This window comes from Cytobacillus sp. FSL K6-0129, from assembly GCF_038007625.1.
Lineage (GTDB): Bacteria > Bacillota > Bacilli > Bacillales > Cytobacillaceae > Cytobacillus > Cytobacillus kochii.
Genome location: NZ_JBBOXM010000001.1, coordinates 4,092,664 through 4,150,334 on the forward strand (window position 1 = coordinate 4,092,664; position 57,671 = coordinate 4,150,334).

Sequence of the window (57,671 nt, forward strand, 5' to 3'; positions counted from 1 at the left end):
CTTCGTTAGCTACTTCTGTTCTTTCCTCATCTAACTTCTCGCCTTCACCTTGGTCATAGGCTTTGTATATTCCAACTAAAGCTGAGTGACCACTGACTTTTACCGGAGAAGCGATATCAACTATGGCTTCTTCTATACCAGCTGTAAGTAAGGCATTGGCATACATTTCATCAGTTACTTCAGTAATGTTTTCAGGTGTCATTTGGTTGATGATTACACCCTTACCTGTATCTGTGCGCGTAATCTTCGCGGAGGAATACATATTAGAGCGGGGATCACCTTTAATATAATGAACAATATCATCAGCAGTAATAATAATTTCTTCTACTTTACTGTTTTCTTTTACACCTAATAGCTTTTTGGTTTCCTCTTTCTGGCTTGAACTTAAAGCCTCACCATAGGCAACAATTGGTAATCCATATTTCTCATTAATACTTTCCTCAGAATCGGCTGACCCTGTTGAAGCAAAAACAGTGGTTTGTAATGAGAATAATAGGGTAATAGTTGTTATAATAGATAAAACCCTCGATTTTTTCTTCATCGTATGACGCTCCTTTCACTAAGATTATAGACGTTTCAGGATAAAAAAGGTTTCATTTTAAAGAAATTGATGAGAGGTATGTATAGTATAAACTCGGCATACTCTAAAAAATATAATCCTATCAAAAACTAATTCCTATTCAACGTGCAAAAAAGGTAACAATGCAACGAATAATATAAATGTAAGTTAAAAATATTACATTCTTCAACATTTATGTATCAAAAATGATAGCTAAATGAAATTATTTGCAGTGATTATTTTGTTAGAATAACAGGATAGAAGCAGATAGGATAATGGTTCTATCCTAAATTGCAAAGAGAGGGAACAATCATGAGTATAGAAAATCAATTAATTAATAAACAATTCCATGACACATTTACAATTAATCATGAACATACACATCCCGTTGAAGTATTAGGGAATGCTTATATGCAAGAGAATTTAAAAGAATCGCCAGACCTGACAATGATTCGGTTTGCACAAGGTGAAGTATATTTTCATCATAAAGATTATGAAGCGGCCATCTTTAAATGGGAAAATATAGATAATGAGTTTCAACCATGGGCACGGAAAAATGTCGCAGATGCCTATTTTGAATTAGACCTCTTAGGTACTGCGGAGGAAATTTATTTATCAATTGATACAGATTCAGATGTATTGAAGATAGAAGTACTCCTCCAATTATTCTCTCTATACATACAACAGGGAAAATTAGAGAAGGCAGTAGATGCTATTAAAAAAGCAGTCTTCTTAAATCCGGATTATCCAGATGTAACAAGAATCGCACGCGTCTTTTTTGAAGACCATCAAGATTGGCAAAATGCAGTGGAATTAGCTGTAAATGAAGCCATGAGAACGCAAGAAATTAGCTGGTTCCACACATTAAAGGGATATGTTATAGAAGGGAAAACGAAAAAAACGGCTCCCAAGTATTTTATTGAGGCGTTAACGATTCTTTATCAAAATGATGTTCGCCAGTTCGAAGCTGTATCTGTCGCATTTTGGCAAAGCTATAAAGGGGAAGAATACTATTTTAATTGGTTAGATGAATTTAACCAACTTATGCAAAAGTTAGATACACAAAGCGGGTATCATTGGAACGAATTATCGGTTATTTATCATGATACTTATTTCGAATTAATAAATGGCGAAAAACAAATAAAAGAGATTTCTAAAATCGTTCCACCTCATTTGCAAAACTGGTTGAGAATCTCTTCAGATACTTACCGCCTTATTGCATCGGCTTCAGTTCTTGCATGGAGTGATCTATTTACTAAGAGTTTTGATGCTGAAGTGATGAATGATGCGGAAAGAATGATAGAAGAAGCAGCGCCAGTGGAGCATACGCTTGAAGAGAATTATCAATTATTCCAATCCATCATGGAGTGGGCAAGAAAACACGATGTATTAATGGGTGCAAGATTTGAATGGATGGTAAAAGAACTACTTGATTTAGAAACAAATCATGTCATCATTGCGGGGATGTCTGGGAGTGGAAAGACCGAGTTTGTCCAAGAATTACTTGGAGATCATGTGAAAGCAGAGAATACAACGGCAACTGTGATGTATAAGCATGCTGATTATAAAGAACTCACTTCCATTTCTGATACTGCTATTATCCCGCTTGACTCTATGGATGATTTAAGAACAGGAGAAAAACGATCGGACCAAGTATTGGTCGATTATAAACATTCTCTACCTTTCCTATCGCAACAAAGAATGGCGGTTATGGATACACCAGGCCTTTCTAGCAGTAACAAGTTTAGAAATGATGTATTTCAATATTTGCATTTTGCCGATAGCCTGTTATTTATCTTAAATGCAGAGTATCCGTTAACAGATAGAGAATTAGATGTTGCCGTAAAAATTAGAGAGCAATCACCTAGTCTACCGGTGCATTTTATTTTAAATCATATGGATGCAGCTAGTAGTGAGGAAGAAGCCATGCAGTGGATGGATGAAACTGCTGATAGAGTTTCTACCTATTTTCCAAGAGCAACAATCTTTGCTTACTCACCGCAATATGATCCAACAGAACAGTTGAAAGATTTTGCAGTATTTTTAGCTGGATTGAATGAAGGACGTCATTTAATGCAAGAGCGGACAGAGAAGATGCTGCATTATATTCAAAAATCGATTAAGTTTCTTCTTGATAAACGAATAGAAAAAGAAAATGCGCTAATTGATGATATGAACTGGCATGAAGAAATGTTAACAAAGTTGAATGGTGCTATTCATCAATTAGAAGATATGGAAGAAGAAAAAGTGAAAAATATCAGTCACTCTTATCGTGATATTAAAAAGACGATGGAAGATAAGCTAGCCGCAGCTATTCCAGATATTTTACGTGAGTGTAGCCAATTGATTCGAGAAGATAGTGACTTTAGTAAGCTTCATATCGAGTTGAATAATGAAATGAATGAACGAGTCCAACAGTATATATCCGAAAAGGTATTACCGGAATATAGGGAATCCATTCAAGCTTGGATTATGGAAAGTGAGCAAGAATTTTTGACAGGCCAGGCTTTCTTAGTAGAGATGGCGGATAGCTTCAATGAATTATACGGCTTTGAAAAATTACAATTAAACTGTGATTTCCGTATTCTCGAAGATTGGAAGCGCGATGCTGACCGCCTGACTCACGGTACTGTAAGGTTAGATAAAGCGAATATTATGCTACGTCATACACCAACGCAAATGCTATTGAAAAGCGCAGGGAAGATCTTTGGACTCATCCCACAAAATAAAACAATGCTTTACAATAAGTATAAACAATTTGTTGACAATGAGGACTATCGTGAGGTAGCAAGTCAAATTACAGACAACTTTATCCAGCAATTTGAACTTTTTGAGAAAGCGTTGGATCGTGATATTCAAATGTTTTTCCAATCACCATTTGCGGTATTAGAAGAAACAGTAAAAGAATCTCATATGACAATTGCAAATGATAACAAAGAACTAGAGATAATGAGAAGTAATCCAGAAGTCTACCATGATCCATTAAAATTATTTGAGTTAAAATGGAAGCAATATGAATGGATGACGGAGAAGTCTCAAACACCAAAGCAATATATTTAATCAATATAGCTGATAAAATACCCGTATGAATGAACTGAAGCACCGTAGACTATGTCTACGGTGTTTTTAGATAAGTTTCCTAAGGTCAGTAAAAGACAAAAGTGCTGAAGTAAGGAATGGAGTAATAGTTGCAATAGGAAAATATCGATTAAAGATTGTTTAGAAGTAGTGCTTAAATTATTTTCAACTAGCTGTTGTTAAGAAAAAGCATATCATTGGCATTTGAAGAAAAATGAGTGGTATTTTCACTGATTTTCTTTACAAAAACAAGAATTTTTCGCATTGGTATCTACTAACAAATTGTTCATTTCATCACATTTATGTCCTTTCTAAAAATACATTTGTTCTCACTGAGTAGAAAAAGTTCTTGATTATTTCTCATTCAGTAGTAGAATGAAGATATAAAATAGAGAATAAATTGGGAGATGTCTTGATGAAAGTTGTTAAATTTGGCGGTTCATCGCTTGCCGATGCTAAGCATATAAAGCGTGTGTTTGATATTGTGCATTCTGACAATGAAAGAAGAATAATTGTGGTGTCGGCTCCGGGTAAAAGACATGAGAATGATACAAAGGTGACTGATTTACTTATTTCATGTGGTTTGCATGCAATCAATAATGAAGATCCGAGTCCTTATATTGAGCAAGTGGTCGCTCGGTATAAAGAAATTGCTGACGACCTTATACTACCGCCAACCATCATTGAGACGATTCAAAATGATTTATTAGTGAGGCTGGCTGGAGATAAAAACAACCCTGAACAATACTTAGATTGTATAAAAGCAAGTGGAGAAGATAACCATGCTAAATTGGTTGCATGCTATTTCCAAGAACAAGGCGTGAAAGCTAAGTATATGAATCCTAGAGAAGCAGGGCTAATTGTTTCAAATGAGCATGGCAATGCGCAAGTGTTACCTAAATCTTATGAAAAGCTTAGACGTCTACGTGAGTCTTGTGAACTGATTATTTTTCCAGGATTTTTTGGTTATGGCCAAAACGGAGGGATATTTACTTTTTCTCGTAGTGGTTCTGATGTCACCGGGTCGATTTTAGCATATGCGGTAAAGGCAGATGTATATGAAAATTTCACCGATGTGGATGCAGTCTTTTCAGTAAATCCAACTTTCGTTGAACAGCCAAAAGAAATTAAAGAATTAACTTATCGAGAAATGCGCGAATTATCGTATGCAGGTTTTACTGTTTTACATGAAGAGGCGCTTATACCTGCCATTCAAGCAGGAATCCCTGTGCAAATCAAAAATACGAATAATCCAAGGGCAAGAGGCACGACGATTTTACGGACAAGAGAAAATCAAAATGGGCCAGTTGTCGGTATTGCGAGTGCTACTGGTTTTTGTAGTATTTATGTCAGTAAATATTTATTAAATCGTGAAATCGGATTTGGTCGAAAATTATATGCCATTTTAGAAGAGTTCGGGATTAGTTATGAACATACACCATCGGGTATAGACGATGTGACTGTGATTATTAAAGAGAATCAACTACAAGAAGATGAAGAAGAAGTTTTACTTAAACGTTTAGAAAGTGAATTAGTAGCCGATGAAGTACATATTCAACATAGTTTGGCGTTGATTATGGTTGTTGGCGAAGGTATGCGTCATAACATTGGCACGATGGCTCGGGCTGCGAATGCTTTAGCCAAAGCGGATGTTAATATTGAAATGATTAACCAAGGATCTTCAGAGGTAAGTATGATGTTTGCGGTTAAAGAAGTAGATGAGAAGAAAGCTGTTCAGGCATTGTATGAAGAATTTTTTGCAGAGGTCGCATTACCAATTGGATAAAGCTATGTTAGGGGTCTGTAGGGAAACCTGCATATACACTGGTAGAAAAGTGTATATGCAGGTTCTTTGTGTTATCTATACCTAAGTTACTGAATGTGAATGAATACTGTGAGTAGTTTCTGTTAAAGTTTTTAATTGTTTAACATATACCCCGTTTTCCAATTTTCTAAAAATATATTTACTTAGCTGGTACAAAGGACTAATATATTCTTTAAACAGTAGTAAAAAACACGCATCATTATACTAATTCATAAGCATATAGTATCTCAGGGCAACCACCTAGGTGATGAAAATAATAAGGGGGGCAAGTGATATGAGCACAGATATGTTTATTCAATCTAAAAGTCAAATGTTGGCCACTTTATTAGAGCTTGTGTCCATTGATAGTGTTAGCCTTTCACCAGGAGAGAAATACTTTCCTTTAAGAGTGGAACAAGTATTAAAATCTTTACCTTATTACCAAAAATATCCCGGGTATGTAGTGAATCATCCGACTTCAGATGGTCGTTCTATATTAACGGCTCTATATAAAAATAACTTAGCAGAAAAAACGGTAGTGATGATTAGTCATTTTGACGTAGTAGATATTGAAGACTATGGTGACCTGCAGCATCTCGCTTTTAATCCTGTTGAATTGACGAGAGAGCTGCATAATCGTCTTGATACCTTACCGGAAGATGCAAAAGAAGATTTAATTAGTGGAGATTGGTTGTTTGGTAGAGGTATGATGGATATGAAATGCGGATTAGTTCAACATATGTCTTTGTTAGAAAAAGCGGCGAATGAAGACTGGAACATCAATTTGTTATTAGTAGCTGTCCCAGACGAGGAAGTGAATTCAGTTGGTATGAGAGAAGTGATTCCAAGATTAGTTTCTCTTGGAGAAGAACATTGCCTCAATTATACATTATATTTAAATTCCGAGCCGATGTTTTCTCAAGTTCCCCAAGATAATAATCATTATTTTTATACAGGAACGATAGGCAAAATTATGCCGGGAGCATTGTGTTTTGGGAAAGAATCTCATGTCGGTGAGCCGTTTTCTGGGATGAATGCTTGTTGGATGTCATCTATTTTAACGAATGAAGTTGAGTGGAATGAAGAGCTTTCAGAACAGGTAAATGGTGTGATGTCTCCTCCACCGACATTGCTTTGGCAAAGAGATTTGAAAAAAGGCTATACGACACAAATTCCTCATCGTTCAGCAAGTCTTTATAATGTGTTATTAATGAAAAGAAATCCTGTTGATGTCATGCATGAAATGAAGAAAGTGGCTATAAAGGCCGCTGATAAAATGGAAGCATTTATAAGAGATAAATATCGATTAAATGGTTTGGATGAGTCACAGTTATCACATATTCACGTTTATTTGTATGAGGAAATCAGGGCTTACGCAGTCAAGAAAACAAGTGCAGAGTATATAGATATACTAGAGCAATCGATTGCCAAAGAGACCGAGGGCGATATTCGTGATCAAACGATACAAATTGTCGACCAATTGGCAATGCTGTGTCAAGAATTAGGTCCGATGATTATTTTATTTTATGCCCCACCGTATTATCCTGCTGTTAATTCTAGTGAGAATGAGTGTATTGCTGAATTATCTTCTTCTTTAATAGAGTTTGCTGACACAAAATATCAAGAGCGTATTCACCCAGTCAATTATTTCAATGGTATATCTGATTTGAGTTATGCGGGCCTACATGCTGATTTAAAGGATATGGATATTTATAACGATAATTTGCCAGGAGGAGAGAAATTGTATTCCATCCCATTTAAGGAAATGGCAAAGATAACTGCCCCTGTAATTAATGTTGGACCAATGGGAAGGGATGCACATCAAAAAACAGAGCGTCTGCAAATTCCTTTTGCTTTCGAAACTTTACCAAAACTATTAGCCCATTTAATAAAAATACATGAACAGCAAAAAAATGATTGACAGCTGAGGTATGATTGCATATGATAGAGGTATCAAATGAATAGCATCTCCAAAGGGGAGTAGCTTTTACAGCAAAGTCGTCAATTCGGAGTATCATGCTCTCGGCTTTGTTGGCAACAATTCTGATCGTTGTTAGCAAGACCTTTACCAAATTCGGTGAAGGTCTTTTATGTTTTAAACCTTTACCGAATATCGGTAAAGGTTTTTTGTTTTTAAGTGAAATAAACAGGGAATGTTAAGTAAATGCTAATACTGTTTTTCTTACTTGAAGATGATATTCGCAGGGGATGTTACATAAATGAAGGAGGAAATTCATTTGGAAGCAGCATTATTATTAGAGTATGGTTGGGTGCTTTTAGTTCTTATCGTATTAGAAGGATTATTAGCAGCGGATAACGCACTTGTTCTAGCCATTATGGTCAAACACTTACCTGAAAAGGAAAGAAAGAAAGCATTATTTTATGGTTTAGCTGGAGCGTTTGTATTTAGGTTTGCTTCATTATTCGCTATTTCATTTCTTGTTGATGTATGGCAAATTCAAGCATTAGGTGCAATTTATTTAATCTTTATCGCAGCGAATCATATATTCCGGAAGTTTCTGGTCAAAAAGCATGACGTGCCTGATCCTTCAGCCAAGCCGAAAAAGAAATCAGGTTTTTGGATGACGGTTCTTAAAGTTGAGTTAGCTGATATTGCCTTTGCAATAGACTCAATCTTGGCAGCAATTGCTTTAGCGATGGCATTACCACCAACTGGTATTGGTACAATTGGAAGTATGGATACAGGACAATTCCTCGTTGTATTTGCAGGTGGTATGATTGGGCTAATTATTATGAGGTTTGCAGCTAATATCTTTGTAGACTTACTTCATAAACGTCCTGGGTTAGAAATTACTGCCTTTTTGATCGTCGGTTGGGTAGGTGTAAAGTTAGCAGTTACGACTCTTGCACACCCTGCACTGGCTGTATTACCGGAGGGATTCTCTCATTCAACCGCTTGGAAAGCAACGTTCTACATCGTTCTTATTCTTATCGCAGTAGGCGGTTGGTTCTTATCTAAAGAAAAAATTGATGAAGATGGAGCTGGAGACGACGACCGTTTAGATCAGGCATTAAAGGAAGAAAAAGAACAATTGTAAAATTTTGATTGGAGTTATTAAAAAAGCGTTCACCTTGTTAATGTCCCCTTTAAGTAGACATTCAAAAAAACCTTCATGTTACCATGAAGGAAAGAATGCTACCTTGGAGGGGATTTTTCTATGGCAAAGAAAGGACAAACTTTTAATAGTTATTCGGAAGAGTTTAAACATAATGCCGTCATGAAATATGTGAATGGGTCTAAAAGTTATAAAGCATTGGCAGAGGAACTGGGAATCCGTCACTGCAGCCAGCTTAAAGTGTGGGTTAAGAAATGGAAAGAAGGAGCCCCGTTTGATGAGCGTAAAGGAGTTTCTAATCCTTTAAAAGGCAGGCCTAGGACTAAATTTAAGTCGGTTGAAGAGGAAAGGGATTATTTGAAAGCACAAGTTGAATTTCTAAAAAAGCAGTATCCAAATCTGGTAAAGGAGGAGAAAACCCCAGACGAATGAAATATGAATTGGTGGATGAGTTAAGGGTTACCTATCCGGTCTCCTGGCTGTTGGAGATTGCCTATATCAAACCGGCTAGCTACTACAAATGGAGAAAAAACAATCATAAACGCGAAGCAAAAGTTAGGGATGAACAAAAGATTCGAGAGCACATTTTGGGCATACATTTTATGCATCCCGAATATGGACGACCCCGTATTACAGACGAATTAAATGAAAACGGGTATTTAATTAATCACAAAAAGGTCTACCGATTGATGACGGCAATGAACATACAATCAGTCATCCGAAAAAAGAGAAAACGACATGGTCATAGTCCTTCTAACCTCTTTCCTAACCGTCTGAAAAGGAAGTTCAAGGCGGTAGGACCTAATCAAAAAATGGTAACGGATATCACATTTGTGTCTGTTGGCGAAGAATATTATTATTTATCGGTCATACAGGATCTCTTTAATAACGAAATAGTAAGTTGGGAGCTAGCCCAAAGAAATGATTTGGAACTTGTGTTAAAAACGGTAGAGAAATGGACAAAGAAAAAAGACGTGGCTGGAGCCGTTCTCCATTCGGATCAAGGCTTCCAGTACACGTCAAAAATATACGGCAACCGATTAAAGGATTATGGCATCAAAGGCAGCCACTCTCGCAAAGGAAACTGCCTGGACAATGCCTGTATAGAATCATTCTTTTCACACCTCAAAACCGAGAAGCTGTATATAAGTAAGTGTAAGGGAGAAGAAGAACTAGAGCAAGCTCTTGAGGATTACATTTACCATTACAATTACAAACGAAGACAAAAGAAACTAAAGAAACGCGCGCCGATTGAATATCGACACGCGCTCACTGCTTAGCTTTTTATGTTGTCTACTTGACAGGGGCAAGACCACCTCTTTAAAAGGTTGAACGCTTTTTCATATCATTAGATAAATCTAAATTACTTTTATACAACTGCTTATATAAAAAGTAAATAATAGGCATCCCGATAATTAAAACAGCAAATTCGCCAATGGCAGTTGTGAGCCATGTGAATAAGAATGGAAGACCAATAGCAATTTTTAATTGTAAGGCAATAATCCACATCATTACAGTAAAGACGATGGTGTTTACTAACATCCGTAACCAAATATTTTTAACAAATTTAAAAAGTACTAAGCTAATTAGTAAACAGATAATGGAATGGGCGACCCCAAATGTTAAATCAAATGGCTTCATTGGTGAAAATAATAGGTTCGTTAAGAAAACACCAAGGACAATGCCGTAAATAAATTTACGATTTAAAACAATGAGATGATTAAATATCTCAGCAAAACGAAACTGAATAGCTGAAAAAGCAATTGGCTGTAATACCATTGATATGGCAATATACATAGCAGCCAAAAGACCATTAGCTACAATCATTCTAATATTCATTTGATTACACTCCTAGTTTTTTATCGTGGGATGGTTTCGAACCACGTCAACAATAGGTTATAATATCAGGTTTTAGGAGTGTTTGTAAATGGTATTTTTTAAAAGAATTATAAAGCTGCTAGAACTTTCACTGTAAAATCCTCATCAACTTTTCTTAATTCCCTTATTAAACTGCGTGTATTGGTTGTATTTACATCAGCATGCCTTAGAGAGAAATACCTTTATAAAACAAAATACTTCCGTGTGTAGTCCGTGAATTGAGATTTCATCTATATCTTTACGTTTTTCAAGTGTTACTTCAAATAAGTTCTTTAAAAATATCCATAGTACGTTTATCCATCTTGAGTTTTTAGTCTAGTTGACTTCACTTCATCTTCTATCGGATACTTAACAACCAGCTTGGCTCTGTCATATTACTCTTTTAGTACTAAAATCTGAATGCGTTTTTCTGTATTGGATGCACTAACAAGAAGCGATGTCAACTTCAATTATGTTGATCAATATTTTAAGTATGAGTAATAACCTTATTAAAAGGATACTTTCTATACGTCAAGAACATACTATTGGTGTATAACTCCTTCCAAGTAGATCTCCTCTAAGTGGGAGGTTTACTTTTTTATAAATATTTTTCTTATAAAAGGGGAAAATATTTACGACTTAAGAGTCAATAATTTAAAAGGAGTTGAAAGTTATGGCAAAAAGGTTTTTATTCATTCTTTCAAGTATCTTATTGTCTTTCTCGTTAGCAGCATGTGGAGCGAATGATGATCAAGATCAGAATCCACCTCCAGAAACCAATAATGGTGTAGAAAATGATAATAATGGTGATGAGAACATACCTGGAGTAGATGAAGATGATACTATGTTTAAAGATGATGAAAAAGATAGTGATCCGGATCCAGAAGATGCGGTGGAAGACCCGGAAGATATGAATGATAATGATAATCGAGATGAATAAACCTAAAGCCCTTCTCAATCGAGATGGGCTCTTTAACTAAAGAAACTCTGGTTAGTAAAAGACCTTCTTTTACAATTTGGGTGTTTATTATCAATAATTGGTTATAACACCAGTCTTTTCTTATCCAATTAAAATGGATAAATCTACTTCTAGAACTAAAGTTGGATGTTCTTATGCAAGAAAATGATTCTTTCTATTTCTTCAAAACCATTTTTCTTATAAAATTCTTCGGCAGGTATACCTCTATCTGTGAGAAGTGTAATGTTACTTATATTACTGTTATGAAGCTCTTTTATTAAATGATTTAACAGCGCTTTTCCAATACCATTATTTTGACTTTGTGTTTTTACACACATTTCATTAATAAAAAACTCATCTCCGCTCCACCATACTCTTTTTACACCAAGAATAAAGCCGATAATTTCGTCGTTTTCTACTGCTAAAACGCCTAAAAATCCAGGTGTCTGATAAAAACTCAGTAAATATTTTTTAGCCTTTGTAAATGTCCATTCATCATTCCATGGCTCATCATTGAATACTTCAATAAATGTTTCCGAGCATTTAGTTAAATCATTCATTTCTAATAGTTTAAATTCCAAGGTAAATTCTCCTTATCGCTAAATGTATTATTAAACCAGCCAAACCGGTTATTTATGGATTATTCTACCACAGAAAATTTGCCTATTTGGCTTTCATGTTAATTTTCTATGTCTGGGACCTTAGCTAAAGAGGGGAGGTTACATCAATAAATAAGAAAATGTAATATAAAAGGGTATTTATGTCAATATGTTTTTGATATACCAGATATTTGATGGGTCTAAGAAAATTCTCCTATATGAATACAGCTCAATATTGTTTGAATATGTTATAAAACAGTATTTAATAAGGTTTGTTTAATTGTTAAAATTTTGTGAAGGTTTTATGACATAATTATATAAAGATAGCATTTTGGTTCAAAAGTCTTGACATTTCTTCTGTTTCATATTAATCTGAATTTAAAGAAAACTCAAAAGGATTTTGTATGGACAATTAATTTTGTCAGAAAATCTTACAAAACTGTTTTCTTCTAAAAAGATATGTACTTTATTTTCAGAAAATAAAGTCATTTAAATAAGGAGAGAAATATTTATGAGAAAGAAAAAGTTATCATACATCGAATTAGTTCGTCGTAATAAAGAAGAGTTATTAAAAAATCCAGATCAGCTTGAAGTCATCGAAAAACGTTTAGAAAAAAGGCATGAAAAAGCGAAATAAAGCTTTTATATAGAAGGGGACCAGGATAATTATTCTGGTCTTTTTACTTGTAGTGAATGGGCGACCTTGTTTTATTGTTTAATTTAATATCTAGTTCTATCTCAACAGTATGGCTGGATGGATTTTGCCCATTTTTTACTATACCACCAAAGCCCATTAAAAATATCTAGTGGTTTATGAGGCGAATCGCAATGACTTTAGAATAATAATTAGTTACCCTGCTAATGGTTGTTTCTAAAAACAAGGAATAGAAGTGATTAAAATAAAAGCCGCTCAAGTAAAGTGAGCGGCTAAATTAACGTATTTATTTATTTTTATAATAGTCGAAGAAAGCTTGAAAAATCTCTAATCCTTGGAAAAATAAAAGTGTAGTTGCAGTTATTGAAAACATACTAATCATAATCATACGAACAATCATTATCATATCCTCCTTAAATTTGTGTTATATTCTTACAAATTTAAGGAATAATTAGAGATAATTAGATTGGAAGAAAATCGGCTGCTTATGTCTACTGTTTTGCATAGAAACATAAGCGAGTTGGCAGATGCCAAGTAAGAGTAAGCTGATGAGTATCAGTGAAACATGCTCGAAAACAAGAGGATGTTTTTTGAGCTCATCTTTTAATGGAGAGGTATCACTTAAATGGGAGTCGTTAAAGACTGCATGCTGATGGTCTCCCCAAGTGCTCAAACTTGAATGATCGCTAGGATAGTGGACAACTAAAAATGCACAGAACATGATAAGTAATCCAAAAGAGTATATCTTTTTGCCAGTCATCCGTACCCCACCTTTCTTTCAAGTTACTATTCATTATACCCACTTTAGCTGATTTGTAAAATAAAAGATTAAGAGAAATCATCCATTTGATTCTTCCACTTTCAATATAATTTATTAATCAAATTCGAAAAGATGACTAAAAGTAAATAGTTAAACGTATCATTTTTTATTCTTATAATTGCTCTAAAAAACAAGTGGTATTTATAGTATAACCATCAACATCAACAAGGGATTTTACAGGATATAACGATGGGGAAAGTTTTTGACATTTCAAATAATAAGGAGTATAACTAGTTTTATATTTTTATAAAGAGGTGTCATAATGGAATGTTATCAAAAAAATATTAATGGTCGAAGTATACAAATAGCTGATTACCCAGGTGAGAAAGGGACGATAATTGCTGTCCATGGGTTAACGGGTAATTATATGCAAATGCACTATTATGCAGAAAGTTTAAAAGATTATCGTATTGTAAGTATTGATGTCAGAGGTAGAGGGCAAAGTGCGGATGCAGATGAGGATACGAGCATATGGAAGCATGCTTTAGATGTTGAAGCATTGATTAAAGAGTTAAATATTGATCAACCAATTTTGATGGGGTATAGTATGGGCGCTTTTATCTGTTCTATTGTGGCCAGTAGACTTCAATCTGAAGTTCGAGGATTAATCTTGCTAGATGGTGCAGCGACATGTACACCACATCAAAAGAAGATTGTTGAACCCTCTCTTGCCCGATTGAGCAAAGCGTATGAAAGTGAACAAGCATACTTAGATGAGATTAAACAAATTTATCAAAACTTAGGTGTGCCTTGGGATGAGCATATGCAAAACGTTGGCTTATATGAGATTCATCAAATCGGTCAAAAGTGGAGAAATCATGCAAGTGAAGGAAAGATTAAAACCGATTTTGACAGTTTCTATACATTTGATCCTAAAGAAATATTTAAAGAAGTGAATTGCCCAGTCTTTCTTGTTCATGCAGAGGGTGGAATTGGTGCAATGGACCCGTTATTTCATGCAGAAGATTATATTGATACAATGGTATATGCTAAGCAAATAGAGAAAATAACGACGCCATGCAATCACTATACATTAGTGTTTACTTCAAGACCAGAAATTTACAATAGCATAAAAGCTTTTTTAAGAAATATTGATGCGACTAGTTGAAATTTTTCAAAAGTGGTGTAAAATAAAAACAAACAGAATGAAAGCCTATTCATTAGCCGTTAGAAAACGAACTTTTTTAATTAAGCTATTGGACATACTGGCTACTTTAAACTCTTCAGACTCTTACCCTTTTTGTAGGCGTCTCGTTTAAAGTAGCCTTTTTGCGTATAAATAAACATTTATAAAAAGGTGGGATATTAATATGAGTAGTAAGGGATTGGACTATTTTAAAAAAGTATATGATCAAGTTCCTGGATGGGTACAACAGATGCATGATTATAGTCCAAACATGCTCGATCAGTATACAAGTCTCCGTGGGGACATTATGAAACCGGGGGCTTTGTCTGTAAAAGAAAAAGATATATTACTTGTCGGTATGAATGCGGCGAGATTATATGAAAGGAGTATGGTCTACCATACGAAGGGTGCTATAAATGGTGGAGCTTCGTTACCGGAATTAGCAGAATATTTATTAGTTAGTTATTTATATAATGGACAACAAGCTCTTCTAACTGGTTTAAAGTCCATGCAATATGCTTGTGAGTTAGTCGGTGACGAGACATTAGACCGAATAAATATAGATACTGTTGAAGAAATATTGTGTCAATATATACAAATGATCGGTAGTGAGAATGCTGCGTTTATTGAGAACGTGCTACAAACGAAAAAAGATGGAGGAGATATGGAAGAGGTCATTCTCCGAGATGGTCATGTTTCTCGTAAGAACAAGCTTTTATTAATGAGCGGTATTTATATTACTGTTCTCAATGGTAAGATAGCGGGAACGTGGATGGAAAAAGCGAGACGAAGTGGGGCAGAAGAGCCCGAGTTAGCTGAAACAGGTGCCATTTGTTTATTGACAGCCGGTATTCCAGCTTGGTTCGAAGCAAGCGACTCTTTAAGAATGGGGCATGAGCAATGAAAATTTTTTCTACGGCAAAAGAAGCAATTGAAAAATTGGAAAGCAATCAAACAATCATGGTTGGCGGCTTTGGCTTGATTGGTGCACCGCTGACATTAATTGATGAACTTACACAAAAAGACGTCTCAGGATTAACAATCATTTCTAACAATCTCGGTGAAAAGGGAAAAGGCTTAGGTATACTCGTTAATCAAAAGAAAGTAAAAAAAGGAATTGGCTCTTATTTCACGAGTAATCGAGATGTGGGAGATGCCTATCAAAGAGGTGAGTTAGAGCTAGAGCTTCTTCCACAAGGAACTTTGGCAGAATCGATTCGTGCAGGTGGTGCAGGTATTGGTGGCTATTACACGAAAACCGGTGTAGGCACTGAACTTTCCGTAGGAAAAGAAGAAAAAGAGATCAATGGTGTGAAATATATTTTTGAACCCGCATTAAAAGCAAATGTAGCATTAGTTCGTGCGTGGAAAGCTGATACATTAGGGAATCTTGTTTATTACAAAACAGCTAGAAACTTTAATCCGATGATGGCGACAGCTGCTGATTATGTGATTGCCGAAGTGGACGAAATTGTGCAACCTGGTGAACTATCTCCAGAAGAAATCATTACACCCCATCTATTTGTAAATGGGATCGTGAAAGCAACGAAGATTTTAACGAAAGATGGGGTGAAGAGTGTTGGATAAAAATGAAATGCAAAATTTAATTGCTAAACGTGCTGCTCAAGAACTAAAAAGTGGCTCAGTTGTCAATTTGGGGATTGGTATTCCGACTCTTGTTGCCAATCATATTGCAGATGGTGATATATTTTTCCATACAGAAAATGGCTTATTAGGGGTAACGGATGTTAACGAGGCTGATATTGATCCAAATATAGTGAATGCTGGTAAGTTACCTGTAGGTGAAGCAATTGGAGCTTCATATTTTAATAGTGCGGAGTCCTTTGCTATGATTCGAGGACAACATGTAGATGTGGCGATATTAGGTGTATTACAGGTAGATGCCAAAGGGTTAATTGCCAATTGGGCAGTTCCAGGAAAAAATATTATGGGTGTTGGGGGTGCAATGGATTTACTTACAGGGGCAAAGAAAATTATTGTGACCATGTCTCATACATCCAAAGATGGTACGAGCAAAATTTTAAAAGAATGTACTTATCCAATAACATCCACAAGAAGTGTCAATTTAATTATTACCGAGCTCGCTGTTTTTGAGGTGAGAAATGGAGAATTATACTGTATAGAAATAATGCCAAATAGCACTATTGAAGAAATAAGAGAAAAGACGGAAGCTCCTTTTAATGAAGATTGCCATAATAACGGGGGGCAAACGCGATGAAAGATGTAGTGATTGTAGAAGCGAAGAGGACAGCGATTGGGAAACTAGGTGGTAGTTTAGGTAATGAAACGGTCGATTTCTTAGCTAGCCATGTACTTAAAGGGTTAATGGAAAAGATGAAGGTACCTAAAAATGAAATCGATGAAATTATTATCGGACAAGCAAAACAAAGTGCAGATGCCTCTAATTTAGCCAGGCTAGCTACATTAAGAGCAGGTTTTCCTGAAAGTATACCAAGTTATACTTTACATCGCCAATGTGGCTCAGGAGTACAATCCGTTCACTCAGCTGCCCAACAAATCATGAGTGGATTCGCCGATGTTGTTATTGCAGGTGGAGCGGAATCTATGAGCACAGCACCATATTATATGCGGAATATTCGCTTCGGCCTTAAGTCAGGAAATGGGCTTTTACTTGATCCTAATACGGAAAGTCAGCCTGGTTCACAACCTGTGGAAGAATATGGGCAATTAACGATGGGGATGACCGCTGAAAACTTAGCAGAAAAGTATCGAATTTCAAGAATGGAACAAGATGAATTTGCGCTAAGAAGCCAAGAAAATGCAAGATCAGCTATTACTGCTGGCTTTTTTGAAAAGGAGATTCTTCCTTACACTGTGAATGAAAGAAAAAAATCGTCAACTTTTATGGTGGATGAGCACCCCCGTGTAACGACAATAGAAAAACTCTCACAGCTGAAGCCAGTATTCAAACAAGGAGGGACAGTCACTGCAGGTAATAGCAGTGGTAGAAATGACGGTGCAGCTGCATTACTCTTGATGTCAAGGGAGAAAGCAGATGAGTTCTCAATTCAACCGAAAGTGAAAATCATTGCTCAAGCAGCTGCTGGTGTTGACCCTAGATATATGGGGATAGGCCCTGTACCTGCCACACAAAAGGCGTTAAAACAAGTTCAATTAACAATAGAGGATATGGATATTATTGAGTTAAATGAAGCTTTTTCAGCTCAAGCTCTAGCTGTTATAAAAGAGCTTGGATTATCCATAGAAAAAGTAAACCTGAACGGAGGGGCCATTGCTATGGGGCATCCAATTGGAGCAACTGGATCAATTCTTTTAACAAAGGCTATCCATGAACTTGAAAGAACAGGAAAGAAATATGCTCTTGTTACACTTTGTATCGCCGGTGGACTCGGTATATCCACCATTATTGAAAATTTACAAATTTAACGAATGGACATCGATTGACGGTGTCCTTTTTATTTTGAAATAGTCATTTATACCTGAAAGATGAAACTTTTTTTCGCACAAACCGTATATATAGAAAGGTTCGTACCAAGAAAGTAACTTCATATTTTGAATTAATATAGGTCAGGACTTGCCTTTTGAAAAGTGAAACATTACCTCATTTGTTGTTTAAGGGTAAAGGAAATGCTGTTTTGAACATAGAATATAGTAAATAAGATCGATTTGTTAGAGGAGGGATAGGCAGAATGATTATTGGATTAGTATCAGTCATAATGATTTTTGGTATACCGATCGTTGCGATTATTACTAGTCATTTAAGTTCTCAAACCGAATTAAAGGCGAAAATAATTGAAGATCAAATAAAATTAGAAGAATTAAAACATCAAAATTATTTATTAGAAACGGATAAAATGAGAAGAGAATTAGAAGAACAGCTCAAACTCGATGATAAAAAGTTAGTATAAGTGAAAACAAAGAGCCGTTCATTAATCAATAAGCGGCTCTTTGTTTGTCATGATAGGATCATCCATTTTTTTTACCTCGAGATAATGTATTTGGTGACCATCAATTTCGGTTACAGTAAACAAGTATCCATCCAACTCTAATTGACTACCAAGTTTCGCATCAAAATTTAATGTGAGGAACCATCCTCCAATTGTATCGATCTCATCATCTGGCAAGTCAAGGTCTAACAAATGGTTAACATCTTCAATTAATACTTTAGAATCAAGAATATAATGGCCTTCCTTTATCTTACGAATTTCAGGAATTTCATCTTCGTCAAATTCATCACGAATTTCACCTACAATTTCTTCAACAATATCTTCAACGGTTACTAATCCAGACGTTCCACCATACTCATCCATTAAGATTGCGAGGTGTATACGATCTTTTTGCATTTTTATTAATAAGTCGTTAATTGGAATGGTTTCAATAACACGCAACACAGGATTAATGAAATCATGTATAGAAAGCTTCTTTGTTTGTTCAGGCTGAAGGTTTGCGGTAAGAAACTCTTTAACATTAACAAAACCGACAATATTATCTTTATTACCATCGACAACTGGATAACGAGTGTAACGTTCTTGTTTAATAATATTTCTAAGGTTTTCAAAGGAATCATCGATAGAAAAAGTAATAATTTCTGTTCGTGGTACCATGATTTCTTTCGCTACTCTTTCGTCGAATTCAAATATATTATTCATGTACTTTAATTCGTTTTTGTTGATTTCACCACTCTTATAACTTTCAGACATTAAAATTCGTAACTCTTCTTCCGAGTGTGCTGCTTCGCTCTCAGATGCAGGTTTGAAACCGAAAAGCGCTACAATTAGACGGGCTGATCCATTTAACACCCAAATAAAAGGATAGGTAATGCGATAAAACCAAATAATAGGTTTAGCAAAACCAAGGGTAATGGCTTCTGCCTTATGAATAGCGATCGTTTTTGGGGCCAATTCACCAAGGACCACATGTAAATAAGTCACAATCGCAAATGATACACCAAACGAAATCACATGTGTAAGAGAGGCATTAAGATTTAAATTATTAAATAATGGCTGTAATAACTTGAGTACTGTGGGTTCACCTAACCACCCCAATCCAAGTGCTGTTACAGTGATTCCAAGCTGACATGCGGATAGATATTCATCTAAATGGGTGACTACTTTTTTTGCTGAAACAGCTTTACTATTCCCTTCCGCTATCAATTGATCAATCTTAGACATTCGAACCTTAACTATTGCAAATTCCGTCGACACGAAAAAAGCAGTTAAAGCAATAAGTATAACAAGTAATATTAAATTTAACGTTACCGTCAAAATGTAATCGTCTTACTTTTGGTAAGACTTTCACCTCCTATTTTTTTGCTTCATGAATGTAAGTCTCAGGAAGTGACGAGAATTCATGTCTTACCATTACATTGTCCAACTTTCCTATAAGCAATGCCTTTTTTTGTTTATTTTAAGAGTAAAAGCAATGTTTGAATAAGGGACATACTTTCGGAAGAGACATTTTTCTTAATATACTCCTGACTTGTTACATCAGTCTTGTTTAAATGGGCAAGCACTTCTGAAACATCATCCTTTAACCCATTAATCTTAATTCTTAATTCACGTACATCAATTTCTTCTGCTTCGTGAACATCTTTTTCATCCAACTTTTTCTTAATATCCACTAATGACATACCCTCTGATTTCCATTTTTCAATTAAATGTAATCTTTCTATGGCTGATCCGTCATAATAGCGATAATTTGAAGGAGAACGTTCTGCTTCAAGTAACCCAAGGTTTGTATAATGGTCAATGGTTCTTTTAGTTAAATTTACTCTTTCTGCTAATTCACCGATTTTTAGTTTCTCGTTCCCAATATGATACCTCCAAACTATAACGTTATGGTTAAATTATACTCCTGTCCAGTTTAGTTGACAATAGTTTCGACTTACAAAATAAATCCACTCGTTTTTCAATTGACAGATGACACGTTGTCATTTAAAATTAAAATTAATTATGACACACTGTCATTTTCGGGAGGGGAAATATTGAATACGCCATTAAACCAAATCGTTAAGAAACTTCGTTTGCAAGGTATAAAGGTTTCTATATGTAAAAAGCCACAAGGTTTAAGGAATATGCACAACTGATTTTGGTAACATCGGCATGTATTTACCGGCAGTATTCCCATTAGGTGAGGGGAAACTATAGATAGGGGAAAACCCTATTTGTGATTAAATAAAATAGAAAGGATGGCATTCACATGAATATGAATCCTTTTACTGATATGCCTGTATTTGTTAAGAAAGAAATTGAATTATTAAATGAACGTTTAGCGCCAGCGATGAGAGTTGCTTCTCGATTTTCGTTATTTTCATTTCCGCTTGTTGTTTTCTCAATCATGAATATCATCATTGTTCTTTTCACCATGCCCATGGATGAAAACACTTGGATTACTTTGCTCATCTACTCCATTTTAGGTGCTGTAGGTATGGCTTTATCTAAGGAATCGAAAATCCGCAGAAAAGCAATTGAGAAAACAAGCGTTGATTATATGATCCAACGTATTAATGACAGCAAAATAGCAACTGAACAAATGAAAAAAAGATATATCATAATAATTAATGAGAAGCCTGTTATGGCGCTTGCACAATTCATGGAATTTCTGCGTGAAGAACAGCGCCGTTCCTCGTTTTAGATTGATTCCTTTAGGGAGGGGAGTATAATGCCAAAAATCACTTTTTATAATTTATCAATTGAAAAACGCGAAAAGCTTATCAATGCTGTAAAGCAAGAGTTTTCTCGTGTTCCACTATCGCAAGCATCCATTAGTAATATTGTAAAATCTGCCCGTATTCCAAGGGGGAGTTTTTATCAATATTTTGAAGATAAGGAAGATGCTTTTTTTTACTTGCTAGAAGAGAGAGTAAAAAGGAATCAAAGTGAAGTTTACTTTTTATTGAATAAGCACAATGGGGATATTTTTGAAATGATGATTGCTTTTTTCGAAAAGGTGATTACTGAACAAGATGAGAATCGGAACTTTCTCAAAAATTTATTTTTAAATATGACATATGAAGTGGAACATGAATTTGGTCGAAGTTTCAATGGATATGAAACGAATCAGCAGTTTATCCAATTCGAATCAAAGGTAAATAAAGAAATATTGCATATCTCAAATCAGGAAGAGTTTAAGTATTTAATGAAAATACTTACATCTGTTTTACTAAGGAGTATTATCGAAACATTTTCTAAGGATGAATCAAAGGAAGAAGCACTAAGAAATTTTAAGTTAGAAATCACTCTCTTAAAACGGGGACTTAAGAAATAATCATGAAATGAGAAGTAGTTGGAATGAAAAATTTATTCTTTCGTTTCAACTCTTTTTTTGCTGAATTGCTATTGAATGATCGCATCTATGTGATTTTTTCACAAAATTCCAAAAATATACATAGTGGTGCTATAATAAGAATAGCAATAGTCAATTTAGCCATTATTCCCCGTAGAAGGGGGGTGTTGCTTTGTCAGTTTTTGAGGCATTGGTGTTTGCTTGTACATTTACAAGTTTAATAATGGCTGTGCTACAATTCAAAAACGATGATAAAAAATAATCCACCTCATGTATAGGTGGATGGTGTCAATTGTTCATTGGCTAATGCTATTGCGAGATCGGACGGTGTTGCCGCACCACCGATCTTTTCTAATATATGCCTTTATCTAGTCCTATTATACAATAGAATGATTTTTTGGAACAAGCTTTGAGTAAAAACTTACGTTTGTTTATTTTATGAACAATACCATTCTTGCCTTTGCCTTTTTCTTAACCTCATTTCCTGTTACAATTATAGATAAAATACGTTTAAGGAAATTTCCTTCCTTTTAGTGGGTATTGAACATGAAAATTAGATTATTCTCAAGAAAAGATAGTACACAAATCCAATCTGTTGCTAGGGAGAGTTGGCGTTACGCATATGAAGGCTTAATTCCCGAGCGAACACAGGTTGATTTTTTATTATCTGTATATACTGAAGACGCTTTAATGAGAAGTTTATCTACTTCGGTTTTATTGGTTGCTGAAGAAGAAGGAGAAGTTATTGGTTTCGTTCATTTTTCATTAATAAATATTAAGAAAGAAATAGAATTAGGTGCTTTATATATATTGCCGAGTTTTCACCGCCGAGGTATTGGTACAGCCCTACTAAAAGCGATGTTTGAATATTTTTATGATGTCAATAAAATTACGGTTTCTGTTGTGATGCGAAATGATTCTGCTTTGGATTTTTATCATTCAAAAGGATTTAAACAAGTAGGAAAAATGAATGATTCCATTTTCGGATTTAGTATTCCAACCATTGTAATGGAATGGAGAAGTAACACAAGTCCAAATGTGTAGGGGGAAGTTATGTATACCGTATTCTCAACTTTTGATGTAAATGAAAGTAAAGCAGATGAAGTGATTGAAATATATAAGAATCGTTCACGTTTAGTCGATAAAGCAGATGGGTTCGTCGACTTTATGTTGCTTCAGAATGATAAACGTAAAGGAGAATTGACAGTACAATTAATTTTTGAAACAAAGGAAGATTATTTACGCTGGGTAAGAAGTAAAGATTTTCAACGAATTCATGATCTTGAAAAGAAATATCCAGATAAAGAATTAGCAGCAGTCATTCCAAAAGTGTCGCAATATAAGGTTGTGGTAAAGTGAGTAAATATGAAATAATCGCAGAAGAAGTAACAAAAAGGATATTTCGAGAAGACCCTACATTAATTGAACGATATGGTGAACGTGGGAGAAATCAAACATTTATTGATAATATGCATCACTTAGATTATTTAAAGACGGCAATGGAATTAAATACGTCAAAGATTTTCACTGACTATGCCCTTTGGTTAAGAGGTATCTTAATTAAATATGGTATGACGACGCAAACCTTGATTGATAATTTTCTTTTTTTAGAAGAGGAATTAGAGAAATGTACGGTGGTAGAAAGTGAAATTAGTTCTGCATATATTGGTTTGTTAGGAGAGGCTGTGTCTATTTTAAGAGATGTTCAAGGAGGCGAGGCACAGTGACGAGAGGAGAAGATCTAGCAGAAATCCTTTTATCTGGAGCTGTTGCTGATGCTTGGGAATATATTGAGCGATTCGATTATTTGACTAATGTAGAAATTTATCAAGATATTATTACACCAGCTATGGTTAATATTGGTCTTAAATGGGAAAATTTTGAGATAACAGTTGCAGATGAACATTTGGCATCTGGAGTTTGCGATTTCATTCTTTCAAGATTAGCTGCAAAGCACAAGTTTAAACCTGTTAAGGATGCACCGACCGCCATGTTTCTTTGTTTATCAGGAGAGCAGCATTATTTGGGATTAAAGATGGTAGCCAGTATATTTGCAGAGAATGGATGGAGAACCAAGTTTTTAGGAGCAAATTTACCTGTACAATATGCATTGCAGGCTGCGAAGGATTGGAAACCAGATGTAATTGGCTTATCAGTTTCGATTGCTACCCATTTACCGGCACTTACGGAATATATGGAAGCTTTTTCTTATTTACCAAAGAAACCTAGGATTTTATTAGGTGGAAGATTGACAAATTTATATGATTTAGCTTCTTTTACCGCTATTAAGCCGGAAATTATTTCAAACTTATATGCTGTAGATAAATGGATCACTGCTTTTAATACGGAGGGGAGGAAAAATGCGATTAATTGATCTACATTTGCCGATACCGTATATACTAGCTAATAAGAATGGTGAAATCATTAGCTATACATCTAAAGCGGATGAAGTCTTTGATTTATCAGAAGGTATGATTAAAAGTATAGTTGATGAAGGGAGTATCTCTAAGTTTGAAAGGGTAGCTGCCATACCAGAAAAGAGTATGAGATTTGAAGCTAATTTAAAAACAAGAAGTATACCGATAGCACTATTTGATATTCATATCAGTTGGGATTTTCAAGGTAATGCGTCCATGCAATTTTTATTCAAAGATGATGATAATGAACCATTAATGGAGAAATTACAGGCCCTACAAAACAGATTAGCAAAGACAGATTTTGAGCTTTATGAGCAGAAGGAAACATTAGAAAAAACATTGCAAAGGTTGGATGAATTATCAGGTCCTTTTATCTCTTTAACAAAAGAGATCTGTTATATTCCTTTGTTTGGCGATATGACGGGCGATAAATTTACAACGATTATGGAGCAAACGCTTGCCCGTCTGTCAGATCATGATTACAGGTGGATACTGATTGATTTAACAGCGGTTGCTAAAGTATATAAAGAGGGAACGAGCGGCTTAGAGCTTTTAATCAAGAGCATTCTTCTAATGACAGGAGGAGAAGTGAGACTCATTGGTATAAATCCGAGTCTAGCAAAAGCACTTCAGCCTTATCAATTAAGAAATGTTGTTCATACGGAACAATCGTTACAAAGTTTTCTTCAATCAGTGATAAATGATCATGCTATATGAACATTTATTAAACTGAGAGCCTACTTGGATAATGTATATGTTTGTACATGTGTTTATAGGTTGGCTTTGTTAAAAGAAAAAGGTTGTCGGATAACGATACGTTCCGAAAAAACTAAGTAAAGACATATGTAACAATGAAGATGATACCTTGTAACGGGAATGCGAATTTAAAAGGAAGAGAATATGAAGCTTTAGTTCGTTCATAAAAGCCTCCAAGTTACACAACCTAGCCCATAGGAACATAAGTTATACATGTTTCTATGGGCTAGGTTTGTGGCTGCCATACCTCTTATATTAAAATAATTTGAGTTGGCCAATTCTTTCTACTGCCTCAATTAATCGTTCTTCATCGACAAGTAATCCCACCCGAACATAACCTTCTCCAAAGGTCCCAAAGCCTTTTCCTGCGGCAACAGCTACATCAGCTTTTTCCAGTAAGTAGTCAGCAAATTCTTCACTATTGTATCCTTCAGGCACTGGCATCCAAGCAAAAAACGATCCTGAAGGAGACTTGCCGTGCCAGCCAACCTTTTCACAAGCGTTCATGAATGCATTTCTACGTCTCTCATATCGAGCAACAAGTTCGTCTACACTTGTTTGATCCCCATTTAATGCATCGGCTGCAGCTTTTTGAATCGCAGGGAATAAGCTTACATACATATGGTCTTGAAGAAGGTTGATGGCTTCAATGATTTGTTCATTTCCAACTGCAAATCCAATTCTCCACCCAGCCATATTATATGTTTTTGATAATGTATACATTTCAATACCAACGTCTTTCGCTCCGGCTGTGGCTAAGAAACTTTCAGGTTTCTTTCCATCAAAGCCGATAGCACCATAAGCAAAATCATGCAAGATGGTAATGTTGTTTTCCTTAGCAAAAGCAACAGTTTCTTCAAAAAATGTGGAATCAGCTGTCGCGCCTGTTGGATTATTAGGATAATTCAAAAATAGTAGGCGGGCATCCTTTTTTTGTTTTTCTGTAAATTGCGAGTAATCAGGTAGAAACTGATTTGCTTCTTTTAAAGGAAAGGTTTCGTATTTTACATTTGCCAAAACCGCACCAGATTCATAATCAGGGTAACCTGGATCTGGTAAGAGCATTAAATCTCCCTCATTGAGTAGGCATAATGGAATTTCTACTAAACCTGCTTTTGCGCCAAAAAGGATAGCTACTTCTTTTTCAGGCTCAATTTCTACCCCATATTCACGCGCATAAAAGGAAGCGGCGGCCTTCTTTAATTCATTAATTCCTCTAAAAGGAGAATATTTATGTGTCATTGGGTCTTCTGCAGCTTGCTGAAGTGATTGTACAATATGTGCAGGTGTTGGCTGGTCGGGATTGCCTTGTCCTAGGTTAATAACATCTCTGCCTTCAAGTTTTGCAGCAGCAACTTTTTGAACAAGGGAAGCAAAAAATTGTTGAGGTAATTGCTTCAAACGATGCGATAATTCCATTTTAATCCACCTTCATTCATTTAATCTATATACGAACGCATTTTATAACCAAAAAGACAAATTGTCCAGTTAATTTTATATAAAAGGAAATATTCGATTTCCTTTTTTGTTTTAAAAGAATAAAGGAAAGGTAGTTGGATCACTAAACCCATTTTCTTGGGAGATTGGATGTAGCATTATTTCGAACATTGACAAAAATAAAAGAGAGTAGTAATATCATATCATAAAAATTAAATGAAAAGCTTATCCAGAGAGACTGAGGGACTAGGCCCTATGACGTCCGGCAACCCCCAATATTGGGAAGGTGCCAATTCCTGCAGAATGATATCCATTCATTCTGAAAGATAAGGCGGAATAAAACCAATGCCTCTTTCAGATGATGAATAGTGGCTTTTTTTATTGGTTAAAATTCTGGTTACAGCTATGGGGAGGAAACATAATGAGAAAGTGGCTAATTGTTTTATTCATTGCAACTGTTTGTTTACTAACAGCATGTGGCGGAGGTTCAGACACGAGTGGAGAAAAGGTGGATGAAACGAAAGAACTAAAAATTGGTGCTACTGCCGGTCCTTATAGTGATATGTTGAAAAAAGCTATTGTACCTGGTCTAGAGGAAAAAGGATATAAAGTAACTGTCGTAGAGTTTAGCGATTATATCCAACCTAACAAAGCTTTAAATGAAGATGATATACAAGCTAACCTTTTCCAACATACAATTTACTTGGAGAATTTTGAGAAAGAAAATAACATGGACTTAGCACCATTAATTATTGTACCAACAGCCCCAATGGGGATTTACTCGAATGTGTTTAATTCAATTGATGAGATTAAAGACGGTGCAACCATTGCTATTCCAAATGACCCAACGAATGCAGCACGCGCTTTAAATACGTTAAATGACGAAGGTCTAATTACGATTGATGAAAACGCCGATCCACTAACAGTATCTGAAAAAGATGTGAAGGAGAATAAAAAGAATTTAGTTTTTCAACCGATTGAAGCAGGACAATTACCAAGATCTCTTGAGGGTGTGGATCTTGCTGCAGTTCCTGGTAACTTTGCGTTGGCAGCCGATATGGACTTATTAAGTGCATTAGCACTAGAAAATATGCTTGATGATTATCGCAACGTGGTTGCAGTTAAAGCAGACTTTGAAGATAAACAATATGCGAAAGACTTAAAAGAAGTGGTCGAGTCTGCAGAATTTGAAAAAATTATCGACGAAGAGTTTCAAGGATTTGGAAAGCCAGCGTGGATGAAATAACGAAGTAATAATAAGCAAGAAACCGGACAAAATTATATGGATTTGTCCGGTTTCTAATAATAGTTGTAGAATACTGTTAAACTTATCTGTGCATAATTTGTATTTTGGTCATTCCTGTACTTATGGATTGTCGAACAACTTTTTCATCCTGGTCATTGACGTTTTTCAACCATTTGTGAAATATTGGTTGTAAGCCGTAAAAGGAAGTGACTCTTCTATACATTTCATCTTTATTGAATTTTGTTTGATAAGATGCGAGAGCTTCTTTGGTGAATTGATCTCCGAAATCCCAATATAGCCCTGCAAAGTCAAACGCCGGGTCCCCTATTTGCGTATCTGTAAAGTCTATAATTCCTGATATTTCCTTTTTGCTTGGATGATAAAGGATATTGGCACTTGTTAGATCACCATGAATCACCACTTTTGCTTCTTTAAATTTTGACACCGCTAAAAACATTTTATCAATTTCTTCTTTTTCTGCGTCTTTTAAGAACGGAAATATTTTTTTAATCAGGGCTTGATGTAATTGCGCCCAATAATTTTCACTATGTAGTTCTTCTATATTACATTTCTTTGCTTCATCTATATCCAGACGATGTAATTCTGTAAGAAATGTTCCTAACCGCTTGGCTTCATATAAAGGAGGAGTAATCAATGAATGAGATAATGCTTGTCCTTTAATGAAGTGGTAAAAAACACCAATCATTTGTCCGTCTTTATTATAAAATGGAAGATAATTTGGTATTTCAATAATGGAAGAAAGATATGAGAGCTGGTGAAGTAGCTTTATTTCCTTTTTTATTTTCACTAATACTTGTTTTGTTTTTGGTATTCGGATGACATATGTTTGATTAACAATATAAATATGATGATCCCAACCAGAATGATTGCTTTCAATCTGTATTTCCTGAAGATGCGGGAGATGGTTTTTAATTAATTCCTTCATGGAACAGTCTCCTTTTTTATTATTTTGTATAAATCGTTTTTTGAGGGGGAAAATAGGCGAGACATCTTATAAAAGGGGAGTGAAAGCAATGGAAAAAAAGTATGATAATCAAGTGGATGAGAAAATTATTGCTGCTCAAAATGAAGCTCAACAATACAATCAAATGGATACAGAATTAGAACAGTCAGAAGAAGTACAAGCAGCAATGGAGAAAAGTTATGAGTATGAAGTGACGAATCAACAACCGACATATGAACCGAATAAACCATTTTAATTAGAAAGAAGAGACTTCCATTACGTGGAGTCTCTTCTTTCATTATAGCATACCTTATTTTACATTGATGCTGTTTGATGTGTCTGTTTACTCCCATTATGTTCGGTTCGTCCATAAACTAAAAAGTAAAGAATAATTGAAGCAATCGACACTATCCCCATGTAAATGTATAACATACTGTAGCCAGTTATAGGAATCAGTAAACCTAATAAATAGGGTCCAAAACCTAAACCACCATCGAGAAAGATAAAGAAGGTGGAAGTAGCTAGCCCCATGCGATGGGATGGCGTTAATTTGACCGCAATCGCTTGTGTACAAGACTGCATATTACCAAAGCCTAAGCCAATCAAAGCCCCCGCCACTAATAACATAACACCATTTGATGAATTACTAAGTAAGAATAGACCTACTCCAAATAAAATGAACGCTGGATACATCACGTAATTTGCCCCTTTGCTGTCCATTAATTTACCAGTGAAAGGACGGGATAGTAAGACAGCGATGGCATAGACAAAGAAGAAAAAGCTAGCAGCATTTACTAAGTCCTTTTCAATTGCATAAAAGTTAATAAAAGACAAGACGCTTGAATAACAAAATGCGACTGTTAATGTGACGAGTGCAATTGGAAGTGCCTTTGGTTCAATAAAGCTAGATAATTGAAAACCAGATGATTGAAATTGAGCTTTTTGATCTTCAGTTAACTCTTTCACATTCACAGTTAACCCGATAAGTAGGCCAATAATACCAAGAATCAAACAAAAAATGAAAATCGTATGAAAAGTTGTGTATTGACTCATTAACATACCGATAAAAGGTCCTATTGCTGTCGCTAAAGTATTACTCATACTAAAATAGCCGATTCCTTCACCTTTCCTTGTTTGCGGTATAACTGAAGCGACAATTGTACCACTTGCTGTACTTGCCATCCCTAATGTTAAACCGTGGATAAAGCGGGTAATAAGTAAGAAATTGACATCAATTTCAATAAAATAAAGACTTGTTGATAAACTAAATAATAGTAAGCCAATGATTAAAGTCTTCTTCCGTCCAATACGATCAATATATTTACCGATAAACAATCTTCCTACCAATGTTCCTATAATAAATATGCCAGTAACTAAGCCAGCTTGGCTGGCGGTCGCATGATGTGCTTCAACGGCATACACCGCAATCGTAACCATTAATAAATAAAACACTAATGTTAGAAAAAAGTTTACGGAAGAAACGGTGATAAAGTCCTTGGTCCATAATTTTTCTTTTGTTGAACTCATATTCTTTTCTTCCTCCTTACAAATTGCTTTTAATACTATCAAAAATACGAATACATTCTTCTTGTTCCTCAGGTGTGATTCCCTCTAATATTTCCATTTCGAACTGATCAATCGGAATGCGGATTTTTTTGTATATGCGTTCACCTTCGTTCGTTATTTTCATTTTCTTTTCACGTTTATCCATGCTTGGGATTTTTTCTACATATCCATATTCCTCAAGCTGATTTATGGTCCTCGTAACTGTTGGCTTTTCGACACCTTGATATGCAGCAATCTCTACTAAAGTTGTTGGACCAAAATGGTAGAGATAATAAAGAATTGTCCACTGTGCCCGTTGTAATTGATGTTTCGTTAATAAGCTGTTTAGTCTATTCTCAAAAGGGCGATAAAGCATCATAAAGTGATGAAAGAACCTTTGGCTAGCAATAATAATATTCACCTCATTTAAAATAGTTATCAATGGTAACTAATATACTATAACAAAAAGCCGTCTTGTCTGTCTATGGGCGATAGATTTTTTTCTGTAAAATGGTAAATGTTATGTTAAAATTGTATTTCTTTTAAGAGATGTTTGTAGGCGACATTTAAATTGTTATAATAACAAGTGTTAGTTAAAAGTGAAAAGTAGTACAATTAAGAAAATAATTGTCAATTTTCTAAAATATTGATATATTTAAATAGAACAATTGAATATTTTCAAAAATAGGTGTAAATAGAATGCTAGCTTGTCTATTTACTTAAAAGGGAAGTACGGTTGGATTCCGTCGCTGTCCCGCAACTGTATTTGCGAGTGATATGAAAGATACCACTGTTTCCTAAAAATGGAGATGGGAAGGTTTCGTATCATGTTGACCATAAGCCAGGAGACCTGCCTGTTTAGTGTAAACATCAATTCCTACGTGGATATAGGAGGTGTTAAGTACGGGTAATGAATACATGCCAAGGTCGCATGTTTATTTTAGTATTCGTTTGAACTTAACAACTTCTTTCTAGAAGTTGTTTTTTTAATGGATTGATATGGTAAAAAGGTGAGCAAGAACGGAGGAAAAAGCTTTGTTTGGAACCGTTCCTTATTATGTGAACATAATGAAATCAACGATCATGATGAACAGCTATTCTGCTGAGAGTTATAGTTTAAGAAAAGTATTAGATCAGTATAAAGAAGACATCCGAACACTCTCTGTAGAAGAAGAGAAGATCCAAATATATTTAAAGAATGCTGAAAGGGCTTACAGCATTGTCAGGCACGATGTAATTGGATGGGAGGAAAATGATTGTGAGCATGGAGGAGAAGTATATACCAGGGTTAGAGGGAATCATAGCTTCTGAGACCAGCATCTCATTTTTAGATACTGTTCATGGAGAGATTGTCATAAAAGGTTATGACTTAATTCAACTTTCAAAAACGAAAAGCTATTTAGATATTATCCATTTACTTCTAGAAGATCAATTACCAACAGACGAGGAAAAAAATTCATTAGCTAATACGTTAAAGTCCTATTATGAAATACCAACGGCCGTAATGGAGGTTTTTACTCATTTACCAAAAGGAACACATCCAATGGATGGGCTCCGCACTGGCATCTCAAGCTTGGCTGGATATGATTCGACCTTAGATGATAGGTCGAAGCAAGCAAATAAAGAAAGAGCTTATCGTCTACTTGGCGGAGTTCCGACAATTGTAGCTAACAGTTATCGTATATTACAAGGTCTGGAGAGAATTGAACCGGATAAATCCCTATCATATAGTGCCAACTTTTTCTATATGTTAACTGGTAGAGTACCTTCCGATTTAGAAGAAAGAGTATTTGACCAATCATTACTTTTATATAGTGAACATGAAATGCCAAACTCAACATTTGCAGCAAGAGTAATTGCTTCCACGCAATCCGATCTATTTGGAGCGTTAACGGGCGCAGTTGCAAGTTTAAAAGGTAGCTTGCATGGCGGTGCAAATGAAGCGGTTATGTACATGTTGAATGAAGCGGAAAGTGTCGCTGGCGTGGAAGGTCTCTTCTATAAAAAACTATTTAAAAAAGAAAAGATTATGGGCTTTGGTCATAGAGTTTATATGAAAAAAATGGACCCAAGAGCATTAATAATGAAGGAAGCTCTACAGGAGTTATCCATACAAAATGGAGATGATTCGTTGCTTCGAAAATGTGAAGCAGGAGAAAGAATCATGGAAGTTGAGAAAGGGCTATACCCTAATTTAGATTATTATGCCGCACCGGTTTATGGCATGTTAGGAATTCCTATCCCACTTTACACACCGATTTTCTTTAGTGCAAGAACGGTTGGTTTATGTGCCCATGTCATTGAACAGCATGAAAACAACCGCTTATTTAGACCGCGGGTCATTTATTCAGGTGCACGTCATACTTTACCAAATTGAGGAGGAGTACGAGTAAATGCTGAAAACGAATGAAAAGGTTGAAACCGATGTTATTTTAACGGAAATTGCTGATTATGTATTGGATTATGAAATAACAAGTGAAGAGGCTTATCGCACGGCACATTATATCTTGCTCGATACAATTGGTTGTGGAATATTAGCGCTTGATTATCCTGAATGTACAAAACTACTTGGTCCTGTTGTGCCAGGAACGGTTGTACCTAATGGAACAAGAGTCCCTGGTACATCATTTGAATTAGACCCCATTAGAGGTGCATTTAATATTGGCTGTATGATTCGCTGGCTGGATTACAATGATACATGGTTAGCTGCTGAATGGGGGCATCCTTCTGACAACCTTGGTGGTATTTTGGCAGTTGCAGATTATTTAAGTAGGCAACGTCTTTCAGTTGGTAAAGAGCCAGTTAAAATGATTGAAGTCCTGGAAATGATGATCAAGGCTCATGAAATTCAAGGAATATTAGCGCTAGATAATAGTTTAAATCGCGTGGGTTTAGATCATGTACTGTTTGTTAAAGTGGCAACAACTGCTGTTACGGCAAAGATGCTTGGTGCAACAAAAGAAGAGGTGATTCATGCATTATCACTTGCATGGGTGGATAATTCTGCATTAAGGACATATCGTCATGCGCCAAATACGGGTTCAAGAAAATCATGGGCTGCTGGAGATGCGACAAGTAGGGGTGTTCAGTTAGCTATGATGGCTGTGAAAGGTGAAATGGGCTATAACAGTGTCTTATCTGCACCTAACTGGGGATTTGAAGACGTTCTGTTTAAAGGGCAAAAACTTACCCTACAAAGAGAGTTAAGTGCTTATGTAATGGAAAATGTGTTATTCAAAGTTTCTTATCCGGCAGAATTTCACGCGCAAACTGCAGCGGAATGTGCCGTTTCACTTCATCAAAATGGCGATGTGGGTGATTTAAACGATATCGATCGAATTACGATTACCACACATGAATCAGCGATTAGGATTATCGATAAAACAGGTCCATTACATAATCCAGCTGACCGCGATCACTGTATTCAGTACATTACAGCTATTGGTTTATTAAAAGGAAATATTCGCGCTGAGGATTATGAGGATGATGTAGCTAGCGACCCCCGAGTAGACACCTTACGAGAGAAGATGGAGGTAGTGGAAGATCTGCAATACTCGAAGGATTATTTAGATCCGAACAAGCGCTCAATCGCTAATGCAGTTCAAATCCATTATAAGGATGGAACTTCTTCTGAGAAGATTGAATGTGAATATCCATTAGGTCATCGATTCCGCCGTGACGAAGCGATTCCAAAAGTATTGCAGAAATTCGAGTATAATATTAAAACTCATTTTTCAAACAAGGCACAAAAAAGCATTGCTGGAGCTATTTCCGATCAAGAAACGTTAAAAGAGATGGCAGTAAATGAATTTATGAATTTATTCTTAATCTAGGAGGGGATGCAAGATGGCATGGATTGTTCATAAACCTGTGACTCAACAAGATTTAGCTGAGCAATTTCGTTCAAAAATGCTAGATAAGAATATATTGCAAATACCTGGGGCGCATGATGCAATGGCAGGCTTAATGGCAAAACAAGCAGGCTTTCATGCTCTGTACTTATCAGGCGCTGCATATACGGCAAGTAAAGGACTGCCAGACTTAGGTATGGTTACATCTACTGAGATGGCAGAAAGGGCGAAAGAAATTATTCGAGCAACTAATTTGCCATTACTTGTTGATATTGATACAGGGTTCGGTGGGATATTAAATGCGGCAAGAACAGCTGTAGAAATGCAAGAAGCTGGAGTGGCTGCTGTGCAGATAGAGGATCAAAAGTTACCGAAAAAATGTGGCCATTTAAATGGAAAACAGCTTGTAACATCAGAAGAAATGATACAAAAAATTAGAGTAATTAAAGAAGTTGCCCCTCATCTAATGATAATAGCAAGAACAGACGCACGAGCGGTGGAAGGACTTGATGAAGCGATTGAACGAGCGAAAGCATATGCAGAAGCTGGAGCGGACGCTATTTTCCCAGAAGCATTAAAAACGGAAGAAGAGTTTAGTCTATTTTCACAAGCGATTTCAATTCCTTTACTAGCAAATATGACTGAATTTGGTCAGACACCTTACTACTCAGCGGATGAATTTTCACAAATGGGCTTTCAAATGGTTATCTACCCTGTTACTTCATTAAGAGTGGCAGCGAAGGCATATGAAAACGTTTTTAATATCATTAAAGAAACAGGGTCACAAAAAGATGCACTTGCTAATATGCAAACAAGAAAAGAACTATATCAAACAATCAGCTATGATGATTTTGAAGAATTAGATGATACATTAGCAAAAACTATATTGACAGAAGAATAATTGTATAGGCGTTCGGTTATACAGCCGAGCGTCAACCTTCCTTAATTATTTTACTTCATAAAAGATTAGGAGAAATGAAAAAATGAACGCAAGGAATGAAATAATTATACAGCACCTAATTGGGGAAATGGCCAGTAATAAATACTTTATTAATGTGTTATTGCATAAACAAGAAACGCTCAATGATAACCTTATTTGGCTTATGATGAAGTTGAAAAAGCGTGGTGAAATGAAAATCACGGATATCTCTACAGATTTCTATATGTCCCCAGCAGCTGCAACGAATATGAGTGATAAATTAAAGGTACTTGGTTTTGTAACTAAAAGTAGAGCACATAATGACCGTCGAATTGTTAGTGTTCGTTTAACACAAGAGGGAGCGGCCTATATTAATGCCTTATTTAATACTTATTCGTATGAACAATTGTGTTCTCTTCAACAGCAAATATCTACCATCAATACTTCTCTTGAAAAAATAGCAAAAATTATCTAATGCTTTTTTTCCCGAATAAAAGAGGATAAGGTCATTTAACAGTAGGTTCTGTTTTACTCACCTTATCCATTTTTATATATTCTTTCGGATATCGTTCATATAATACTTGAAAGCCATAATTAATTAATGCATAGGCGAAGGCAGAAATAAATAATGAAAATGATGTGAATTTATACAGTTTATAATGACCAATTTTTTGAAAGAAAGCATTGAAAGGATAGGCAAATAAAAGGTCAATAATTAGATTAAGACCGACATATCGAAAAAACTTCCCGTATGTTAAATGGAACACCCAAATATTAATTGTGAATAACGGTCCCAATATAAAGGCAATTGAATCATAAAGCATGTATTTCTTTCCGCCCTTTACCCTCCACCATTTAAAAACAAACGAAAATAATGTTTCAATTAAAAGGATGCAAGAGCAAAATAAAGTAACAGGAAGAAACCTTTTAATTGATTTACCAGGAATAAAAAACATCGTTCCCCATAAGATGATGGCATTAAATACACGAAAGAAATTAGCTGCACTCAAGTTTACCCTCCTCTAAAAACATTATTATCATTAGAATGTGATACATCAATAAAATTATGTGTGCAAGATGTATTTTTAAGAATATATCTAGTTGGTAAAAATGAACAATATAAACAGTAATAATAAGCGGAGGCATTCTATGAAGGGAATTGGCATTCTTCAATATGGCGATATTCACCAATTACGTGAAATTGTATTAGTAACACCACCAGTTGGTAATGACGAGATATTAATTCAAATAAAAGCGAGTGGCGTGTTAGAGAGTGACTGGCAATTAAGGTCGGGGCAACGTTTGAGTGACAATCTTAACTTACCGGTCATTCTAGGAAGTTCGGGAGCCGGAATCATTAAAGCAATTGGAAAAGACGTCTCCCAGTTTAAAGTTGGTGACAAAGTTTTCTTTCTAACAACTATTTCTACATATGGGACATATGCCAACGAAACGTTAGTACCATCATCTAATGTTTGTCTCATGCCTAATAATTTAACATTCATTGAATCGGCTGCTCTATTAGAAAGTAGTATAGCGGCATGGCAAGCAACAGTTGAGGGGAGGGTGAGGGAAGGAAGCCATGTTCTAATCTTAGGTAGTCAAACGAATGTAGGTTTGATGCTCATTCAATTATTAAGGGCAATGGGCACAGTGGTAGGCATACTTTCCGAAGATGTAAAGCAGAAAGATGTCATTCATATTGATGGGGATTGTCTGGATCCTATTCATAAGCAACAACGCTTTGATCTACTAATTGATACAATTGGACAAGGCTATCCATATTTAAGTGCGTTAAGGTGGTTGAAGCCAGAAGCAGAAGTGCTAAAATTCACAAAACCGAAATTTCAAGTCGTTGATAAAGAATGTTTGTCAATAAGATATATTACTACATATTCAATTAAGAAGGGGTTAGAAGAGATAAAACAATTAGTAGAAAAAGGTAATCTAACCCCAGTTTTGGCGCATGTGTATCCGTTGAATATTGAAGGTATACAAAAAGCCCACATAAAAAAACAATATGGTCACTGTCAGGGGGAAATTGTTGTCTGCCATCGAGGATAAAAGTAGTTAAGATTTTTTAGAGTTTGATAAAATAACTACAATCATTTCGTAACGCGAAGTTTTCTGCCTACCAATCACCTCTAGGCATGTTATAATAATTCGTGAAAATTCAGAATAAGGAGGTCGCTACCTTTGACACTATTGCAAGATATTTATCAAAAATCACTCTATACTTTAAGCGGTCATGGAGTGCGACAAGTGGAAGTGCTTAAAGAAGCCTTCCGTCATGTACCAGAAGATGTCACTAGCGATTTTTACGGGGAAGGTCAAATCATTGCAGAATTTGAAAAAAAGATGGCAACATTATTAGGAAAAGAAAAAGCAGTCTTCTTTCCGAGTGGAACAATGGCGCAACAAATTGCTCTGAGAATCTGGAGTGATAAAAAACAATCAAAAAAAATTGCCTATCATCCATTATGCCACCTAGAAATTCATGAACAAGATGGTCCTAAGATGCTACACGAGTTTGATGTAACATTCGTCAGTGAAGAAAGTAGACCTGTAGGCTATGAAGAGATTAGTCACTTAGATGAGTCGTTCGCTGCATTGTTATTAGAGTTGCCACAGAGAGAAATAGGCGGGTCCGTACCCCCATTTTCAGAACTTCTGCAAATGGCGAATCATTGCCGCGAGAATAATATTAAACTACATTTAGATGGTGCGAGATTATTAGAAGTGCTTCCTTATTATGAAAAGAGCGCAGAAGAAGTAAGTGCATTATTTGACAGTGTATATCTTTCTTTTTATAAAGGTGTAGGTGGGATAGCTGGAGCAATTTTAGCAGGTGATGAGTCTTTTATTGAAGAAGCAAAGATTTGGAAAAAAAGGTTCGGCGGAGATCTCATTAGTCTTTACCCTTATATCATTCCAGCAGACTATTATTATGAAAAAAGAAAAGATAAAATGAAGCGATATTATGAAATATCACGATTCTTCGCTGTGCGATTTAATCAAATAAATGGTTTATATACAAAACCAAAAATACCCCAATCAAATATGTTCCATCTTTATTTTGAAAAAGACATCGAGGATATAGAACAATTGTTGAAATTGGTGTATGAGGAATGCGGTGTGGGTATCACATCTAGAGTTCAAAAGAAAGATAACGAGTATTTTGCTGAAATTAGTTTTGGTGATGCAGTTACGGTTATACCAGAAACAGTAATAGAAAAAATGTTTTTAACAATCAAACAAAATATATAATTCTTATTCATAGAATGAGAGAAAAAAATATATACAGGAAAGCAAAAAGCTGCTTATGCAGGCTATTAGGAAGAAATATTGATGACTCCCTTTTAGGAAAAATATAGAAATGCAAGAGGCGATAGATATGAGAAGAAAGACAATGCTATCAAAGTACTGAAAGGTGAGTTTTCTGAAAAGTAAGCTTATCAAGATCGAAAATAAAAAGATGAGAAGGATAAGTAGAACTTTAAAAGATATCAATGGACATTCCTCCTTCTATAAAATTTGTAATGGACCTCTGAAGTAGCCTTTATATTAGTATATGTATACATAGTGAATCCTCTCAAAAAAAGGGTGCCGTTCATAAAAAAACGGCAAATATCACAGTTTGATTAAGGAGATGTTAACAATTAAGGTGATCATTATCGGATCAGGCATAGTTGGAGCGAGTGCTGCTTATCATTTAAGTAGAAACGGCATCGATGTTACTGTAATTGATGCGAACCATGAAGGTAGGGCATCTGCTGCAGGAGCTGGAATTGTTTGTCCATGGATTACTCATCATAAACATCCAGATTGGTATACATTGGCTCGAAGGGGAGCTTTGTATTATGGAGAGCTCACTAAAGAATTAGAAAATGATGGTGAATGGGATATAGGATATAAACAGGTTGGTGCACTGGCAATAAGCAAAGAGGATGAGGTAATAAAACAATTTCAAGCGGAGGCAATGAGCAAACGAGCTGCGGCTACGCCTGAGGTAGGAGATATTAAGCGCTTATCAGGGGAGGAAGCACGAGGTTTATTCCCGCTATTGAATATAGAATATCAAGCACTTTATGTGAGTGGGGGAGCTAGAGTGGATGCACATTTACTTTGTCAAGCGATGCAAAGAGCGTCTTCCTTACATGGGGCTCAATTTGTAGAAGGCAAAGCAAGTCTTACTCTAAAGAATGGGCATGTAGTTGGTGCAGAGGTAAATGGAGAATTATATGCGTGTGACCAAATCATTGTAACGACTGGCGCATGGACAAATGAGTTTCTTTCACCCCTTCATTGTTCTATTGCTATTAAACCACAACGTGGGCAAATTATTCATTTCGGTGTAAAGGAACATATTACTTCAGACTGGCCAGTTGTTATACCGGATTCTAGTTACTATATGCTTGCCTTTGATGATCAAAGAATCGTTGTAGGTGCAACGAGAGAAACGGGGGCAGGATTTGATTATCGATTGACAGCTGGAGGAGTGAAAGAAGTAATTGAAGCAGGACTGGAGATGGCAGCATCATTAGAAAATAGTTCAATTTCCGAGATGCGTGTAGGTTTTAGACCAATGGGACCCGACACCCTTCCGTTATTAGGTAAACTGCAAGGACATCATAATGTCACTATAGCCACAGGCTTGGGGCCGTCGGGGATAACAATGGGTCCTTATATAGGCGTAGTAGCTAGTGAAATCGCTTTGAATCATACTTTACCATTTGATCTTACTCCTTATGACCCCTTAAGATAATGAATGATGTTTTGCCTTGGTCATTGATACCAAGGCAATTATTTTTGGAAAGGATGAGGTTTGTGATTTATAAAAAAGAGATAAAGGGTCAGGTTATAGAAGTGAAAATGGAATGGCCGTAAAAGTAGAAATGTCGCTTGAAATAATCTCAATGTAATCTGCCGTTCATTGTAAGTGGAAATTGATTACGTGAAAATATAAAACAGATGTATATCTTACTCAAGAAGAAAAAAAAGGGAGAATTGTAGCTAAAAAGAAGATCCGAGCAGAAAAAAATTAGGCGTCATTCGCTAAGGAAAAACGCGCTAAAGATGATATGGGATAAGGGGAAGAAAATTCTCCAAAACTTTGTTCAATATTGATTCATAGGTTAATTACTTAATATGATATAGATGTTATTACCCACTTGCTTGATCTCTCCCAAAAAATGGCCAATCCCTTCTATAAAGATGCCATCTATTGTCTGTTCCGGAGGGTGATTAATGACAAATTGTAGCTGTAACACATCGTTTAATCTATTTTCTGTTAAGGCTAATACAGGTCGTGAAAAATATATGGACTGCTCTTGAAGACGTATGGTCATACCGTTTTTATGAAGGAAGTTTTTATGCGATTGTATGGTATTCATAGGGTCAAATTGTTGAATCCTTCCTTTGCCTATCAGTGTTAGAAGGAACCCATTTGTTTTTTTAAAACTGCTAATTTCAAGCTCTTTATTCATTTCAGCTTCCTGAATAAGATCGTCTAAGGAAAATGGCAGATGCATTTTCTTTGGTGCTCTAGCTATTGGTTCAAATTCTTTTTGTAAGATTTCATAAATAGTTAGTTGATGTTCGAATAATTCTTCTTTCCATTGTGGAGAGAATTTCTCAAGTAATAAACAAAGAGCTAAACCTGAGGGATAGCAACTATGTCTTATTCTATTTGTCATAATAGAGTAGTCTGTTAATGACTTAATATAACGCTCAAGTACCAGTTCCTCTGTTTGGTTGACGATATCTTTATATGCAAGGAATTCGATAAAAAACGCCGGTCCTTCAATTGTTTCAATACGGCTTTCATACTGTACCAACTCATTGTACTGCTCTTTTCTTTTTTCTCGCCAATATATGAAGGCTTGAATCGCTTCTCTTTGTCTATTGATATTAGTAATACGTAATGCGTGGTTAAGACACTCTCTTTCTTGGATTCTCCATTGAATATTTTCTCTTTCAAGAGGATAAGCAATTCCTACTAATTCATTGGGAAAACGCTTTTCTTTCTTATGATATTGATGGCAATGAAAAAGCTCATGAATAAGGGTGGCGTATACTTCCTCTTTATTAAGATTATTTATGTCGACAATGGCTGTTACTTCATTTTCGAAAATTATTGAGGTAGAGCCCGTAAATTGATTGTTCCATGGTAGTATGACTTCTTGACCATTAAAATGTGGATGATGATATAAACAAACAGACTCATGATCATAATAGGCATAAGGTGAAGCGATAAAATGTGGCCAATAGTTTGGGAGCATTGTATGAATGGTAGTCACTTCAGTTAATTGTTGGTTGATCATAATCATCTCCTTCATTAGAAGTATTAGTAAATGATAATATATAAACCTAGTGCAATAATAGATAGGATAATCAGGATAATATATATAAGTGAAAGGTTTCTACTGTTTTTCTTTGTAGAAGATCGATAATTGTCATCACTGCGACTTGTCAATAACAAAGTACCAACAATAGCAACAATGAGTAAAAAGATTATAATGCCGTATAATACAGTCATGAGGTTCTCCTTTTCTCATACTTATTCAATCATCTAGGGGTATCTAGTCAAATGTCTTTCTTATGATTATAATGGAAGAGGTTGTATTTTTATAGCTATAGATTGTCACTTCTTTTTGAAGATATTGTGAAAAGGTTTACTTAAAAAGTTATAAATACTTTTTTAGTGTTACAATATAATTGAAATTTCTTATGGAAGGGAAAGTTCCTCTTGTTATGGAGAAAGGTATTAGCATGAATAATTCAATGCAGCAACTCGAAAAGCGTCAACCAATTACAAGAATTCTAGCTGCTACCATTAAAACAGGGATTATTAAATCCAATTTGTTTCCGATGTTCGCAGGGTTAACGCTAGCCTTATATACGTATGATTATAGTATTTTAGACAAGATACCAGCAATATTATTTGCCTTATTTGGCTCTATTTTTATTATCGGCTCTGCCGGTGCCTTCAATAATATTTATGATAGAGATATTGACTCTATCATGGAGCGTACGAAGACTAGACCAACAGTAACAGGAGATATCACTACTAAATCAGTGGTAATTCTAGCGACAGTGATGGGATTAGTAGGTATTATTTTGTTATCATTAGCAACTCCGCTAGCAGGATTGCTCGGTTTTTTAGGTTGGTTTTTTTATGTTGTACCTTATACTATGTGGACAAAAAGAAGAACCATTTATAATACGGAAGTTGGGAGTATCTCCGGAGCAATGCCTCCTTTAATTGGATGGGCTGCTATTCATCCAGATATTTTACACCCGGCAATATTAGGCTTGTTCGTCATTCAAGTTATTTGGCAAATGCCACATTTTTATGCGATTGCCATTCGTAAACATGATGACTATAAAGCGGCAAATGTTCCGATGTTACCTGTTGTAAAAGGAATACGTCGCACCTATTTACAGACAAATGTCTATCTTGTTTTGTTAATTTTAACAAGCTTTTTATTTTGGCCATTAAGCCCTGGGTTAACGCTTGTATCATTGTTACTTGGTATTGGTTGGTTAATTCTTAGTATCTATGGTTATAAGAAGATGGATCCGAAGAAATGGGCAAACGCTTTATTCGCCTATTCACTTATCCATATGACAGTCCTTTTTTCAACGGTAATTATTTATTCTTTAGTAGGGATTATTTTTAATTTGAAGTAATTAAGTATGCGATCTTAGCATCATTTGAACTCGAACAATACAGTGTTCGAGTTTTTTTATTTGCTGTGCAAGTTGGGCAGTGGGCAGTTCGATGTTTGTTCTTTCTAGTTCGCATTTAGTGCATGTGATGATGATCAGAATAGGGGGGGAACGCGTCAAAAATTCGTGTCGATGGTGAAAATTGATTGGAAAAGGTAAGAACCGCGTCAAAAACACGTGTCGAAGGTAAAATTTGATTGGCAAAGGTAAGAAACGTGTCAAAAATTTGTGTCGAGGGTAAAATTTAATTTGAAAAGGTAAGAACCGCGTCAAAAATCCGTGTCGAGAGGAAAATTTGATAGGAAAAGGTAAGAACCGCGTCAAAAATCCATGTCGAGAGGAAAATTTGATTGGCAAAGGCAAGAACCGCGTCAAAAATCCGAGTCGAGAGGAAAATTTGATTGGCAAAGGCAAGAACCGCGTCAAAAATCCATGTCGAGAGTAAAATTTGATAGGAAAAGGCAAGAACTGCGTCAAAAACCCGTGCCGAGGGAAAAATTTGATAGGAAAAGGCAAGAACCGCGTCAAAAACCCGTGTCGAGGGAAAAATTTGATTGGCAAAGGCAAGAACCGCGTCAAAAATCCGTGTCGATGGTAAAATTTGATTGGCAAAGGTAAGAATCGCGTCAAAAACCCGTGCCGAGGGAAAAATTTGATAGGAAAAGGTAAGAACCGCGTCAAAAATCCATGTCGTGAGTAAAATTTGATTGGCAAAAAGGAAAGAACCGCGTCAAAAATCCGTGTCGATGGTAAAATTTGATAGGCAAAGGCAAGAACCGCGTCAAAAACCCGTGACGAGAGAAAAATTTGATTGGAAAAGGCAAGAACCGCGTCAAAAATCCATGGCGGTAGAAAAAATTAATTGGATACCTGACGAGTAGGCGACTAAAAGTAGTGTCAAGTCGCCGAGTTATTTTCTTTAACCATTATTTATAGATCAGATGCTACCGGATCCTTCAAGTAAGCGAATTGAATTTTTCATCAATACATGGTTAATGGCGTAAAAGTAGCGCCCTGACTTCCGAATGTTTTAAGGTTTTCTTTCTTCCTTCTGTTTAATATTAACGATTGGCAGCTTAGAGGTATAATTCAGCATTTCTATCAACTGTTCCGTCATATGAGTCGGACTATATTTAAAGCCTCCTTTTACCCAGGAAATAATAAGTCCATAGAGGCCATATACATGATAGTTTGTTAATAATTCATGATTAATGGCATTTGGGATATGATCAAAGCCAATTTCATCATAGGAAAGCTGTGTTAAAACGGAAATAATCTTATCTTGAAATCCAGAGAGTGCGTGAGAATGAATCATAACTGAATAGAAACTTCCGTATTGATATACATGTTCAAAAATCTTTACACTTGATGTTGTTAAATTTTCAATATGTAATTTTCCAATGCCGATATATGGTTCGCGATAGCTCCGAATAAGGTCATCTAGTATATCGTTAGTTAATTCTTCCAATAATTCTTCTTTCGTCTGAAAATGTTTATAAAAGGTGCCGCGATTTAAATCCGCTTTTTGTACAAGGTCAGTCACTGTGATTTTTTCAAACTCTTTTTCAGCCATTAGAGTAATAAGAGCATCTTTTAGCCCTTTTTTAGATTTATGAATTCTTCGATCATTTTTCATCAACAATTCACCTTCCCTTTGTTGATTAACTTTTATTAATATACAAGTGATAGCCAATGTATTTATTATTGAACAAATGCTATCTGTTTTGCATATTGTTACTTAAATTATAGAAGATTAAACTGAAAGAGTACAAACTATTTTGATAGCGCTTTAATGAAAGTGCATAAATGAAAGGGGTAATTTTCTATGAAACTAAAAGATCAAGTAGCCATTGTAACAGGTGCAGCATCTGGTATGGGAAAAACAATTGCTGAGTTATACGCAAAAGAAGGTGCAAAAGTGGTTGCAGCCGATTTAAATAAAGAGGGTGTAGAAGCAGTTGTGGACACCATTAAATCAAATGGTGGTCAAGCAATAGCTCTTAGTGTGAATATTGCTAAATTAGATGAAGTTGAAGGAATGATTGATGCTGCGGTAAAAGAATTCGGTACGTTAGATATTCTAGTCAATAATGCAGGTATCATGGATGCAATGGAACCTGTAGGAGATATTACAGATGAAAAATGGGATCTTATCTTTGATATCAATACAAAAGGTGTGATGCGAGCTATGCGCAAAGCTATTCCGATTTTCCTCGAAAAAGGAAAAGGCGTGATTGTAAACACAGCTTCAACAGGTGGTTTAAACGGTGCGCATGCTGGTGCAGCTTACGGTGCATCTAAGCATGCAGTTGTTGGCTTAACAAAAAACACTGGTTTCATGTATGCAAAAGAAGGAATCCGTTGTAATGCTATTGCACCGGGTGGGGTGGCAACAAATATTGCATCAGCCTTAAAACAACCAAATGAATTCGGAATGAGTCGTACAAGTTTAGCGTCTGCAGTCATGCCACGTGTTGGTACGCCGGAAGAAATTGCGAAAGTGGCTTTATTCTTAGCTTCGGATGAATCTAGCTTCGTGAATGGTACGGTCATTACTGCTGATGCTGGTTGGACAGCAGCATTCTAATATACTATTGATATTAATGGGTATAATACTTGTTTAAAGAGGATAGTTGAGTATAGAAAATATGCTCAATCTATCCTCCCTTTGTACAACAAATGGCCTCATTTACAATAACAACCAAAATCATTTATGGTTGTGCTAACGCTGTCTGTTGTTGGAGAACATAAATTTAGAAACTCTTTTTAAACCTCTATATACCCCTCTAAATAAGCTACAGCTTCTCCAGCTATTTTTACAATCTCACCTAAATCAGTACAATATAGTTTTCCTCCTCTTTCTGATAATTGTAATGCGATAAGCTTATCTTTATTCAATCTATCTTTCCAAAAAGGAACTAAAGTACAATGAGCAGATCCTGTAACGGGATCTTCGTCTACTCCAGCCTTTGGAGCAAAAAATCTTGATACAAAATCTACTTCTTTTCCTTTAGCTGTCACTATTACACCAAAACCATCTAATTTTTTTAGTTCATCCATATTTAATTCAAGAGTTAAAATATCCTGCTCTGTCTCAAATACTGCCATGTAATCTCTAGATTTATAGACCTCTTCAGGTACTTTACCTAAACCTTTAATCAAAGCTTCTGGGGGATTAGATTGTTTCCCTTTTCTTGAAGGGAAACATAAAGTATAAAGGCCGTCTTCATTAATAACCTCTAGAACTCCACTTTTAGTTGTAAACTTTATATTTTTTAAATTCTCATCTAAATATGAGTTTATGACATAAGCTGATGCTAATGTGGCATGCCCACATAAATCTATTTCTCCTTCTGGAGTAAACCATCTTAACTCATATTCATTCTCCTTTTTTACAAAAAAGGCTGTTTCAGATAAATTATTCTCATTTGCAATTTTTTGCATGAGTTCATCCTTGATCCACTCATTTAACGGACATACCGCCGCTGGGTTTCCTCTAAAACGTTCATTAGTAAATGCATCAATTTGATAAATCGGTATTCTCAATTCCAAAATCTCCTTTACAATGAGATACTTTTAAACATTCATAGAAATTTTATTACACCATTCATTTTAATTATAAATTATTCCTCAACTAATTTGCGCGGGGGAGTTTCTAATCAAACTGCTTATGGTATTTATAATTGAATAATAAAGATTGTCTTATTGTATTCGTTCATTCACAAAACTTTTGTCGAGACAGTATTAAAGCAATTTATTACCGGTTATCCCACTATTCACGTGGCATGTGATAAACTAAAAATATTCAAAGTGGAGAGAAGTGTTCGAGATGAAACAGGAAGTAATTATTAAATATGTGCAGGTGACAAAATAATAGAGGTACGGGGGAATGTTAATTGGTATTAAATCATAGAGGGTTCGATGAATGGGCGAAGGATTATGATCAATCCGTAAGATTATCTGAGGGAAAAGAGGCTTATCCTTTTGCTGGTTATCAAGATGTAATTAATCTTGTATATCATATGGCAGGACATAAACCGTCATCAACCATTTTAGATGTAGGGTTTGGCACGGGGACATTAACAAAGCGATTGTACGATGACGGTCATAACATCTATGGAATTGATTTCTCAAAAGAAATGATAGCCATTGCTAAGGGAAAAATGCCTAACGCTAATCTTTTTCAAAAAAATATGGAAGAAGGTCTTCCATTCGAATTTGAGAAGGAAAAATTTCATACCATTATCTCTACCTATGCACTTCATCATGTAACAGATAGAAAAAAAATTGAATGGATTCAACAGCTCTCCTTTTCGTTACATGAAGGAGGGTCAATTATTATTGGAGATATTGCCTTTGAAACAAGAAGTGCGCATGATCAATGTAAAAACAGAAGTTATGAGGATTGGGATCATAGTGAATTTTATACCGTCTATGAGGAAATAAAGGAAGAATTAATAGCATTAAAGTTTAAAGTAGATTATAAGCAAATCTCTCATTGTGGAGGCGTATTATTAGTTCGACGTTAACTATATAACCCACTAAATTGAGAAAGGAATGAACCATGAATAAAAAGCAGAAGAGAATTGAGCAAATAACACGTTTGCATTCACCATTAAGATGTCCTATTTGTAAGGGAGATTTGAAGGTAGAAGACAATAGCCGACTAATCTGTAGCCACCTTCATAGTTTTGATATTACAAAGCAGGGCTATATCAACGTCCTAACTCATAAAGTAAACAGTCATTATGATAAGGAGTTATTTGAAGCAAGAAAACAAATCATCACAAAAACAAAACTATACAATCCGTTACAACAATTAATCATTTCGCATATAAAGGAGCTTAGTCCAGGACAGATGATTGCTGATGCTGGTTGCGGTGAAGGCTCGCATTTACATATGATCTTAGAAAAGCTAAATGTAACTGAGCAAAAGTATGTAGGAGTCGGTTTAGATATTGCTAAAGAAGCAGTTAAAATGGCAGCGGGCAATGATGATGAGTGGATATGGCTTGTTGGGGATTTGGCGAATCTACCCTTCACCGACCATTCTGTAGATGTGCTATTAAATATTCTATCACCTTCTAATTATCAGGAGTTTAAAAGGGTGTTACGAGAGGGTGGCATCGTAATTAAGGTTGTCCCCCGTCCTAATTATTTATTTGAGTTAAGAAGTGCGTTATCGAAAAATAATCACTATGATAATCAAGAGATACTACAATTGTTTAAAGAACATTTTCATGTTATCAGTCAAAAAAGTTTGCATTACACTGTAGAACTTAGTAGTGAAGAGAAGAAACAACTTGTAAAAATGACACCCCTCACATGGAGTGGGCAAGAAAATACGAAGAGGTTATTTATTGAGGGTGATCATAATCAAATTACGGTTGACCTTGAAGTGATCGTCGGAAAAATAAAATAAAATTGAAGCTGGGGGAAATACATTATAATCCCTGGATTTATTTAAACATTCTGCCTCATAGAGTCTAAATGAAGGGAGGAGGCAAGTATGCAAGATGAGATAATGGAAGCGTTAAGATTAAGAAAGCAAGGTGAATGGTTATTATCTAATCAGCTTTTTTTGAAGATGTTGGAATCTTTTCCCGATGATGCAAACCTTTTATACCAAAGTGCTTGGAGTTACGACTTGCTCGGTGAAGAAAGAAAAGCCGTGCCCCTCTATGAAAAAGCCATTCAAAAAGGATTGAAAGAGGACCTGGAAGGGGCTTATATTGGTTTAGGCAGTACACTTAGAACGTTAGGGGAATATGAAAAATCTAAAGCAGTATTAGAGGAAGGATTCCATCAATTTCCCCATAACGGAGCACTAGTGACATTTTTAGCGATGACTTTATATAACTTAGGGGAACATGAATTAGCGATGAATCATTTGTTGAGATTATTGGCTAATACTTCAAGGGATGAATCAATTACTGCTTATCAAGAAGCGATTCATTTTTATCGCGAGCAATTGAATAAAACATGGGAGTAGGTAAGCATCGAATGATTAATATAGCAGAGTTACAAAAAGAGGTTGGACAATTTAGTAAAGAAAAAGGCTTTGATAAAAACAGCGTCGAGGCTCGTGCACTCTTTCTAATGACGGAGGTAGGTGAAGTGGCAAAGGAAGTATTATCACTTTCATGGGAAGAGGATAAGGAAGTGGTGAAAGAACGCCTAGGTTTAGAGCTATATGATGTAGTATGGAATGTGTGCGAGCTAGCGAATAAATTAGATATAGATTTAGAGAAAGCCTTTGTACAAAAAAGTGAAATTAATCGCAGCAGAACTTGGGAATAAAAAAAGTGGTTGAATGAAAATCAACCCCTTTGAATAATTAGTAATGATCTTGAATCGTGAAACGAATGGAAAAGGTTGTCCCAGAAGAGTCTGTAGTAAAATCAATATTAGCATTATTTCTTTTGGCAATGGCAAACGAGATAGCTAGCCCTAGACCAGTTCCCTTTTCTTTTGTTGTAAAAAAGGGGGTAGAAATCTTGTTCATTACTTCAGGGGCAATTCCTGTACCTTCGTCTGTTATAGATAATACGACTTGACCACGATCTAAGTATGTACTGATATGTATAGATGCTTTCGCATGCATTGCATCTAAAGAATTATTTACCATATTAATAATTAATTGACGAATCTCGTTTTGATCTAAATTTAATAGTGGTAAAGGGTGCAGCTGAAGATGGATTTTTTTATTTTCTTTAATGGCTCTCGTCTCTAGCAATGGATAGATAGATTGAATAATTTCGTTGAGATGTTCCTTCTCTTTTCGACTAGGCTTATTCTTGGCCATATCTAGAAATTCACTAATAATGGAATTGACACGATCAATTTCATTAATCATTAATAGAAAAATTTCTTGGTATTTTAGTAAATCTTCATTTTTTTCTACTAACTGAAGAAAGCCTTTCACAGTTGTTAGTGGATTACGCACTTCATGCGCTACACCAGCTGCCATTTCCCCAATCAACCGTAATTTTTCATAATAAGCTCTTCTTTCATTTTCTTTCTTCGTCTCTGTTATATCCTGCATAATCACTAGAAGACCTTTTGTATCGGGTATTGTTTTCACTTTAAAATAATTAGTATTTGCGTATGAGAGGTCAAAACTAATCCCTCTTTGCTTCTTGTATGATTGATATAACTGTTTACATACTTTCCTACATAAATCTGGTATAGCCTCACAAATATTTCTGCCTAGTATTTCGTCTTTTACGATATTAAACATATTTTCTGCTGAACGATTAACAAATAAAAGTTGCATATCCTTGTTTAAATAATAGCAGCCATCAGAAATATTTAGGAGTATCTGGTGGAGGTGAATATTATTTAATCGATTCTCTTCGGGCAAGATAGAAAAGTTCTTTGTCGTAGTCATCTGATGTAAAATCGCTCCTCTCAAATGATTGTTAGTTTAATAGAGAGGCTAAGAGAATTACTCGAAGCCTCTTTATAAAAACAATACTTCTCTATTCTATTGTGATGGAGTATAGACCAAATCCATTATTACTTGGCCCAATATATTGAATGGGGCTATTTTCATTAAGTAAATCTTTAGCCTCTATGGACGATTCAAATTGAATATTTGGTGTATTTAAAACAGACGTGAATGTCCAGTTATTATCTGCCGTAGGATCGATGGTGCCTTGCTCAAGAATGTAATCAATGATTACTTGTCTGTTTTCATCTGGATACATAGTAACTGATTGTTGGTTTCTTACACCTGGGAACTGCCCACTTGCGCGATAATTATTAGTCGCTACAATGAAGTTTTGCTCAAGATTAATCGGTGAACCATTATAGCTTAAACCTTTGATTCTATTCGCATTTTCATTGATCAATTTTCCTTCAGTATCATATTTGGCAGGCTCTGTTACATCAATTTCATAAGTGACTCCGTCTATCACATCAAAGTTATATGTTGGAAATTGCTCATTTATTAAAGGTTGTGTTTGTTCCTCACCAGGTAAGATTTGATTAAACTGACCAGCAGACATTTCTAACCATTCTTTTATATCAGCGCCGGTGACTTTAATGGCTGCAACCGTGTTTGGATACAAATATAAATCAGCGACATTTTTAATCGCTATCGTTCCTTCAGGTATATAAGTATAATAATTTGCTCCATTACGTCCGCCAGCTTTAAAAGGAGCTCCAGCAGATAAAATCGGAGTACCCTCTTCTGGTGTGCCAGCTAGTTGTTTTTCTAAATACCATTTCTGTGCATTTGTAACAATTTGAATGGAGGGATCATCTTTTATTAATGCAAAGTAACTATGAATATTGGCAGTCGTATTGCCAACAGGTTGTCTTACATATTCTAAAGTTTGTTCATGAGAAAGTTGGATGGCATCGAGTATGTCTGGATCGGCAATTGTATTGGTTTCGCTTTCTGAATTATATACGCTTCGCAATTCAGACTGGACATTGTTTACTTTCCAATGTCCAAAGGAAGTGGTAAGTGATAAATCAATGACACCTAAATGATTACCCCAGTTACCAGGCATAACAACGGGTACACCATTAATTGTCCCTTTCTCTTCATTCACTCCCGGTAAGTCTGAAAAGTCTCCTGGAAAGAGCTTATGGTTATGACCAGAAATAATAGCATCGATTCCTTTTACTTTTGTTAGCGCATATGTAGCATCTTCATCCATCTCTGTATAATTTTCCGTTCCCATTCCAGAATGAGCGAGGACAATAACTAGATCGGCACCGGCTCTTTTCATTTTAGGAATGGTTTCTTTAACAGATTGGACGATATCTTTCGTATAGACTTTCCCTTCTAAATTCGCTCTATCCCATTCAGTTATTTGTGGTGTCACAACACCAGTTACACCGATATTTAATAAGTGAGGAAATCCCCTCTCATCTCTTACTATTTTTCTAATGATTTTGTATGGCTGGAAATACTGCTTTTCCTTCCCTTTCCCTTTTTTTACGTGATAGACATTGCTGTTCACATAAGGGAAGGGGGCATCATTTAATGTTTCATTTAAAAATGATAATCCATAATTAAATTCATGATTCCCTACAGTAGCAGCATCATAATCTAGAAGCTTCATAGCTTGGAATACCGGATGTAATTCTCCAGGTTTGATCGGATTGATCTTAGCTTTATAATCCCCTAATGGATTCCCTTGAATCAGATCACCATTGTCGAAAAGAAAGCTATTGCTCTCCTCCGTCCTTGCTTCTTTAATTAATGTGGCTGTTTTTGCTAGTCCGAAATCCTCCACTTCTTTGTCTTGATAATAATCGTAGTTGGAAAGGTTGGTGTGAATATCAGTCGTCCCCAATAAGCGAATATCTACTTTGCTTTTAAAAGGATTTGGAAAATGATTCGTTTCTGCTGCCTCTGCCTGATAAATTCTTGGTAAAGAAGAAATTACGAGGATAATAGTAAGACATAAAAAAGTAATTTTCCTTATCAAAATCGACACAACTCCTCTGTATTCATTTTTTAATCTTCACTCGAAACCATATAATAAATAATCTATTTTTCAACATAATAGTAACTATTTTCTATTTTTTTTGATAGAGGAGAAAAGAAGGGTTTTTGTTATAGAATTTCCTTAGAATAACAAAGAAGAACAAGAATTTTTGTATAATGGGGGACTTTTATCGTGAGTATTTCCAAAAAAATAGTTCAAATGTTTTCTTCATTTCTTTTTCAGTGCATCATCACGATTACTTAGATTTTTTTGATGGAATTAAGTTTAGTTATTAATATTAACGATGTTCGGATGCAAAATATGATTCTAAGTAAAAGGAGAGGATATTTTAAAATGCCGTTGCATAGGATGGTAAAGTAGCTTTTACTGAATGATATATAAGGGGGTTGGACGAGCATGATGTATGATTGTATCATTATAGGCGGTGGTCCTGCGGGGTTAAGCGCAGCTTTAGTATTAGGTCGAGCAAATAGAACTGTACTGATACTTGATCATCATCGTCCGAGGAACCGATTTACCACCTATTCACATGGTTTTTTGACACGTGATGGCATAGAAGTAGAACAGTTTAGACAGACAGCTTATGAGGAAATCATGCATTACCCTTCTGTTATAATAAAAAATCATGAAGTAATCCATGCAAGGAAAAATGACCAATCTTTCGTTATAGTGACGTTAGATAAAGAAGTATTCGAAGGAAGAAAAATCATCGTTTCAACCGGAATTAGAGAAAGACTACCCCAAATTAAAGGATTAGCCTCTTTGTATGGAAAAAGTGTGCATAATTGTTTTTATTGTGATGGTTGGGAGTTGAGAGAGAAGAAAATTGCTGTTTTATACGATCATCTTGGTTCGCTACATTTGATCAAACTTATTCATCAAATAACTAAACATATAGTAGTATGTACTAATGGTTTTCCGATAGATAGTAGAACAAGGGATCAGTTACAAAGTAAACAAATCCTTATCATAGATTTTCCGATTAAGGAATTAGTTGGAGAAGCAGGAAGTCTTTCTGCTATACTCTTTACAAATGGTAGAACTGAAAGGGTTGATTCCCTTTTTGTCAGTCCAAGATGGGAACATAATGGCACCATTTTATATGGGTTAGGCTGCAAGAAAGATGTAAATGGTAGAGTAGTTCGTGATCTTCATAATCGGACGACTATATTTGGTGTGTATGCGACTGGTGACGCTGCATTTATATCTCCTTCTCAAGTAGCGATTGCTGTTGGCGATGGTTCGCGTACTGCTATAACAGTTTCAGGTGATTTGGCAAATGAGGATTTTAAATAATATTTCGTTTGGCTCACGTTTTTTGTAGGTTATTGTTTGTCCCCCTTTCACATCCTCCCACAATTTCTTCATAAAAATAATCGATTCCTTACATTCTTTATTGTTATTTTTTTATTAAAGTACGAATTATTGGGACATATGTCCTTTTCAAAAAATGTTTGTTATCTTTAAATAAGAAAAGGAATGAAGAGGAGATGGGTGTTGGACATGAGTCGAGTGGACGTTCAGTTTTATATGGATAAATATAATCTGCACGAGGTGTTACCGGAAAGGCTGTATCCTCATCTGAGCTTGCATACTGTAGAAAAGGGAGAGCAGCTTTGTAGACAAGGAGAACAGGCGAAGGCATTGTACATCGTAGTAAAAGGAAAAGCAAAAGTATTTACAACATCTATGGAAGGAAAAACACTTGTACTTTCATTTCAAACACCGATTGAGTTGATCGGGGATATTGAATATATCCAAAACATTGATATTATCAATACAGTTGAAGCGGTATCTTCAGTAACAGTTATAAAAATCCCATATAAATTTCTCCGTAAACATTGCGAACAATATTCACCGTTTCTTATGTTTTTGCTAAAGGTTATTACGGATAAATTTAATGCAAAGTCAAATTTTTTAAAATTGAATGTGCTTTATCCAGTAGAAGTCAGACTAGCTAGCTATTTATTATCGCATTCATTTGATGAGGAACACTCATTAGTGACGGGTATGCATAGTACAAAAAATTTAAAAGATACTGCTAATCTCATTGGAACGAGTTATCGCCACTTAAATCGAGTGATTCAACAGTTTAGTGAACTTGGTTTAGTTGAAAGAAAAGACAAATGGATTCAGATTAAAGATTGGGAGGGCCTGCGGGAAATGGCTGGTTCGTCCCTATATGAATGAAACAACAGGAGAGGCTATATATGAAAAAGTATCAATATTTATTTTTTGATGTGGACGACACATTATTAGATTTTAGACATACGGAAAAAAGGGCATTAGAGCGTTTGTTTGAACAAGAAAATATCGTATTAACTGATGACATAAAAGGGGATTATCACCGCTTTAATAAAGGGTTATGGCATGCGCATGAACGGGGAGAGATTGGCAAAGAGGAACTTTTAAACACGAGATTTACCGAGTTCTTCCGACTTCATGGAAAGCAAGTAGACGGCTTAACAATGGAACGGAGTTACCGCAATTTCTTATCCGAAGGACATGAACAATTAGATGGAGCGCTCTCGCTTATTCAACAACTATCGACGCAATATGACCTTTTTATTATGACGAATGGTGTAGCGCAAACGCAAAATCGTAGGTTACGTGATTCCGGGTTGTTTCCTTATTTTAAAAATATCTTTATCTCAGAAGAAACTGGTTTTCATAAGCCTATGAAAGCATACTTCGATTATTGTTTCCAGCGTATAGATCAGTTTAATTGTGGAAAAGCACTCATTATTGGTGATTCTTTAGTAGCTGATATAAAAGGTGGTCTTGCTGCTGGAATGGATGCTTGTTGGATGAATGTTGCAAAAGTAGCTAATGACACAGACATTACACCCACTTATGAAATCAATAAGTTAGTCGAGCTCTTACCTATATTAGAAAGGAGGGAGTTCATTGACTCATAATCCAAAGGGTAAAGAACGATTAATACTAGCATTACTTTTAGGGATGCTAGCGACATTAGGACCATTAAATATAGATATGTATTTACCAAGCTTTCCGAGTATTGCTTCGGACTTAGAGACATCGGCTTCTATGGTCCAATTGAGTTTAACGGCTTGTTTAATTGGTTTGGCTTTTGGACAATTGGTGATTGGACCGATTAGTGACGCAAAAGGAAGGAGAAAACCACTTTTAATTTCTATTCTACTTTTTGCTGGTGCCTCTTTTTTATGTGCAGTTGCCCCTAATATTACAACCCTTGTTATTGCAAGATTTTTGCAAGGAGCTACTGCCTCTGCGGGAGTTGTCTTATCGAGAGCGGTTGTTAGAGACACATTTAGTGGAAGAGAACTAACGAAATTTTTTGCGCTATTGATGGTCATTAATGCGGTTGCCCCGTTAGTCGCTCCCATTGCAGGGGGAGGCATTTTGCTTTTTCCTTCTGCGAGTTGGCATTGGATATTTATAAGCTTAGGAATCATAGGTTTAATCATTTTCTTAATTGTATTTTTAAAACTTAAGGAATCCTTACCTGTAGAGAAGCGTAGACCAAGCTCTTTGAAATCCACGTTTCGGACAATGGCAGAGTTGAGTACAGACCGTTCTTTTATTAGCTATGCTTTAATCGTTGGATTTGTTCATGGAGGAAGTTTTGCTTATGTCTCAGGTACACCGTTTGTTTATCAAGGGATTTATGGTGTTTCACCGCAAGTATTTAGTATTCTATTTGGCATAAATGGACTTGCAATTATAACCGGGAGCACCATCGTAGGTCGTTTAGGTGGAAAAGTGACAGAGAAAAAATTGTTAAAAATCGCGGTCACAGTCGCTGCATCGTCGACATTATTCTTACTTTTGATGACGATTATAAAAGGACCGCTTGCATTAATCGTCATTCCAATCTTTATTTATATGCTCTCAATGGGAATGGTTTTGACAAGTTCGTTTACATTAGCAATGGAATTCCAAGGACATCGTGCAGGCAGTGCAAGTGCCATTTTAGGAATGCTTCCTCTTGTGGTAGGAGCGACGGTTTCTCCATTAGTAGGGTTGAATGAATCAACAGCTATACCGATGGGAGCCATTTTGTTCGTTACATCCTTTATTGGTTTTACCCTCTTCTTCACTGTTGCCAATCGTGATGAAAAGACACAAATAAATGTATAGAAGCATAGGATGAATCATTCATCTGAACAAATTGGACTGCATCTCAATTGTTAGAATCTAACAAATGGAGGTGCAGTTTCTTTATGGACAAATGATAGGAAGAATATGGAGGGGAACTCTTCTTATTTAGAATTTGAGCACCTATTTAAAAAGTCATGGAAAATCTGCACAGATTGAACTTGTATTGATTAATCAATAGTTACGAAAAGGTATAAAGTGGGTAGGTAATGGAGGAGTTAAGTAGGTTTGGGGCATAGGAAATTAGAAGTTTTCCTTATCATAGAAACATCTATGGATCAAATAAATGTCTCGCTCAAGCAATAAAAGGACAAGTTTTTTAAAGACTACGGATTCTAGAAAGTTTTTTTGACATTGGGAACCACCACATTTAATCGACAACTTGATCAGTATCGATCACTTCTTGCAAAAGAGAGATATGTTCATCGATAATATGAATTCTTGGATCTTGGGGGTTAGTAATATGTTTTTTCATATCTTGCAAAAAATGCAATTCTCTTTCCATCAATTGTCTTTCTATTGAATCAAGCATATATGAAAACTCCTTTTTAATGAAAAATAATAGAGGTTGTCCCTTCTTTCTATTATTATATGCACGGCAGTCTATTATATACATTACATTATTGCCACCTTTATTATTATACCTATATTTTTTTCCTAGATACAGTGCAAATTTCCTGATTGATAGTGAAGAAAGAGAACTTCATTTAATTTTCAATTTTTCTTTAAGTAAAGAAGGAGTATTTCAATCAGAGCAGGAATGAGTATAGTTTAAGTAATAATAGAGAGGAAGATGTGAAGTGAATCAAGTTTTATTAATTATTGATGCACAAGAAGCATTAATTGAGGGGGAAAACGGTCAAACGCCCGTCTATCAAAAAGAGCAGCTGATTACTACAATAAATATATTAATTGAACAAGCGGAGAAAAATGATATTGACGTTATATTTGTAAGAGATCTAGATGTAGGCGGTGGGAGTGGAGATGGCTTTCAAGTACATCACTTAATTAAGGTACCTGAAAAATCTTCCAAAAAAATGTTTAATAAACTTGCGACGAATGCTTTTTACGAAACTGGTTTATTAAATTACTTAAAAGAGAGGAATATTCAACATCTAATTATTGCAGGATGTCAAACGGAATATTGTATTGATACAGCTGTCCGATATGCAACTGTTAATGGTTTTGATGTTACTTTAATTAAAGATGGACACTCGACAATTGATTCAACAGTTTTACCTGCTGAGAAAATAATTGCTCACCATAATCAAACCCTTCATGGTCACTATAATGTTGATCATTTTTCAGTCGTAAGAGGTAGTCATGAAGCTGTCTTTATCCCACCTCACAATGAATACAGGAAGGAGTGGGCAGTTGA

60 protein-coding genes, 1 pseudogene and 3 riboswitches (2 of these 64 only partly in view) are annotated in these 57,671 nt (G+C 35.6%); of the genes and pseudogenes, 42 read left to right on the plus strand and 19 right to left on the minus strand.

Going from position 1 to position 57,671, the window contains the following annotated elements; all coding sequences use genetic code 11:
* Window positions 1-541: the 5' portion of a DUF1002 domain-containing protein gene (locus MHI57_RS20840; protein WP_224934877.1), read on the minus strand. Its footprint begins 377 nt before the window's first position; only the first 541 of its 918 coding nucleotides appear in the window; it begins with the start codon at window positions 539-541; the stop codon falls past the left edge of the window.
* Between the two features lie 330 nt (window positions 542-871).
* Between MHI57_RS20840 and MHI57_RS20845 the strand changes: the two genes are divergently transcribed.
* From MHI57_RS20845 to MHI57_RS20865, 6 genes are all read left to right on the plus strand, one after another.
* The gene (locus MHI57_RS20845) at window positions 872-3,619 is read left to right on the plus strand and encodes a GTP-binding protein (protein WP_340978125.1); all 2,748 of its coding nucleotides are present in this window, start codon (window positions 872-874) and stop codon (window positions 3,617-3,619) included.
* Between the two features lie 433 nt (window positions 3,620-4,052).
* A complete protein-coding gene (locus MHI57_RS20850; RefSeq protein WP_095370313.1) occupies window positions 4,053-5,423 on the plus strand; it encodes an aspartate kinase in 1,371 nt (456 codons plus the stop codon).
* 313 nt (window positions 5,424-5,736) lie between these two features.
* A complete protein-coding gene (locus MHI57_RS20855) occupies window positions 5,737-7,362 on the plus strand; it encodes a M20/M25/M40 family metallo-hydrolase (protein ID WP_095370312.1) in 1,626 nt (541 codons plus the stop codon).
* 298 nt (window positions 7,363-7,660) lie between these two features.
* Window positions 7,661-8,500, plus strand: coding sequence for a TerC family protein (locus MHI57_RS20860; protein WP_411674999.1), 840 nt, complete (start codon window positions 7,661-7,663; stop codon window positions 8,498-8,500).
* Window positions 8,501-8,620: 120 nt separating this feature from the next.
* On the plus strand, window positions 8,621-8,950 hold the full coding sequence (locus MHI57_RS25105; protein ID WP_251161713.1) for a transposase: 330 nt from the start codon (window positions 8,621-8,623) through the stop codon (window positions 8,948-8,950).
* Window positions 8,947-9,798 (plus strand): IS3 family transposase, encoded by an 852-nt coding sequence (locus MHI57_RS20865; protein ID WP_328200406.1) that lies wholly within the window; start codon window positions 8,947-8,949, stop codon window positions 9,796-9,798. Before MHI57_RS25105 ends, MHI57_RS20865 begins: the two co-directional genes overlap by 4 nt.
* Window positions 9,799-9,838: 40 nt before the next feature.
* Here the strand turns inward: MHI57_RS20865 and MHI57_RS20870 are convergent, their stop codons facing one another.
* The gene (locus MHI57_RS20870; protein WP_307317121.1) at window positions 9,839-10,357 is read right to left on the minus strand and encodes a QueT transporter family protein; all 519 of its coding nucleotides are present in this window, start codon (window positions 10,355-10,357) and stop codon (window positions 9,839-9,841) included.
* Window positions 10,358-10,363: 6 nt separating this feature from the next.
* Window positions 10,364-10,408: riboswitch (PreQ1 riboswitch) on the minus strand.
* 640 nt (window positions 10,409-11,048) lie between these two features.
* Here MHI57_RS20870 and MHI57_RS20875 point away from each other — a divergent pair.
* Entirely contained in the window at window positions 11,049-11,315 is a 267-nt protein-coding gene (locus MHI57_RS20875) for a hypothetical protein (protein ID WP_095370310.1), read from the plus strand.
* A gap of 155 nt (window positions 11,316-11,470) precedes the next feature.
* Here MHI57_RS20875 and MHI57_RS20880 read toward each other — a convergent pair whose 3' ends face one another.
* Window positions 11,471-11,914: a GNAT family N-acetyltransferase gene (locus MHI57_RS20880; protein WP_095370309.1), complete on the minus strand. Its 444-nt coding sequence runs from the start codon at window positions 11,912-11,914 to the stop codon at window positions 11,471-11,473.
* A gap of 529 nt (window positions 11,915-12,443) precedes the next feature.
* Here MHI57_RS20880 and MHI57_RS20885 point away from each other — a divergent pair.
* Window positions 12,444-12,569, plus strand: coding sequence for an FbpB family small basic protein (locus MHI57_RS20885; protein ID WP_095370308.1), 126 nt, complete (start codon window positions 12,444-12,446; stop codon window positions 12,567-12,569).
* Between the two features lie 469 nt (window positions 12,570-13,038).
* On the opposite strand, the gene MHI57_RS20890 is transcribed toward MHI57_RS20885, so the two are convergent.
* Window positions 13,039-13,347 carry a hypothetical protein gene (locus tag MHI57_RS20890; RefSeq protein ID WP_095370307.1) on the minus strand — a complete coding sequence of 103 codons (309 nt, stop codon included), beginning with the start codon at window positions 13,345-13,347 and terminating at the stop codon, window positions 13,039-13,041.
* A 322-nt stretch (window positions 13,348-13,669) separates the two neighbouring features.
* Between MHI57_RS20890 and MHI57_RS20895 the strand changes: the two genes are divergently transcribed.
* The 6 genes from MHI57_RS20895 to MHI57_RS20920 all read left to right on the plus strand — a co-directional run bounded on the left by MHI57_RS20895 (window position 13,670) and on the right by MHI57_RS20920 (window position 18,444).
* Window positions 13,670-14,515, plus strand: coding sequence for an alpha/beta fold hydrolase (locus MHI57_RS20895; RefSeq protein WP_095370306.1), 846 nt, complete (start codon window positions 13,670-13,672; stop codon window positions 14,513-14,515).
* A gap of 202 nt (window positions 14,516-14,717) precedes the next feature.
* Window positions 14,718-15,437 carry a carboxymuconolactone decarboxylase family protein gene (locus tag MHI57_RS20900; RefSeq protein ID WP_340978126.1) on the plus strand — a complete coding sequence of 240 codons (720 nt, stop codon included), beginning with the start codon at window positions 14,718-14,720 and terminating at the stop codon, window positions 15,435-15,437.
* A complete protein-coding gene (locus tag MHI57_RS20905; RefSeq protein ID WP_095370304.1) occupies window positions 15,434-16,120 on the plus strand; it encodes a CoA transferase subunit A in 687 nt (228 codons plus the stop codon). Before MHI57_RS20900 ends, MHI57_RS20905 begins: the two co-directional genes overlap by 4 nt.
* Before the next feature lie 7 nt (window positions 16,121-16,127).
* A complete protein-coding gene (locus MHI57_RS20910) occupies window positions 16,128-16,772 on the plus strand; it encodes a 3-oxoacid CoA-transferase subunit B (RefSeq protein ID WP_095373519.1) in 645 nt (214 codons plus the stop codon).
* On the plus strand, window positions 16,769-17,962 hold the full coding sequence (locus MHI57_RS20915; protein WP_340978127.1) for a thiolase family protein: 1,194 nt from the start codon (window positions 16,769-16,771) through the stop codon (window positions 17,960-17,962). Before MHI57_RS20910 ends, MHI57_RS20915 begins: the two co-directional genes overlap by 4 nt.
* Before the next feature lie 263 nt (window positions 17,963-18,225).
* A complete protein-coding gene (locus tag MHI57_RS20920; protein ID WP_095370302.1) occupies window positions 18,226-18,444 on the plus strand; it encodes a hypothetical protein in 219 nt (72 codons plus the stop codon).
* A 21-nt stretch (window positions 18,445-18,465) separates the two neighbouring features.
* Here the strand turns inward: MHI57_RS20920 and MHI57_RS20925 are convergent, their stop codons facing one another.
* From MHI57_RS20925 to MHI57_RS20935, 3 genes and pseudogenes are all read right to left on the minus strand, one after another.
* A complete protein-coding gene (locus MHI57_RS20925; RefSeq protein WP_095370301.1) occupies window positions 18,466-19,803 on the minus strand; it encodes a hemolysin family protein in 1,338 nt (445 codons plus the stop codon).
* A 134-nt stretch (window positions 19,804-19,937) separates the two neighbouring features.
* Window positions 19,938-20,156, minus strand: a complete 219-nt coding sequence (locus MHI57_RS20930; RefSeq protein WP_233435301.1) for a hypothetical protein — start codon at window positions 20,154-20,156, stop codon at window positions 19,938-19,940.
* Between the two features lie 33 nt (window positions 20,157-20,189).
* Window positions 20,190-20,366: pseudogene (locus MHI57_RS20935) on the minus strand (MerR family DNA-binding transcriptional regulator); the annotation flags it as partial.
* Between the two features lie 368 nt (window positions 20,367-20,734).
* Between MHI57_RS20935 and MHI57_RS20940 the strand changes: the two are divergent.
* The 7 genes from MHI57_RS20940 (at window position 20,735) to MHI57_RS20970 (ending at window position 24,954) form a co-directional block, all read left to right on the plus strand.
* A complete protein-coding gene (locus MHI57_RS20940; protein ID WP_095370299.1) occupies window positions 20,735-21,169 on the plus strand; it encodes a DUF5392 family protein in 435 nt (144 codons plus the stop codon).
* Between the two features lie 27 nt (window positions 21,170-21,196).
* Window positions 21,197-21,802, plus strand: a complete 606-nt coding sequence (locus MHI57_RS20945) for a TetR/AcrR family transcriptional regulator (protein WP_340978128.1) — start codon at window positions 21,197-21,199, stop codon at window positions 21,800-21,802.
* A 564-nt stretch (window positions 21,803-22,366) separates the two neighbouring features.
* A complete protein-coding gene (locus MHI57_RS20950) occupies window positions 22,367-22,864 on the plus strand; it encodes a GNAT family N-acetyltransferase (protein ID WP_095370297.1) in 498 nt (165 codons plus the stop codon).
* A gap of 9 nt (window positions 22,865-22,873) precedes the next feature.
* Window positions 22,874-23,179 (plus strand): antibiotic biosynthesis monooxygenase family protein, encoded by a 306-nt coding sequence (locus tag MHI57_RS20955; RefSeq protein WP_095370296.1) that lies wholly within the window; start codon window positions 22,874-22,876, stop codon window positions 23,177-23,179.
* Window positions 23,176-23,547 carry a hypothetical protein gene (locus tag MHI57_RS20960; RefSeq protein ID WP_095370295.1) on the plus strand — a complete coding sequence of 124 codons (372 nt, stop codon included), beginning with the start codon at window positions 23,176-23,178 and terminating at the stop codon, window positions 23,545-23,547. The genes MHI57_RS20955 and MHI57_RS20960 overlap by 4 nt, the downstream gene beginning before the upstream one ends.
* On the plus strand, window positions 23,544-24,194 hold the full coding sequence (locus MHI57_RS20965) for a cobalamin B12-binding domain-containing protein (protein ID WP_095370294.1): 651 nt from the start codon (window positions 23,544-23,546) through the stop codon (window positions 24,192-24,194). The genes MHI57_RS20960 and MHI57_RS20965 overlap by 4 nt, the downstream gene beginning before the upstream one ends.
* Window positions 24,181-24,954 carry an STAS domain-containing protein gene (locus MHI57_RS20970; protein ID WP_095370293.1) on the plus strand — a complete coding sequence of 258 codons (774 nt, stop codon included), beginning with the start codon at window positions 24,181-24,183 and terminating at the stop codon, window positions 24,952-24,954. The genes MHI57_RS20965 and MHI57_RS20970 overlap by 14 nt, the downstream gene beginning before the upstream one ends.
* 294 nt (window positions 24,955-25,248) lie before the next feature.
* Here the strand turns inward: MHI57_RS20970 and MHI57_RS20975 are convergent, their stop codons facing one another.
* The gene (locus MHI57_RS20975; protein WP_095370292.1) at window positions 25,249-26,412 is read right to left on the minus strand and encodes a pyridoxal phosphate-dependent aminotransferase; all 1,164 of its coding nucleotides are present in this window, start codon (window positions 26,410-26,412) and stop codon (window positions 25,249-25,251) included.
* Between the two features lie 240 nt (window positions 26,413-26,652).
* Window positions 26,653-26,763, plus strand: a riboswitch (SAM riboswitch).
* Between the two features lie 88 nt (window positions 26,764-26,851).
* Here MHI57_RS20975 and MHI57_RS20980 point away from each other — a divergent pair.
* Entirely contained in the window at window positions 26,852-27,676 is an 825-nt protein-coding gene (locus MHI57_RS20980) for a MetQ/NlpA family ABC transporter substrate-binding protein (protein ID WP_095370291.1), read from the plus strand.
* A gap of 82 nt (window positions 27,677-27,758) precedes the next feature.
* On the opposite strand, the gene MHI57_RS20985 is transcribed toward MHI57_RS20980, so the two are convergent.
* Window positions 27,759-28,622 (minus strand): aminoglycoside phosphotransferase family protein, encoded by an 864-nt coding sequence (locus MHI57_RS20985; protein ID WP_095370290.1) that lies wholly within the window; start codon window positions 28,620-28,622, stop codon window positions 27,759-27,761.
* Window positions 28,623-28,710: 88 nt separating this feature from the next.
* Here MHI57_RS20985 and MHI57_RS20990 point away from each other — a divergent pair, with 88 nt between their 5' ends.
* Window positions 28,711-28,896 (plus strand): hypothetical protein, encoded by a 186-nt coding sequence (locus tag MHI57_RS20990; RefSeq protein ID WP_095370289.1) that lies wholly within the window; start codon window positions 28,711-28,713, stop codon window positions 28,894-28,896.
* Window positions 28,897-28,955: 59 nt separating this feature from the next.
* On the opposite strand, the gene MHI57_RS20995 is transcribed toward MHI57_RS20990, so the two are convergent.
* Together MHI57_RS20995 and MHI57_RS21000 are read right to left on the minus strand one after the other, a co-directional pair.
* A complete protein-coding gene (locus MHI57_RS20995) occupies window positions 28,956-30,167 on the minus strand; it encodes an MFS transporter (RefSeq protein WP_095370288.1) in 1,212 nt (403 codons plus the stop codon).
* Between the two features lie 16 nt (window positions 30,168-30,183).
* Window positions 30,184-30,627 (minus strand): MarR family winged helix-turn-helix transcriptional regulator, encoded by a 444-nt coding sequence (locus MHI57_RS21000; RefSeq protein WP_224934930.1) that lies wholly within the window; start codon window positions 30,625-30,627, stop codon window positions 30,184-30,186.
* A 227-nt stretch (window positions 30,628-30,854) separates the two neighbouring features.
* Window positions 30,855-31,057, plus strand: a riboswitch (cobalamin riboswitch).
* 163 nt (window positions 31,058-31,220) lie between these two features.
* On the opposite strand from MHI57_RS21000, the gene MHI57_RS21005 reads away from it, so the two are divergent.
* The 5 genes from MHI57_RS21005 (at window position 31,221) to MHI57_RS21025 (ending at window position 35,430) form a co-directional block, all read left to right on the plus strand.
* Complete coding sequence (locus MHI57_RS21005; RefSeq protein WP_340978130.1) at window positions 31,221-31,496, plus strand: hypothetical protein; 276 nt, start codon at window positions 31,221-31,223, stop codon at window positions 31,494-31,496.
* Window positions 31,441-32,562 (plus strand): citrate synthase, encoded by a 1,122-nt coding sequence (gene mmgD, locus MHI57_RS21010; RefSeq protein ID WP_157734003.1) that lies wholly within the window; start codon window positions 31,441-31,443, stop codon window positions 32,560-32,562. The genes MHI57_RS21005 and mmgD overlap by 56 nt, the downstream gene beginning before the upstream one ends.
* Before the next feature lie 16 nt (window positions 32,563-32,578).
* Window positions 32,579-34,018: a bifunctional 2-methylcitrate dehydratase/aconitate hydratase gene (locus MHI57_RS21015; RefSeq protein WP_095370284.1), complete on the plus strand. Its 1,440-nt coding sequence runs from the start codon at window positions 32,579-32,581 to the stop codon at window positions 34,016-34,018.
* A gap of 13 nt (window positions 34,019-34,031) precedes the next feature.
* Window positions 34,032-34,937 carry a methylisocitrate lyase gene (gene prpB, locus MHI57_RS21020; protein WP_095370283.1) on the plus strand — a complete coding sequence of 302 codons (906 nt, stop codon included), beginning with the start codon at window positions 34,032-34,034 and terminating at the stop codon, window positions 34,935-34,937.
* A gap of 82 nt (window positions 34,938-35,019) precedes the next feature.
* Complete coding sequence (locus tag MHI57_RS21025) at window positions 35,020-35,430, plus strand: MarR family transcriptional regulator (protein ID WP_095370282.1); 411 nt, start codon at window positions 35,020-35,022, stop codon at window positions 35,428-35,430.
* Window positions 35,431-35,461: 31 nt separating this feature from the next.
* Here MHI57_RS21025 and MHI57_RS21030 read toward each other — a convergent pair whose 3' ends face one another.
* Window positions 35,462-35,965, minus strand: a complete 504-nt coding sequence (locus MHI57_RS21030) for a hypothetical protein (protein ID WP_233435300.1) — start codon at window positions 35,963-35,965, stop codon at window positions 35,462-35,464.
* A gap of 139 nt (window positions 35,966-36,104) precedes the next feature.
* Between MHI57_RS21030 and MHI57_RS21035 the strand changes: the two genes are divergently transcribed.
* From MHI57_RS21035 to MHI57_RS21045, 3 genes are all read left to right on the plus strand, one after another.
* On the plus strand, window positions 36,105-37,019 hold the full coding sequence (locus tag MHI57_RS21035) for an NADP-dependent oxidoreductase (protein WP_340978131.1): 915 nt from the start codon (window positions 36,105-36,107) through the stop codon (window positions 37,017-37,019).
* 132 nt (window positions 37,020-37,151) lie between these two features.
* Window positions 37,152-38,222, plus strand: coding sequence for a threonine aldolase family protein (locus MHI57_RS21040; RefSeq protein ID WP_340978132.1), 1,071 nt, complete (start codon window positions 37,152-37,154; stop codon window positions 38,220-38,222).
* 382 nt (window positions 38,223-38,604) lie between these two features.
* On the plus strand, window positions 38,605-39,720 hold the full coding sequence (locus MHI57_RS21045; RefSeq protein WP_340978133.1) for an NAD(P)/FAD-dependent oxidoreductase: 1,116 nt from the start codon (window positions 38,605-38,607) through the stop codon (window positions 39,718-39,720).
* Between the two features lie 370 nt (window positions 39,721-40,090).
* On the opposite strand, the gene MHI57_RS21050 is transcribed toward MHI57_RS21045, so the two are convergent.
* A complete protein-coding gene (locus MHI57_RS21050) occupies window positions 40,091-41,278 on the minus strand; it encodes a hypothetical protein (RefSeq protein ID WP_340978134.1) in 1,188 nt (395 codons plus the stop codon).
* 23 nt (window positions 41,279-41,301) lie between these two features.
* On the minus strand, window positions 41,302-41,493 hold the full coding sequence (locus tag MHI57_RS21055; RefSeq protein ID WP_095370279.1) for a hypothetical protein: 192 nt from the start codon (window positions 41,491-41,493) through the stop codon (window positions 41,302-41,304).
* 233 nt (window positions 41,494-41,726) lie between these two features.
* On the opposite strand from MHI57_RS21055, the gene cyoE reads away from it, so the two are divergent.
* Window positions 41,727-42,647: a heme o synthase gene (gene cyoE, locus MHI57_RS21060; protein ID WP_340978135.1), complete on the plus strand. Its 921-nt coding sequence runs from the start codon at window positions 41,727-41,729 to the stop codon at window positions 42,645-42,647.
* A 1,069-nt stretch (window positions 42,648-43,716) separates the two neighbouring features.
* Here the strand turns inward: cyoE and MHI57_RS21065 are convergent.
* Window positions 43,717-44,322, minus strand: a complete 606-nt coding sequence (locus MHI57_RS21065) for a TetR/AcrR family transcriptional regulator (RefSeq protein ID WP_233435297.1) — start codon at window positions 44,320-44,322, stop codon at window positions 43,717-43,719.
* A gap of 189 nt (window positions 44,323-44,511) precedes the next feature.
* Between MHI57_RS21065 and MHI57_RS21070 the strand changes: the two genes are divergently transcribed.
* A complete protein-coding gene (locus tag MHI57_RS21070; RefSeq protein ID WP_340978136.1) occupies window positions 44,512-45,273 on the plus strand; it encodes an SDR family oxidoreductase in 762 nt (253 codons plus the stop codon).
* A 179-nt stretch (window positions 45,274-45,452) separates the two neighbouring features.
* Here the strand turns inward: MHI57_RS21070 and MHI57_RS21075 are convergent, their stop codons facing one another.
* Window positions 45,453-46,232: a PhzF family phenazine biosynthesis protein gene (locus tag MHI57_RS21075; protein ID WP_340978137.1), complete on the minus strand. Its 780-nt coding sequence runs from the start codon at window positions 46,230-46,232 to the stop codon at window positions 45,453-45,455.
* Between the two features lie 350 nt (window positions 46,233-46,582).
* Here MHI57_RS21075 and MHI57_RS21080 point away from each other — a divergent pair, with 350 nt between their 5' ends.
* The 4 genes from MHI57_RS21080 (at window position 46,583) to MHI57_RS21095 (ending at window position 48,986) form a co-directional block, all read left to right on the plus strand.
* Window positions 46,583-47,215 carry a class I SAM-dependent methyltransferase gene (locus tag MHI57_RS21080; RefSeq protein WP_095370275.1) on the plus strand — a complete coding sequence of 211 codons (633 nt, stop codon included), beginning with the start codon at window positions 46,583-46,585 and terminating at the stop codon, window positions 47,213-47,215.
* A gap of 35 nt (window positions 47,216-47,250) precedes the next feature.
* Window positions 47,251-48,108 carry a putative RNA methyltransferase gene (locus tag MHI57_RS21085; protein WP_095370274.1) on the plus strand — a complete coding sequence of 286 codons (858 nt, stop codon included), beginning with the start codon at window positions 47,251-47,253 and terminating at the stop codon, window positions 48,106-48,108.
* Window positions 48,109-48,195: 87 nt separating this feature from the next.
* Window positions 48,196-48,678: a tetratricopeptide repeat protein gene (locus MHI57_RS21090; protein WP_095370273.1), complete on the plus strand. Its 483-nt coding sequence runs from the start codon at window positions 48,196-48,198 to the stop codon at window positions 48,676-48,678.
* Window positions 48,679-48,692: 14 nt separating this feature from the next.
* Window positions 48,693-48,986, plus strand: a complete 294-nt coding sequence (locus tag MHI57_RS21095; RefSeq protein ID WP_095373515.1) for a MazG-like family protein — start codon at window positions 48,693-48,695, stop codon at window positions 48,984-48,986.
* A gap of 37 nt (window positions 48,987-49,023) precedes the next feature.
* On the opposite strand, the gene MHI57_RS21100 is transcribed toward MHI57_RS21095, so the two are convergent.
* The gene (locus tag MHI57_RS21100) at window positions 49,024-50,076 is read right to left on the minus strand and encodes an ATP-binding protein (RefSeq protein ID WP_095370272.1); all 1,053 of its coding nucleotides are present in this window, start codon (window positions 50,074-50,076) and stop codon (window positions 49,024-49,026) included.
* 91 nt (window positions 50,077-50,167) lie between these two features.
* Window positions 50,168-52,132 (minus strand): bifunctional 2',3'-cyclic-nucleotide 2'-phosphodiesterase/3'-nucleotidase, encoded by a 1,965-nt coding sequence (locus MHI57_RS21105; RefSeq protein WP_340978138.1) that lies wholly within the window; start codon window positions 52,130-52,132, stop codon window positions 50,168-50,170.
* Window positions 52,133-52,549: 417 nt separating this feature from the next.
* On the opposite strand from MHI57_RS21105, the gene MHI57_RS21110 reads away from it, so the two are divergent.
* The 4 genes from MHI57_RS21110 to MHI57_RS21125 all read left to right on the plus strand — a co-directional run bounded on the left by MHI57_RS21110 (window position 52,550) and on the right by MHI57_RS21125 (window position 56,275).
* Window positions 52,550-53,449 carry an NAD(P)/FAD-dependent oxidoreductase gene (locus tag MHI57_RS21110; RefSeq protein WP_340978139.1) on the plus strand — a complete coding sequence of 300 codons (900 nt, stop codon included), beginning with the start codon at window positions 52,550-52,552 and terminating at the stop codon, window positions 53,447-53,449.
* A 207-nt stretch (window positions 53,450-53,656) separates the two neighbouring features.
* Window positions 53,657-54,343 (plus strand): Crp/Fnr family transcriptional regulator, encoded by a 687-nt coding sequence (locus tag MHI57_RS21115; RefSeq protein WP_095373514.1) that lies wholly within the window; start codon window positions 53,657-53,659, stop codon window positions 54,341-54,343.
* 20 nt (window positions 54,344-54,363) lie between these two features.
* Window positions 54,364-55,071: a YjjG family noncanonical pyrimidine nucleotidase gene (locus MHI57_RS21120; RefSeq protein WP_095370269.1), complete on the plus strand. Its 708-nt coding sequence runs from the start codon at window positions 54,364-54,366 to the stop codon at window positions 55,069-55,071.
* Window positions 55,061-56,275 (plus strand): Bcr/CflA family efflux MFS transporter, encoded by a 1,215-nt coding sequence (locus MHI57_RS21125; RefSeq protein WP_095370268.1) that lies wholly within the window; start codon window positions 55,061-55,063, stop codon window positions 56,273-56,275. Before MHI57_RS21120 ends, MHI57_RS21125 begins: the two co-directional genes overlap by 11 nt.
* A 388-nt stretch (window positions 56,276-56,663) precedes the next feature.
* Here MHI57_RS21125 and MHI57_RS21130 read toward each other — a convergent pair whose 3' ends face one another.
* Entirely contained in the window at window positions 56,664-56,825 is a 162-nt protein-coding gene (locus MHI57_RS21130) for a hypothetical protein (RefSeq protein WP_157733771.1), read from the minus strand.
* A 268-nt stretch (window positions 56,826-57,093) separates the two neighbouring features.
* Here MHI57_RS21130 and MHI57_RS21135 point away from each other — a divergent pair, with 268 nt between their 5' ends.
* A protein-coding gene (locus MHI57_RS21135; protein ID WP_095370267.1) for an isochorismatase family protein crosses the window boundary here: on the plus strand, window positions 57,094-57,671 show its 5' portion. The gene runs 19 nt beyond the window's last position; 578 of the gene's 597 nt are visible here — the first part of the coding sequence; its start codon is at window positions 57,094-57,096; its stop codon lies beyond the right edge, outside the window.

Coding starts and splice junctions, on each gene's coding strand:
- MHI57_RS20845 (WP_340978125.1), top strand. CDS start 872: ATGAGTATAGAAAATCAATTAATTAATAAACAATTCCATGACACATTT.
- MHI57_RS20850 (WP_095370313.1), top strand. CDS start 4,053: ATGAAAGTTGTTAAATTTGGCGGTTCATCGCTTGCCGATGCTAAGCAT.
- MHI57_RS20855 (WP_095370312.1), top strand. CDS start 5,737: ATGAGCACAGATATGTTTATTCAATCTAAAAGTCAAATGTTGGCCACT.
- MHI57_RS20860 (WP_411674999.1), top strand. CDS start 7,661: ATGAAGGAGGAAATTCATTTGGAAGCAGCATTATTATTAGAGTATGGT.
- MHI57_RS25105 (WP_251161713.1), top strand. CDS start 8,621: ATGGCAAAGAAAGGACAAACTTTTAATAGTTATTCGGAAGAGTTTAAA.
- MHI57_RS20865 (WP_328200406.1), top strand. CDS start 8,947: ATGAAATATGAATTGGTGGATGAGTTAAGGGTTACCTATCCGGTCTCC.
- MHI57_RS20870 (WP_307317121.1), bottom strand. CDS start 10,357: ATGAATATTAGAATGATTGTAGCTAATGGTCTTTTGGCTGCTATGTAT.
- MHI57_RS20875 (WP_095370310.1), top strand. CDS start 11,049: ATGGCAAAAAGGTTTTTATTCATTCTTTCAAGTATCTTATTGTCTTTC.
- MHI57_RS20885 (WP_095370308.1), top strand. CDS start 12,444: ATGAGAAAGAAAAAGTTATCATACATCGAATTAGTTCGTCGTAATAAA.
- MHI57_RS20890 (WP_095370307.1), bottom strand. CDS start 13,347: ATGACTGGCAAAAAGATATACTCTTTTGGATTACTTATCATGTTCTGT.
- MHI57_RS20895 (WP_095370306.1), top strand. CDS start 13,670: ATGGAATGTTATCAAAAAAATATTAATGGTCGAAGTATACAAATAGCT.
- MHI57_RS20900 (WP_340978126.1), top strand. CDS start 14,718: ATGAGTAGTAAGGGATTGGACTATTTTAAAAAAGTATATGATCAAGTT.
- MHI57_RS20905 (WP_095370304.1), top strand. CDS start 15,434: ATGAAAATTTTTTCTACGGCAAAAGAAGCAATTGAAAAATTGGAAAGC.
- MHI57_RS20910 (WP_095373519.1), top strand. CDS start 16,128: ATGCAAAATTTAATTGCTAAACGTGCTGCTCAAGAACTAAAAAGTGGC.
- MHI57_RS20915 (WP_340978127.1), top strand. CDS start 16,769: ATGAAAGATGTAGTGATTGTAGAAGCGAAGAGGACAGCGATTGGGAAA.
- MHI57_RS20920 (WP_095370302.1), top strand. CDS start 18,226: ATGATTATTGGATTAGTATCAGTCATAATGATTTTTGGTATACCGATC.
- MHI57_RS20940 (WP_095370299.1), top strand. CDS start 20,735: ATGAATATGAATCCTTTTACTGATATGCCTGTATTTGTTAAGAAAGAA.
- MHI57_RS20945 (WP_340978128.1), top strand. CDS start 21,197: ATGCCAAAAATCACTTTTTATAATTTATCAATTGAAAAACGCGAAAAG.
- MHI57_RS20950 (WP_095370297.1), top strand. CDS start 22,367: ATGAAAATTAGATTATTCTCAAGAAAAGATAGTACACAAATCCAATCT.
- MHI57_RS20955 (WP_095370296.1), top strand. CDS start 22,874: ATGTATACCGTATTCTCAACTTTTGATGTAAATGAAAGTAAAGCAGAT.
- MHI57_RS20970 (WP_095370293.1), top strand. CDS start 24,181: ATGCGATTAATTGATCTACATTTGCCGATACCGTATATACTAGCTAAT.
- MHI57_RS20975 (WP_095370292.1), bottom strand. CDS start 26,412: ATGGAATTATCGCATCGTTTGAAGCAATTACCTCAACAATTTTTTGCT.
- MHI57_RS20980 (WP_095370291.1), top strand. CDS start 26,852: ATGAGAAAGTGGCTAATTGTTTTATTCATTGCAACTGTTTGTTTACTA.
- MHI57_RS20985 (WP_095370290.1), bottom strand. CDS start 28,622: ATGAAGGAATTAATTAAAAACCATCTCCCGCATCTTCAGGAAATACAG.
- MHI57_RS20990 (WP_095370289.1), top strand. CDS start 28,711: ATGGAAAAAAAGTATGATAATCAAGTGGATGAGAAAATTATTGCTGCT.
- MHI57_RS20995 (WP_095370288.1), bottom strand. CDS start 30,167: ATGAGTTCAACAAAAGAAAAATTATGGACCAAGGACTTTATCACCGTT.
- MHI57_RS21015 (WP_095370284.1), top strand. CDS start 32,579: ATGCTGAAAACGAATGAAAAGGTTGAAACCGATGTTATTTTAACGGAA.
- prpB (WP_095370283.1), top strand. CDS start 34,032: ATGGCATGGATTGTTCATAAACCTGTGACTCAACAAGATTTAGCTGAG.
- MHI57_RS21025 (WP_095370282.1), top strand. CDS start 35,020: ATGAACGCAAGGAATGAAATAATTATACAGCACCTAATTGGGGAAATG.
- MHI57_RS21035 (WP_340978131.1), top strand. CDS start 36,105: ATGAAGGGAATTGGCATTCTTCAATATGGCGATATTCACCAATTACGT.
- MHI57_RS21045 (WP_340978133.1), top strand. CDS start 38,605: ATGTTAACAATTAAGGTGATCATTATCGGATCAGGCATAGTTGGAGCG.
- MHI57_RS21050 (WP_340978134.1), bottom strand. CDS start 41,278: ATGATCAACCAACAATTAACTGAAGTGACTACCATTCATACAATGCTC.
- MHI57_RS21055 (WP_095370279.1), bottom strand. CDS start 41,493: ATGACTGTATTATACGGCATTATAATCTTTTTACTCATTGTTGCTATT.
- cyoE (WP_340978135.1), top strand. CDS start 41,727: ATGAATAATTCAATGCAGCAACTCGAAAAGCGTCAACCAATTACAAGA.
- MHI57_RS21065 (WP_233435297.1), bottom strand. CDS start 44,322: ATGAAAAATGATCGAAGAATTCATAAATCTAAAAAAGGGCTAAAAGAT.
- MHI57_RS21070 (WP_340978136.1), top strand. CDS start 44,512: ATGAAACTAAAAGATCAAGTAGCCATTGTAACAGGTGCAGCATCTGGT.
- MHI57_RS21085 (WP_095370274.1), top strand. CDS start 47,251: ATGAATAAAAAGCAGAAGAGAATTGAGCAAATAACACGTTTGCATTCA.
- MHI57_RS21090 (WP_095370273.1), top strand. CDS start 48,196: ATGCAAGATGAGATAATGGAAGCGTTAAGATTAAGAAAGCAAGGTGAA.
- MHI57_RS21100 (WP_095370272.1), bottom strand. CDS start 50,076: ATGACTACGACAAAGAACTTTTCTATCTTGCCCGAAGAGAATCGATTA.
- MHI57_RS21110 (WP_340978139.1), top strand. CDS start 52,550: ATGATGTATGATTGTATCATTATAGGCGGTGGTCCTGCGGGGTTAAGC.
- MHI57_RS21115 (WP_095373514.1), top strand. CDS start 53,657: ATGAGTCGAGTGGACGTTCAGTTTTATATGGATAAATATAATCTGCAC.
- MHI57_RS21120 (WP_095370269.1), top strand. CDS start 54,364: ATGAAAAAGTATCAATATTTATTTTTTGATGTGGACGACACATTATTA.
- MHI57_RS21130 (WP_157733771.1), bottom strand. CDS start 56,825: ATGCTTGATTCAATAGAAAGACAATTGATGGAAAGAGAATTGCATTTT.